Source organism: Paenibacillus sp. FSL R10-2771 (genome assembly GCF_038000205.1).
GTDB lineage: Bacteria > Bacillota > Bacilli > Paenibacillales > Paenibacillaceae > Paenibacillus_AQ > Paenibacillus_AQ phytohabitans.
The window spans coordinates 7,838,493-7,896,163 of sequence record NZ_JBBOBM010000001.1; the positions used below are offsets into that span (position 1 = coordinate 7,838,493).

Sequence of the window (57,671 nt, forward strand, 5' to 3'; positions counted from 1 at the left end):
TTACGATTTGTCTAATGTGGGTCTGCAGAGCAAAGTGTAAGATGTTAGTTAATCGAACATGTAACGAGAAAAAGGCGTTTTTTCACAACATATGTGTTATGTTATTTGACATATAATAGATTCAGGGATGAAGGGGGAGCTGGAAATGTCATTAGTAGCGACGAAAATTCCTGAAATACAGCTGGAGAGCGTCGAGATGCGTTATAAGACGGAAACGGCTGACGTGCTTGCGCTGCATCAGGTAAGCCTTGATATTGCCAAAGGAGAGTTCGTGTCCCTGCTGGGGCCTTCCGGATGCGGTAAAACCACACTGCTGAGACTGATGGCAGATCTTATAACACCAACTGCCGGTAATATTATGGTGGCCGGAAAGACGGCTAAGGAAGCGCGGCTGGCGCAAAAGTATGGAATTGTCTTTCAGAGTCCGGTGCTGTACGACTGGCGGAAGGTCAAACATAATATTACGCTGCCGCTGGAGCTGATGGGCGTTAAAAAATCAGTCCGCGAGGATAAAGCGCTGGAACTGCTGGATCTCGTGGGATTGCAGGGGTTTGCTGATAAATATCCCTGGCAGCTGAGCGGAGGGATGCAGCAGCGCGTAGCCATCGCCAGAGCGCTCTCGATGGAGCCGGAAATTCTGCTCATGGATGAACCCTTCTCTGCGCTGGACGAATTTACCCGCGAACGCCTGAATGAAGAGCTTCTCTCCGTCTGGAGCAAGGTCCAGAGCACGATTGTATTCGTCACTCACAGCATCCCTGAATCCATCTTCCTGTCAGACAGAGTATTCGTGCTATCCCCACATCCGGGGAGACTGTCTGCGATTGTTGATATTCCGCTGCCGCGCCCGCGGACGGCGGAGATGAGAAACAGTCCTGAGTTTTTTGAACTGATCGCCCGCATCCGCGACAGCTTTGAAGGGGTGTAGGCATGAAGCAGAACAGTGCGTTTATGCGGGAGCGCGTGCTGCCGCTGTTCGTCTGGATCTTTGGTTTGCTGGTGGTCTGGGAGGCTGTCTCATGGTGGCTGCTGAATGTAGCGAAGACACCGCTCGCCCAGTCTAAGCTGCCTTATGTCCATGAAGTGGCCGCAACCCTCTGGAAGTATAGCGGGACGCTCCTGCAAGAGGGCGGGGCCACCTTCGGCAATGCCGGTGTCGGATTTCTGATCGGAGCGCTGGCCGGGGTCGTTCTGGCAGTACTGATGAGCCTGTCGAAGACAATAGAACAGCTTGCCTTCCCCTATGCCATTGCCTCCCAGATGATTCCAATCCTTGGCCTGGCGCCGATTATCTATGGTATTGTACGCGACGAGCAGGTGTCGCGGATTATTATATCCGGGTATATCACCTTTTTCCCGGTGGCGCTTAACATGCTGCGCGGACTGCGCAGTGTGGATCTATCCGCGCTGGAGCTGATGCATTCCTATGCTGCTAAGCCTTGGGCAGTCTATTGGAAGCTGCGTTTCCCCGCAGCGCTGCCGGGTCTGTTCAGCGGCCTGAAGATTGCTGCACCGCTGGCTGTAACGGGCGCTATTCTCGTTGAGCTGATGGGTGCGCAGCACGGCATCGGTGTAATTATGCTCCGCAATCTCTACTATGGCCCTTCCCATACGTATATGTTCTGGTCCACCGTACTGGTCGGCGCCCTGCTCGGCATGGCAAGCTACTGGCTGATAAGCCTGGCCGAACGTCTGGTGGCGCCTTGGCAGCCGGAATTCCGTCCCAAAGGAGGGAGCCGCTGATGGCAAGCAATTCTGTACGCGATATCCCATTCATTACTTCTGCCGGCACGGAGGCGGGTTCTGCTCCAATCCCGGCATCTAACAACGGAATTTCATCAGAACCAGGGAAGCAAAAGAATCCCCGCCGTCCCTTGCGGCGGCTGAATCCCGGAATCATCCTTCCCCTCCTGGCCGGGGTGATATTCCTGGTGTTGTGGGAATATCAAGTGTTTCACCGAATCTTCGATTTGAAGAAATATCAGCTGCCGTTGCCCTCGGCCATAGCGGAAGCTATGCGGGACAACTTCAGCCTGCTGCTCTCTTACACCGGATATACCCTCACTGAAGCCGTCCTTGGCATGCTGATCGGTTCAGCCTGCGGCTTCCTCATTGCGCTGGCCGCAACGGCCTGGCCCCGCTGGGGCGGGGGCAGCCTGACCATGGTTGCTGCGCTGAATGCCGTGCCGATCGTGGCGCTTGCCCCGATCATGAACCTGTGGTTTGGTGACGGCATCGGCTCACGGGCCGCTATTGTTACCGCAACCACGATGGCAGCCATGGCCATCAATGCCTACAAGGGTATGGCGGCTGTTGATCCGCTGGCCCTTGACCTGATGCATTCCTATGCAGCGGGCAAACCGGCAGTATTCCGCTATCTGCGGATTCAGAACAGCCTGCCCTATGTATTCACCGCGCTGAAGATCAACGCTACGGCGAGTATGATCGGAGCCATTGTCGGGGAGTTCTTCTTCTCTTCGCGGGGACTCGGCTATCTGCTCTCCAACTCCATTAAGGTGGCCAAAATGCCGCTGGGCTGGTCCTGCATTGTGCTGGCAGCCATTGCCGGAGTCATCTTTTACCTGGTCGTTGAACGGCTGGAGAAGGCATTCATTAAGTGGCATCCCTCCCAGCGCGCGTAACACTTGCAACAACCGTAACACCCTGTACCTGTTACATCCGGCTTCTGCGCTGACGGGATATAGAGAAGCTGTCAACGCATGACCGTATGCATAGAGCATCACGATGGCAACCATGCTGTGTTTGGCCGGATTACAAAACTCAATTTGGTAGGGGGAGTTGCTGAGATGAACGGTAAAAAAAGCAAATTTCGTGGCGGGTTAATGATGGCGGCGGTTATTATGATGATTTCACTACTGGCAGGCTGCGGCGGCAACAACAATAATGCTCCTGCGGCAGAGGCGACAGCGGGCAATACGGCTGCGGCTTCGCCGGAAGCGGCGGCAACCACAGAACCGGCGGCTGATCCGGTTACCGTGAAGCTGCAGCTCAAGTGGGTTCCGCAGGCGCAGTTCGCCGGCTACTTCTTAGCCCAGGACAAAGGTTACTATGCCAAAGAAGGGCTGAAGGTTGAGATTCTGCCCGGCGGTCCGGATATCGTGCCGGAGCAGCAGGTGGCGGGCGGTTCGGCGGATATCGGCGTAGACTGGGTGGCGAGTCTGCTGACCAGCCAGGAGCAGGAAATGCCGCTGGTGCAGATCGCCCAGATCTTCCAGAAGAGCGGCCTGGTGCTGGTATCCAAGAAGGATGCGGGTATCGCTACACCGGCTGACCTGAAGGGCAAGAAGGTCGGCAACTGGATGGGCGGTAACGAGTTCGAAATTCTGGCCCTCTTTGATAAATACAAACTGGATTCTAATAAGGATCTGAACTTCACCAAGCAGGGCTTCACCATGGACCAGTTCCTCGGCGGTGAGATCGATGCGGCATCGGCCATGACCTACAACGAATATCAGGTGGTGCTGGAATCAGGCATCAAGGCAGAGGATTTGAGCGTAATCGACATGAATGACGAGGGTGTGGCGATGCTCGAAGACAACCTGTTCGCCAACAAGGAATGGCTGGATGCCAATAAAGAAACGGCAGCCAAATTCGTCCGTGCTTCCCTCAAGGGCTGGGCAGATGCGATTGCCGATCCTGAAGCGGCTGTTGACAGTGTAATGAAGCTTGCGGAAGAAGGCAGCACGTCCCGCGAGCATCAGCTGACGATGATGACTGAAGTTGCCAAGCTGATTCAGCCGGAGGGCTTCGATGCTTCCAAGATGGGTTATACGGATGCAGCGGCATTCCAGCAGACAGCCGATATTGCGCTCAAATTCGGTGTAATCAAGACGGCATCTGATGTGAATGCAGCCTATACGAACGAAATTGTCGAGATGGCGGCAAAATAACCAATTTCCTTCTATATATAGTGAGTTTAAGAATCAGCAGGGCATCATTCTTAAGTTCAGCTTATATAGCTATAATAGATGGCCGCCCGGGCACGGCGGTCATCTATTATAATAAACAGCCCAGAATATGGAAAGAGGTGCAGACTATGTCTCTGCTCGTGGGGCAGGCCGGTAAAGTGAAGAACTATGTGAATGGTGCTTGGGTGGAATCCTCATCCGGGCAGGAAGAGGAGGTGTTCAATCCGGCAACGGGCGAAGTGATTGCTTATGTGCCGATCTCCAGCCGTGCTGAGCTGAACGTTGCCGTACAGGCAGCTTCAGAGGCCTATGCATCGTGGAAAAGAGTAGCTGTTCCTCGCCGGGCGCGCTATTTCTTCCAGTACCAGCAGCTGCTGGTGCAGCACTGGAATGAGCTGGCGGAGCTGATCACGCTGGAGAACGGCAAAAGCCTGGAGGAAGCGCTGGGCGAGGTACAGCGCGGTATTGAATGTGTGGAATTTGCCGCCGGCATTCCCACACTGATGATGGGCAGCCAGCTGCCGGATATCGCCACGGGCGTGGAGTCGGGGATGTACCGCTACCCGCTGGGGGTAATCGGCGGCATCGCCCCGTTCAACTTCCCGATGATGGTGCCCTGCTGGATGTTTCCGCTGGCGATTGCCTGCGGCAATACCTTTGTGCTGAAGCCTTCCGAGCGTACACCGCTGCTGGTGAACCGGCTGGCGGAGCTGTTCGCAGAGGCGGGCTTCCCTCCGGGTGTGCTGAATGTCGTGCATGGAGCACATGAGGTCGTGAATGGTCTGCTGGAACATGAAGAGGTGAAGGCGATTTCCTTCGTCGGCTCACAGCCGGTGGCGGAATATGTATATAAGCAGGGTACGGCGCACGGCAAGCGGGTCCAGGCGCTGGCCGGAGCCAAGAACCATTCGATCGTGCTGCCTGATGCGGATCTCGACAACGCAGTGAAGAATATCATTTCCGCCGCCTTCGGCTCAGCGGGTGAGCGCTGTATGGCCTGCTCGGTGGTCGCGGTGCATGAGACAATCGCGGACGAACTGGTGAACCGTCTGAAGGAGGCGGCCGACGGACTGAAGATCGGGGACGGCAAGGAAGACGGCGTGTTCCTGGGGCCGGTCATCCGGCAGTCGAACAAGGACCGGACGATTGCCTACATCGAGACAGGGCTTGCCGAGCAGGCGGAATTGGTGCGGGACGGCAGGAAGGATGCGGCTGCTGCTGCTGGCAGCGGCTATTTCATCGGCCCGACGATCTTTGACCATGTGCAGACGGGCATGGCGATCTGGCGTGATGAAATCTTCGCGCCCCTGCTGTCTGTAGTGCGGGTTAAGGACCTGGCGGAGGCGATAGCCGTCACGAATGAGTCGCCTTTTGCCAATGGGGCCTGTATCTATACGGACAGCGCCAAGGCGATCCGCGAGTTCCGCGAAGAGATCGATGCCGGGATGCTGGGGGTTAATCTGGGTGTACCGGCCCCGATGGCATTCTTCCCGTTCTCAGGCTACAAGAAGTCGTTCTATGGCGATCTGCATGCCAATGGCCGCGACGGCGTTGAATTCTACACCCGCAAGAAAATGGTCACCGCGCGTTATTAGTTGATTAGTTGAAATATCAAATGGGATTTCCGAGAGGAGAGAGTGCCGTGCAGAGCCTGGGCAAAGAAAGCGAGCAGTTGCTCAAGAAGGATCAGCAGTATTTATGGCATAATATTACACCATACAGCGAGCAGAACCCGCCGATGATAGCCGCATCCGCAAGCGGTTCATGGGTTACCGATATTGATGGCAACAAATTTCTGGACGGGATGTCCGGGCTATGGTGTGTGAATGTCGGGTACGGTCGTAAGGAGCTGGCGGAAGCGGCGTACAATCAGCTGCTGACCCTGCCGTATTTCCCGCTGACACAGAGTCATATGCCGGCGATCGCCCTGGCGGAGAAGCTGAACGAATGGCTGGAGGACGATTATGTCATCTTCTTCTCCAACAGCGGCTCGGAAGCCAATGAAGCCGCCTTCAAAATCGCCCGCCAGTACCAGCAGCAGACCGGCCAGCCTTACCGTCATAAATTCATTGCCCGCTACCGCGGATATCACGGAAGCTCGATGGGCTCCCTGTCGGCGACCGGCCAGGCGCAGCGCAAATACAAATATGAACCGCTGGGCGGCGGATTCCTGCATGTGGCTCCGCCTGACAGCTACCGCCGTCCTGAAGGCATGACGGAAGAAGCGTTTAACCTCCAGTGTGCGCAGGCTATTGAGGACATGATCATCTGGGAGGGCGTGGAGTCGGTCGCGGCGGTGATTATGGAGCCGGTCATTACCGGCGGCGGCGTCATTGTGCCGCATCAGGTCTACCTGGACCGGGTGCAGGAGATTTGCAACACCCACGGCGTGCTGCTGATCATCGATGAGGTGATCTGCGGCTTCGGGCGGTCCGGCCGCAAGTTCGGCCACCACAACTTCGGTATCAAGCCGGATATTGTCACGATGGCTAAGGGGCTGACGAGTGCCTATCTGCCATTGTCGGCCACAGCGGTGCGCAAGGAGATCTATGAAGCCTTCAAGGATAACAGCGATGACTACGGCCACTTCCGTCATGTTAATACCTTCGGCGGCAATCCGGCTGCCTGTGCACTTGCGCTGCGTAATCTGGAGATTCTGGAGCAGGAGAATCTGGTGGAGCGCGCCGCCATTCTGGGCAAGCGGCTGGCCGAGGAATTCGCTAGTCTTCTGGATCACAAGCTGGTAGGCGATATCCGCAGCTTCGGGCTGGTGATTGGCATCGAGCTGGTAGCGGATAAAGCCACCAAACAGCCTGCTGACCTCAGCATAGTCAAGGGTATTATCGCGGAATGCAAATCCAAGGGGCTGATCATCGGCAAGAACGGGGACACGGTGGCGGGCTTCAATAATGTCCTCACGTTCGCTCCCCCTTTATCCTCCACCGATGAGGACATTCAGTTCATTATCGACACCTTCAAAGCTGTGCTGAACGGGAGCTGGGCAGACTGAACTTCTCCGGGTACAGGAACTGGTAAGCCCGCAGGGCCACCTGAATGGAGATCCGGTTCTCCGGAAGCATGAAGTCCTCGCCGAGCAGCTCGGTGATTTTGTCCAGCCGGTAGTAGAGGGATTGCCGTACAATGAACAGATTCCGCGCGGCAATCTGCTTCGAGCCGTCATGGTCGAGGTAGACGCGCAGTGTCAGCATCAGCTCGCTGCCCTTGGCCTCATCGTGGTCGATCAGCGGGCCGAGATAGCTGCGGATGAAATTCTCCAGCGTCTTGCCGTCGTTCAGGCTCAGCAGCAGCTGAAAGACGCCAAGCTCTTCATAGAACAGAATGGACTTCTGGTAACAAGAATAGAGAGACAGCGCTTGTACGGCTTCCTGGTATCCGGCATGGGCATGTTTCAGACCTCTATGGGACTTGCTGACTCCGGTAACGAGCTGCAGGTCCTTCAGCTTCTCATCCGAGCGGATATGCTGCAGGGAATCGAGCGCCTGCTGCAGACGCAGCTTGCCGGGCAGCTTGGACTGGATATCCAGCGCAATGACAGTCAGCCGGTTATTCTTCAGCGTAATCAGCGGGCGCAGGGAGTACTTCTCGAAGATCGAGCGCAGAATGAGCGAGAGATGGAAGGTGATCGATTCCCAGTCATTCTCCGAGCTGTTCCATTTGACGTCGCGGGGGTTCTCAATCTCGATCAGGCATACGCGGTACGGCAGCTCGTTAACCACGTTGAAGTCGGGTCCGACCAGCCCTTTGAGGCGGTTATCATCCTGGCCGCGGCCGCTAACGAGCTCATCCACCCACAGATTCTCGGAGAAAAGCTTGCGTTCCTCCATATACCGCGTGCGCAGCAGCTCCTGGGCGATCGACAGGGAGGCGGAATCCAGCAGCAGGCAGTCGAATTCCTGCGGCTTGTGATTGCAGACCATTAGGATATAGGCCCAGGTCTGGTCCAAGGCTCCGACTGGCTTTAGGGCAATGGTCTTATGGCCATACTCACGGATATGCGGTGCGGCATCCGGTTGAACGCCCTCCATTTCTTCACTGAAGGCCTCGAAGAAACTCAGCAGCGGCTGCTGCTCCTCGGGCGGCAGGGCCGGGAAGAACAGGGGTTTACCCTGAAGCTGCATATAGACAATCTGTGTGCGGGTGCTTTTGCATAGTAACTGCAATACCTTAAGGGTCCCCTGGGAGGTCAGCGTCAGACGGTGGAATTCGCGGGAGATGCTCTCCAGCTCCTGCAGCATGCGGTGATGGCGGTTGATGATGAGGGAATGCAGATCGAGTGTGATATCAACAAAACGCACAGTGCGGGTAAACTGTATCAGCGGGAAGTCGTGGTGGTTAGCCAGATCAATCATTTCCTGCGGAATCGAGCTGAAATACGCTCCAAGCTCAATGCATAAACATGCGGCGTTCTTATCGATCAAATTCTGCATAAAAGATAATGAAGCGGCTAAATCAGAGCTTGCGCTCATCCCGGTGGTCAGAATCATCTCTTCTCCGTGAATCAGGCTGTCGAAGCTTGAGCTCTCCAGCACATGCACCCAGCGGACCGCCCGGTTCAGGCCGTTTCTTCCTCCAATCAGCTCGGCTTCCGCAAACAGCGGTCTCTTCAGCGCATCGCGGATCGTAAATACAAGTTCCCAATCCATAAGCTTCCCCCTCGTTGAACGTATGCCTTGCAGCCCGCCTGCGCGGCTTCTCCATTCTCAGCACATTCCCACAGGTAAAAAATAGACTTTTGAAATTAGACAATGTGTCTAATGTAACGAAAAATCGAATTGGCTATAGTTTGAATATAGAATGTCAGGAAATATGACTCAATATTGAATATGAATCAGTGTTGATGTTGGCTTAGAGTTCATTTTACTACAATAATCCTGATAAGTAAGTAAAATATTAAGGCAATCATCGTAATAATGTTATATTATATAACACAAACCTGATTCGAAAGCGGAAGCTATCATACAGAAGGAGGGATAACCGATGGAGCAGGCTTTACCGTTAACATTCACACCTGATATGTTCATGCGCAATTTTGCCGAGGCTGAGCCGGGACTTACCCGCAAAGGTGCAATCGAGGAATCCAACCGCTGTCTGTATTGTTATGATGCCCCTTGTATCAAGGCCTGTCCGACCAGCATTAATATCCCTTCCTTCATCAAAAGAATCGCCACCGATAACCTCAAGGGTTCGGCGCAGACGATTATGGATTCCAATCCGGTAGGCGCCAGCTGCGCCCGCGTATGCCCTACCGAAGAGCTGTGCGAAGGCGCCTGTGTCCTGAATGACGCTTCGGCGCCGATTCAGATTGGCCTGCTGCAGCGTTACGCTACTGACTGGGCGATCAGCAGCGGAGTTCAGTTATTCAAGGCTGGCAGTCCCAACGGCAAAAAAGTTGCCGTGATCGGCGGCGGACCGGCAGGGCTGTCTGCAGCCAGAGAGCTGGCGCGGGAAGGCTTCCAGGTGGTGATCTATGAAGCGAAGCAGCTGGCAGGAGGCCTAGATACGCACGGGATCGTATCTTTCCGGCTGCCGCAGTCTATCTCCCTGTGGGAAGTAGAGCAGGTAGAGAAGCTGGGTGTAGAGATCCGCACCGGAATGAAGGTCGGAGTGGATATCTCTGTAGAAGAGCTGAAGGCCGGATATGACGCTATTGTGCTGGCTGCAGGCATGGGCTATGTCCCACCGCTGGGCATCGAGGGCGAGAAGCTGTCCGGTGTCTATGATGCGATAGAGCTGGTGGAAACCACGAAGACCGGGATTCCTACCCTGGAGCTGATGGGCCGGCGCGTTGCTGTCATTGGCGCAGGCAACACGGCGATCGATGCGGCTACCTGTTCCGTGCGGCTTGGCGCAGCGAACGTGAAGATGGTCTACCGCCGGACCCGTACGGAGATGACGGCCTATGACTTCGAATATGAATTCGCCAAGCAGGAAGGCGTGGAGTTCAGCTGGCTGACCCTGCCGAAGCGGATTGTCGGGGACGAGCTTGGCAATGTTACCGGGCTGGAATGTATGCTGATGAAGCTGACGGGCGAGACCGGTCCGGACGGCCGCCTTGCTCCAATGCCGGTGGAGGGCTCCGAATTCATCCTGCCTGTGGACGCGGTCGTAGTGGCGATCGGGCAGAAGCGGCGGATGGATCTGATTGAAGCGCTGGGTCTTGAGCATGACAGGGGGATTGTGAAGATTGACGTGAAGACCGGGCGTACCTCTGATCCGCAGATCTATGCCGCGGGTGATATCGTCTTCGGTTCCGGTGCAGGTGAAGCGATGGTCGTCTCCGCCGCCCAGCAGGGCAAGGATGCCGCCTATGCGATTGTGAAGCAAATGTCGGGCCATCAGGACAGTGTGGTTGGCTCTGCGGTATAGATTTCATAAGACAGGGAGGGAATATCAATGGCAGATCTCAGTATTGATTTTGCAGGAATCAAGTCACCGAATCCGTTCTGGCTGGCCTCTGCGCCGCCTACCAATACAGGTTATCAGGTGCAGCGTGCATTCGAAGCAGGCTGGGGCGGCGCGGTGTGGAAAACGCTGGGCGAGCCGGTCATTAACACCTCCTCGCGGTTTGCCGCCGTTCATTTTAACGGGCAGCGTGTAGCGGGCTTCAACAATATCGAGCTCATTACCGACCGTCCGCTGGAGGTTAACCTCAAGGAAATCTATGAGACGAAGAAGAGATTCCCGAACAATACGATTATCGCTTCGCTGATGGTTGAGCCCAAGCAGGAGAAATGGCATGAAATCGTCAAGCGCGTCGAAGCGGTCGGCGTAGACGGCCTTGAGCTCAACTTCGGCTGTCCGCACGGGATGGCCGAGCGCGGAATGGGCGCAGCCTCCGGCCAGCAGCCCGATCTGGTGCAGGCGCAGACCACCTGGGTCAAGGAAGTGGCGACAACACCGGTCATTGTGAAACTGACGCCAAATATCACCGACATTACGGTCGTAGCCCGGCATGCCGTCAAGGGCGGCGCGGATGCGATCAGCCTGATCAATACGATCAACAGCCTGGCCGGGGTGGATATTCACAGCTGGAACACGATCCCGAATGTCGGCGGCCAGGGTGCGCATGGCGGCTACTGCGGTCCGGCAGTGAAGCCGATTGCCCTCAGCATGGTGGCGGAATGTGCCCGTGACCGTGCGGTTGGTGTTCCAATTTCCGGAATCGGCGGTATCTCCACCTGGCAGGATGTCGTAGAGTTCATGCTGATGGGCTCCACCGGCATTCAGGTCTGTACGGCGGTTATGCATCATGGCTTCCGGATTGTGGAGGAGATGATCGATGGCCTTAATAATTACCTGGATGAGAAAGGGCTGGCTTCCGTCATGGAACTGATTGGCAAGTCGGTGCCCAAGTATTCCAACTGGGGCGATCTCGACCTCAACTATAAAGTGGTTGCGCGGATTAACGAGGATAACTGCATCAACTGCAATAAATGCCATATCGCCTGCGAGGACGCTTCGCATCAATGTATCGACATGCTTACGAATGCTGAAGGCAAGGCGATTCTGCAGGTGCGTGAGGAAGACTGTGTAGGCTGTAATCTGTGTTCGATTGTCTGCCCGGCGGAAGGTGCGATTGATATGGTTGCACTGGATAGCGGAGCGGCCCCGATGACCTGGAATCAGCGTAATCAGGTCATTAGCGGATTAAACGGTTCTTATTCGGAAGTGGAGGTGGGTTAAGATGAAGAAGATCATCAAGAACGGCATTATCGTCACAGCAGCGGATACTTATACAGGGGATGTCCTGATTGAAGATGGGATCATCGCCGGAATTGGCCTGAACCTTGAAGCGCCGGGAGCCGAGATTGTCGACGCTTCCGGCTGTTACGTATTTCCGGGGGGGATTGACCCGCATACGCACCTGGATATGCCTTTTGGCGGTACCGTCACTGCTGATGATTTCGAGACCGGCACGATTGCCGCCGCCTATGGCGGAACCACAACGGTTATCGACTTCTGCCTGACCACCAAGGGCCAGCCGCTGCAGCAGGCGGTAGACACCTGGCATAACAAGTCGCAGGATAAGGCAGTCATTGACTACAGCTTCCACCTCATGGTGTCGGAGCTGAATGACAAGGTGCTTGGCGAGCTGCCGCAGATTATTGAGAAGGAAGGCATCACTTCGCTGAAGGTGTTCATGGCCTACAAGAACACCTTCCAGGCTGATGACGGTGTGCTGTACAAGACGCTGCAGGCGGCCAAGCGCGAAGGCGCACTCGTTATGGTGCATGCCGAGAACGGCGATGTGATCGAGTATCTGGTCGACCAGGCGCTGGCTGCCGGCAACACCGATCCTATCTATCACGCACTGACCCGACCTCCTGAGCTGGAGGGCGAGGCCACCGGCCGGGCTGCATATTTAACCGGGCTGACGGATTCGCAGCTCTATGTAGTGCATGTGACCTGTGCCGAAGCCGCCTGGAAGATCGCAGAAGCCCGCAAGAAAGGGCTGCGCGTCTACGGTGAGACTTGCCCGCAGTATCTGGTGCTGGACCAGTCAGCACTTGAGAAGCCGGACTTCGAGGGTGCGAAGTATGTCTGGTCTCCTCCGCTGCGCGAGCAGTGGAATCAGGACGTATTATGGGATGCGCTGTGGAGCGGCACGCTGCAGACGATAGGGTCTGATCAGTGCTCTTTTAACTTCAAGGGACAGAAGGATCTGGGGCTGGGTGATTTCTCGAAGATTCCGAACGGCGGACCAACCATCGAAGACCGGTTCAGCGTACTCTACTCTGAAGGTGTGCAGAAGGGCCGCATTTCACTTAACAAGTTCGTGGATATTATCTCCACCTCCAGTGCCAAGCTGTTTGGCCTGTTCCCGCAAAAAGGCACAATCGCTGTAGGCAGTGACGCAGATATCGTCATCTTCGATCCGGCTGTAGAAAGAACGCTGTCCGCAGAAACCCATCATATGAATGTGGATTATAATGCTTTTGAAGGTATGCAGATTAAGGGGGAGCCGGTGTCTGTGCTTAGCCGCGGAGAATTCGTTATCCGCGACAAGGCGTTCGTCGGTACAGCCGGTGCGGGCAAATATTTGCACCGCAAGCGTTTCGAGGCGGAAGCGCCCCGTCCGGCCCAGGCGGAAATCAGCGGAGGAGTGATCTGAGATGTCGGCATTCGACGAGTTCGACCAAGAGCGGCAGGCGATTGACAGCCTCCTGCTGCAGGGATATACGGTTACCGGCATCTTCGAGGATCTGGACGGCGCGAAGGTCCGATTTATCCGCAGGGAGCCGGCCGGAGAACCGGTAGAGCTGCTGCTGCTTACAGCAGATGCGCGCAAGCATGTGACGACGCTGATCTTTGGCGGCAGCAAGCCGGCGGCTCCGATTGAAACCCATACGTAAATCAAGTATTACGGATGGAGGGCTGCGATCTTAGGATCGCGGCTTTTTGCCAATATTATCGTGGCGGTAGTTCCGGCATTCTAAATATAAAGACAGCCGGATCACTCCTGAACATGGGCTGACCGGCTGTCTTTGCTGTAATTATTCGTGTCTGTATTCATGCCGCAGGATAGACATGACCTGCAGCGATTCGAAGCCTTCCTCAGTCCGTATACACTCGCGTAGGGTGCCTTCCAGTTTAAAGCCGGCCCCCTCATAGACATGCTGTGCTCTGGAGTTATAATCTTTGACGTTCAGCCACAGCCGGTGAGTATCTGTACGGGTGAAGACCCAGTCGCTCAGCAGCTTCAGCGTCATTGTTCCATAGCCGCAGCCCTTGGTCTGAATGACAATCCGCTTGATACAGACCGTGAGGTTACGGTCTTGAATTCCCGTAAGGATCACGTACCCTGCCCGTTCCCCGGCGCGGTCCTGAACAATCAGGTGCATAATATCTTCGTCATCCAAAGCTGCTGTGTGCTGATCCCTGCTCCACTGGCCGATGAACCGGCGGTTTAGCTCAGCGCTTTCGGCGGCCAGGACAAAGTCGAGATCTTCCAGGGTTGTTGCCCGTAAATTTATAAGGTCTGAATGCAGCATAACAATCCACCTGCTTCCTGAGTATGTATACAGCTATAGTACAGGAAGGAGAGACGGCTGCCAATCTGCAGTGTATATGAAGCTGGATCTGGATTTGAGGGGGACTCCGCTACGCCAGACGGTTAGTTGACTCCGGGGATGAGAAGACAGATACGGACGGGGAGCGGGTAATTTCAACAGGGGCGGGAGTGATCTCGGTAACATCGGGCGAGTATAGATAAAAGCTGTTGCCTGCTTCGGAGGTTCGGATTCTGGTGAATTCATTAGCAAGGCTGATGGTCGAGGAGGATGCAAGCGTCTGTTCTCTGACCCGCAGCTTGAAGGTTACCAGCGTCTGGTCTACAGCCGGAATGCAGCTTAGTTTATTGGCCGCTTCGACCTGAATATCGATTCCGCGCATGGTGGTGTTCATTCCGAGATAGATGCTCCCGTCAACCGGGTTCTGGAAATTGAACTGAAAGATATTATTCACTTCATCGCCGGGAGAATAGTTTGCATCCGTATAGACAGACTGCTGCGTGTATTCGGCGTTGTCGAATACCTGACTGTCATATTGCACAATGAAGTTGAAATAGCTGTAGCCATGGTCATTGGGAGCGAAATCCCGCAAAAGGACCTGTACCGTTACTTCATCACCGGGTAAATAGGAGCTTTTATCCGTGGTAACTTCTACGGACATCGCAGGAGCCGTACTATCTACAGTAACCTCACGAATCATCGACATCATAAGCGGCAGCAATCGGGTAGTTTTGACAACTTTTTTGAATCCGGTCCATGTATTCATTCTTCAACCTCCGTAGCTCTAATCATGCATCCTGTGCCTGAATCAACCTGTGTAAGAACAATGGTAACAATTGTCACTGATAAAACGCTGATAAACGTCGAACTATGACATAAAATATCGAATCGATGAGCACAAAATATACATATTTGCGCTAAAAAGCAGCCCGGGCAGGAGGAAGGAAGCCGGAGCTGCTTTTTTAGTGTGCTTTAATCTTTGAACATGCTTCAGCACTTATTTACCCAGGCGCTGATAGACCTCCATGAACCATTCCGGCAGGTCATCGCCCGTCTCGGCTTTGTAGGAGTCCCTGAATTGGGTGAATTTTCGCTGCGCTCTCAGAGGTTTGCCGATTTCATAATAAATGGAGATCAATTGCAGGGCATAACTCTCATCCAGCGGCTCCAGCTCGGCCAGGCGTACGGCGTAATCTTCAGCTTCATAATGACGTCCGGACTGTATCAGCTCCAGGGCAAGCTGCTCCAGCAGCTTAAGATAGATCCGGCGATATTTGTCGCGGGAGGAATACACCCAGAGGCTGTCCAGCGATTGCAGCAGATCCCCTGTGTACTGGGCGGCAGCATCACGCATCTCCTCCGGCTGATTGTTCTGCAGTGCGAGCGTGGCTGCCTCCATGAACCTTTCGGTATCGCCTTCGATTCCCCTGGATTCCAGCCGGTAGTTTTCCCTGTCGAAGGTCAGCTCAATACTGTCCCCCAGCGCAGCCTTCTTTAGGGTTTTGCGGATCTGATAGACAGTGGTGTGCAGATATTGCTTGCCCTTCTCATAGTTCCATTGCGGAAACACATCATTCAGAATTACGCTTACGCTGCCCTGTCTGTGAATCCATAGATAGGCGAATAATTCCTCCGCCTTATGAGTGCTCCATTTCACGGCGCCCTGCGGACCGGTCAGCTCATAGCCGCCAAGAAGCCGGAAGGCCGTTTCCGCACTTCTTGTCCCGGTGGCGCCGGTCAGCATACGCTTCGAGAGTATCTTGTTCCACGTCTTGAGCAGGCGCGGGGGGTCTACGGGCTTCAGCAGATAATCCACCGCCGACAGCTCAAAGGCTTCAACGGCATAATTCCGGTACGCTGTCACGAATACGATATCCGTGTCCGGTGAGAAGGGCAGCAGCTTCTCGGCAAAAGCCAAGCCGGACAGCTCAGGCATCTGGATGTCCAGAAATAGAATGTCGGGCTTATGTTCTACGGCAGCTGTAAAAGCTTCGCGCGGATTATCATACACAAGAACAGAGGAAATGCCGTCACACTGAAGCAGCAGCTCGCGCATCTGCTCCAGCGCCGGCCATTCGTCATCAATAACCATTACAGATATACTCAGGAGACCTCATCCTTCCATGGAATTGTTATAAGTACCTCGATGCCCCCGTTGCTCCCGCGTGTAATGACAAGCGGATAGCCGAACTGTGTCAGCAGCCGGCGGTTGATATTCCGCAGGCCGATTCCGGTGCCTTCTCCATGTGGAGAACGGTAGCCCTCGTTCATCCAGGAGGAGAGCTGCTCATCGCTCATTCCCTTACCGTTATCGGTGACGGTGATTAGGATGGCATTACCCTCCTGTCTGGTGGAGAGGATTACGGTCCCTCCATCAATCTTCTCCATCAGTCCGTGGCGGACGGCATTCTCCACGATCGGCTGCACAATCAGCGGCGGTAATGAAAATTCACTGACTTCAATATTATATTGGGCATTAAGCCGCTTCCCGAAACGGGCCTGCTCCAGTGACAGATAAGCCTCAATCAGTTCAAGCTCCTTCTCAAACGGAATCGCCGTTTCCTGATTGCTGAAATCGAAGCTGCCGCGCAGAAAATGGCTCAAATCATACAGCAAATGCCGGGTTTTCTCATTGTCGCGTGTGCTCATCCAGATGATCGTATTAATGGCATTGTAGAGAAAATGCGGTTTGATCTGCGCGCGCAGCATAGCGATCTCCGAACTTAGCCGGTCGGATACCGATCGTCTCAGCTGAACCAGGGTATTGACGCGTCCCTTGAGATCGCTCCAGGCATAAGGCTTATGGATGAAGTCGTTAGCTCCGGCACGGAAGGCCGCCTCATTGAAGTGAAGCTGCTGCCCGGCTGTGGCCATCAGGATCGGCAGATCCAGCGGCGTGTAAGTCTGGCGGATCCTCCTGCACAGCTCAAGGCCCGACATTCCCGGCATCATGACATCGATGATGCAGAGGTCGAAATCACGGTCCTCTGCAAGCAGGGCCAGTGCGTCCTTGCCGCTGCCCATACTGGAGATCGTATAATTCTCCAGCGACAGCAGGTTGGTCAGCGCCTTCAGATTGGCATAATCGTCATCCACAATCAGAATGCGTGGAGCATAGGGGCCTGCCTGTCCGGTGGAGTGCGTTACCGGAGTGGTTCTGTACTTCCATTCCTCATCCACGGCTTCCGGAGGTGCCTGCACCGGCGTAAGCAGCAGCTGGCGGTCTTCCGGCTCCTCCGTAACGGCTGCGTCAGCCTGCCTGGCGGGGAGTGTGAAGGTGAAGCTGCTTCCGCGGCCAAGCGTGGAGGACACGGTGATCCTTCCCCCATGCAATTCCACAAGCTTGCGGGTAATGGCCAGCCCCAGCCCCAGTCCGCCAGTCTCCAGCGAATCGGCTTCGTTAACCTGCTCATAATCACGGAAGATGCTCTCCAGCTGTTCCCGGGGAATGCCCCGGCCGGTATCGGTGACCGTTACCGATATGGAATCATCCAGCTGAACGGCCTCAATAATCACGCTGCCGCGATCGGTGAATTTCAGCGCATTGTCCATCAGGTTGTAGAGGATCTGCATCAGCCGCTGCTCATCGGCCTGGACCAGGAACGCACCCGGCGGAATGCGGTTCTTGATGCGGATCTCGCCGTTCTTATTCAGAAACTGGAAGACTTCAATTACAATTTCTGCAACGCCCTGAATATCCACAGCACCCCAGTGCAGGGTGATGCGCTGCCGCTTGATTTGTTCATAATCAAGGATATCCCTGACCAGGAAGGCAAGCCGTCTTCCGGTTCCGAGGATCAGCCGCATATCCTCACGCTGTGAAGGGGTAAGCGGCCCGCCGGCGCCCTCATACATAGACAGTGAGATATTGATGATAGCATTCAGCGGTGTACGCAGTTCGATCGAAGTCTTGAGCAGGAACTCATCCTTGTCCCGGTCCTTGCGTTCGAGCTGAAGGGAGAGCTGCTTGATCGTCTGATAAGCATACGCATGGCGTGCAGACAGGAAGAGGCCCTCGGCAAGGATGAAGATCGGGCCGGATACTGGCGGAATGGCATAGAGTCCCGTGCCCAGGAACAAATTGCCCGCCAGGGAGAAGGTGAACATTATCGCCGCAATCACACCGATCAGCAAATAATAGGAGCCGATCTCACGCCGCCAGGTTGCCTTGGCCATAACATAGAAGGTATAGCAGACCGAAATGAAGCTGAAGACCAGAAATATACTTGCGATCCGTGAGTAAATAAGGATCGTACTCATCAGTACAATAATGCAGAAGCCGAGCGAATATACGAAGGTGATCCGCCGGAAGAGCCGGGAATAGAGTGCGGGAAACAGGGAATAAGTATAGCTGGATACGAAGTAGAACCCGATTACGCCGGACATGACCTGTAATTTGCTGAAGGCTTCATAGGAAATGGAAGGAAGGTATTGGAACAACAGCTTCTCGCTGTGCGTCAGCATATAAAGAGCGATGGTGAAGCAATACATAGCCAGCTGCAGGGAAGAGTTGTCCTCTTTACGCTGGAATCCCTGTCCCAGAAAGTAGAAGCTGATAAAAGCAAACCCGGCCACCAGCAAAATATCATAGGTACTGTTCCGCTGGTCTATGGCCCCTATGGATGAAGGTGTGCCGATCCGGATGGATTCGGCAATGCCGCCGTTCGCATAGGTGAAGTTGGAGGTATGAATAAGGATTTCAGCCTGATTGTCCTTGGCACTGAAAGTAAAGGAATACGGGTTGTTGCGCGGTTCCGTGCTCTGAAGGGATACCCCCGGCAGTCCGCTTTCTCCCAGCAGCTCGCCATTCACGAATACCTGGCTGGCATTACGGATATTGTTCACCTTAAGGGCAAAGGCAGGAACCTCCGGCGGAAGCTGGAGCAGCAGGCGGTAGGTGGCATATCCGTAACGGGAGAACCCGGTAGTCTCAGTGCCCGGACCCCAGGCTCCGGGTACAGCCATATAAGCCGGAGCCTTCGCAGTACCGGAGAGTGTGTCTTGCGGGTCCAGCAGCTGTTGCCAATAGAACTCCCATTCACCGTCCAGCGGGAAGACAGAGGAATCATCAAAGGTACATGCGGACAAATCTATATAACCGTTCTGCCGGCTGGAGCATTTGGAAGAAGAGGCGCCCAGGAGCGGCACCAGTGCGGATGCGGCAAGCAGGCAGATGCACAGCAGGGCGAGCGCTCTTTTGGCCAGCAGACTATAATCAAATGGTTTCATGAAGACCTCACTTCGGGCTGGCTGTTGGTTCGACAAGATAAGAGTATATCCCGGTTCACGCCGACTCTGTTACTAGTTGATTTCATCATATCTCCGGCAGCTTATGCTTGTCTAGTCAGTTGACGTTTTGGCGTCAGGCGGACAGAAGTATTGTATAATTGAAACTCAATGCTATGTATAACGGCAACTATTCCAGAATGTAATGAGGAGAGCTGAGGAAATGTTCTTTTTAGATATAATGTCATGGCTGACCGAGGAGCGGCTGCGGACTCTGCTGGAGCAGTACCGCTCGCTCGGGCCGCTGCCCGGAGTTGGACTTACCTTCATGAAATCATTCGTGCCGCCGCTGCCGACCATTGCAATTGTGGGGCTTAACGGGGCGGTATACGGGTTATGGCTCGGATTCCTGTATTCCTGGATCGGTCTTGTAGCCGGCTGTGTAACTACTTTCCTGATTATCCGTAAAATCGGCAGCCACCGCTACCTGCGCAAATGGGCGGAGCGGCCCAAGGTCGCCAAAAGCATGACCTGGGTCCGCCAGAGCGGGTTCAGCTATGTTTTTCTGCTCAGTCTGTTTCCGGTAGGGCCATTCGTAGTCATTAATATGGCTGCCGGGCTTGCCGCCATGCGTCTTCGTTCCTATCTGATTGCCCTATGCGCCGGCAAAGCCATTATGGTCTTCGCGGTCTCCTACATCGGCAATGATGTGGACCGGTTCATTCGTCATCCGGGAGAGATTGTCTACGTGCTGCTGTTTATCGGAGTGTCGCTCTGGGGGGTTAAGGCGATTGAGTCCAGATTCGCCCGGCTGGCCCGGGAACGGGAATCAAGCAGCAAACCGCTACAGAGAGAATAATTCGCGGATCTCGCCCCCGGGCTCTCCTGTATCCCCGGTGTGAAGCCAGCTGTTGGTGGCAGAATTATAGCGGTAATCGCTGCTCCATTCGCCGATGCGGCTGACGATGGAACGGACGGCGAAGGCCATATGCTCCACCTCCCGGTCCGTCATGACCGGGTGCAGGGACAGGCGGACCCAGCCCGGCTTCAGTGACTGGTCGCCGGCGTGGATCGCCTGGATGAACGCCTGCGAATCCGCAGGGTCCAGCCCGAGCAGCTGATGACCGTACGGGCCGGCACAGGAGCAGCCTCCGCGTGCTTGAATGCCGAAGCGGTCATTCAGCAGGCGGACGGCGAGGTTGTAGTGGATCTCCTTCAGTGTGAAGGAGATAATCCCGTGGCGCTCAGTCTGCGCGCCTGCCAGTACGGAGCAGCCTGGAATCTGCGCAAGCTCCGCGAGCAGCTTCCGGCATAGCTCCTGCTCCCGGACCACCATATATTGTCCGGGTCCGTTCATCTGATCCTTCAGTCTGATGCACAGCGCTGTGCGGATAGCCTGCAGGGAACCGGGGGTGCCTCCGTCCTCGCGTACCTCCACGTCAGCAATATAGCGGCGCCCGCCCCAGCGATTGACCCATACCACGGTGCCTCCGCCGGGTTCATCCGGCACGCTGCCGGTGCTAAGTGCGGCGTCAAAGAGCAGCACTCCGCCGGTTCCGGGGCCGCCCAGGAATTTGTGCGGAGAGAAGAAGATGGCATCCAGCTTCTCCTGCGGAGATACGGGATGCATGTCGATCCGTTCGTAAGGTGCGCTCGCGGCAAAATCGACAAAGCAAACCCCGTCATGCCGGTGCATGACGGCGGCCAGCTGATGGTAGGGTGTCTGGATGCCGGTGACATTGGAGCAGGCGGTGAAGGAGCCGATTTTGAAGCGGCGGTTCCGGTAGCGCAGCAGGAGCTCCTCTAACTGCTTAAGGTCAACCTGCCCGCCCGGCCCGGATGGAACGGTGACCACATCGCCGATGCCCTCCTGCCAGGGCAGCAGATTGGAATGATGCTCCATATGACTCACGAAGATAACCGGGCGTTCCTCCGGCGGACAGACGTAGTTCTGCTGCAGCCATTCCGGCAGCTTAAGGCCCATGATCCGCTGCAGCTTGTTCACCGCTCCGGTAGTGCCGTTGCCGCAGAAGAGCAACGCATCTCCGGGACCGGCATTCACATGCTGCCGGATGATCTGCCGGGCTTCATTATAAGCCAGGGTCATCGTTAGCCCTGTGGTATTGGAATCGGTATGCGGATTACTGACATAGGGGCCGAAGCTCTCCTGCATTCTGCGCTCGATCGGCTCATACAGCCGCCCGCTGGCTGTCCAGTCAGCATACAGCAGCGGCTGGCGGCCGTACGGGGTAGTAATCATATGACGGTTTCCTATTGTATGCTCGCGAAAAGCCGCGAAATGCTCCTGCAGTGATGACGGCGCCTCTACTGCACCGGCGTGGCGGATACTCAGCACGGATAATCCCTCCAGACAATGAATCTGTTGTCGCGGATACGGAAGGGGACCGTCCTTGGAGGGATGGCGGTACCGTCCTGATAGAAGGACGGCAAATCCGTTTCCGCTTGCCCTCAGTATATGCCCGCGCCCGGAATTAGGTTAAAGCCCATGCCGGACCACAATACTGCTTAGATAAAAAGCTGAATATCGCTCTCCAGTGCGTCCTTCAAGTATGCCGCAGCGTCGATAATCTCCACCTCCGGCAGCAGCTCCTCCGGCTTGAAGCCCATAATTTCCACCGAGAGCTTGCAGGCATAGAACTTGATGTTCTTTTTGCGCGCCCCCTTCAGGAAATGAATCAGCTTCGGCGCCCCCTGATCCTCAATCATCTCCTCCAGCATCAGCTTGCCTAGGCCGCTGAAGTTCATCCGCGAGAGCGGCAGCTGCTCCGGCCCTTTGGGCGTGATAACATCCATCAGCTTCTCGTAGATACTCTTGTCCTCCAGCGTCATTGTCTCCGGGTCCCGGATGAGGAACAGCCCCCAGAATGAGAAGAACATCGTAACCTCCACCTCAATATCCCTTGCGGCATTCGCCAGAATCAGCCCCGCCATGGCTTTGTCATATTCTCCGCTGAACATCAGCAGATTTAATTTTTTACCCATTCGTTAACCCTCCATCAGTATCCATAGAATGTCATTAGTATGGTTGTACGGAGGTAAAGTATGCCTGCCCGGCGAATACAGCATACAGGTGAGGATTTTCAATATTTTGGATAAAGGCAGGGATAAGGTTGCAGGATGAACACATTTTGCTGGTAGACGACGAAAAAGGGATTCTGACGATGCTTGAGCTGCTGCTCCATAAAGAGGGATTCAGGCATATTTCAACAGCAGCTTCTGGGCAGGAAGCTATGGCGCTGGTCGAAGGCGCTTCCTTCGACCTCATTGTGCTGGATGTGATGCTCCCGGATACAGACGGATTCGGGCTGTGTCAGCAGATCCGCAGGTATACAACGGTTCCGGTGTTATTCCTGACTGCACGCTCGGGCGATTATGATAAATTAATGGGCCTAGGCATCGGAGGAGATGACTACATTACAAAGCCGTTCAACCCGATGGAGGTTGTGGCGAGAATCCGGGCGCAGTTGCGCCGGAAGAATCAGTACGGTGCTCCGGCGGCGCCGGCAGCGCAGGTTATGGACTTCGGTGTGTTTGCTGTGGATAAAAGCGCTGCTGTACTGACCGTACATGGAGTGGATACCCCTTGTCCGGCGAAAGAATACGAACTGCTGGTTTTTCTGTGCGAGCATCCCAATCAGGTGTTCACCGCGCTTCAGTTATATGAACAGGTCTGGGGACAGGCGCTGACAGGAGATGAGAAGACCGTGGTGATTCATATTTCCAGACTTAGAAAAAGACTTGGAGAAGATCCGGCAGATCCCAAATACATAGTGAATTTACGCGGCATCGGCTACAAATTCGTTCCCGCCAGGAAGGCGGCGGCTATTCATGAAGATTAATCTGCGCCAGAGTCTTCGTCTTGTCTTATATCTCATGCTGAGTCTGCCTCTGCTTGCTCTGGTTATAAGTGGCGTTCTAGTCCTTCTAACGGAGCAGATTCTGCCGCACGAGGGGCCAGAACAGGATCTCGCGGTATTGATCAGTTTGCCTGCCATCCTGTTCTGCTTCATGATCGTTGCCGGCTGGACATTAGGGAAGCCGCTGTATTACATTATCCGCAGAATTGACCTTCTGGCAGGTGGAGTATACATCGATCGGGCGGGTGACCGGAAGATCTATACCCGGAGATCGGAGAAGCTGAAGCGGCCGTACCGCTTGTTCAAAGAGCTGATTGTCCAGCTGCAGACATTATCTGGCATACTGGAGAACAGCAAGCAAGAGAGGAGACATCTGGACGAGATGAGGATGGAGTGGGTCGCCGGGATCTCCCATGATCTCAAGACCCCGCTTACTTATATTAAAGGTTATTCTTCGATGATGCTGTCTCCCCAATATGATTGGACGAAGGAAGAAACCATTAAATTTCTGACGGAAATTGAACAAAAGGCCAATCACATGCAGGAGCTTATCGGTGATTTGAATTTATCCTTCAGGCTGGATGAGCAACAGACTCCCCTGCAGCGGGAACGGACGGATTTGGTTGAATTCGTGCGGCGGATTGTGGCAGATGTGACTAATGATCCCCGTGCTGCCCGATATAACCTGACCCTCGAAACCGCAGAGTCCCATATTGAAGCGGAGCTGGACCCGCGGCTTCTTGGGCGGGCGCTGCATAACTTAATCCTCAATGCCATTCTTCATAATCCTCCGGATACCCGTATTAAGATTCTCATTAGGCAGGATGTCCGGCTGGAGATTGTTATTGCAGATGATGGAGCAGGGATGAGCGAGGAGAACGTCAGCCGTTTGTTCGATAAATATTACCGCGGTACCTCCACTGATATCCTGTCGGAAGGAACCGGATTAGGTATGGCGATTGCGCGTCAGCTGGTGCTGGCACACGCAGGAGACATCAGCGTGACAAGCCGTCTTAACGAAGGAACCTCGGTCTGCGTAACGCTGCCGCTGCATAGTTAGGCTGATATTTGTCTGCCGTTTACTCCGATTTTACTTTGGAACCCTACAATAAGAGCAACAGGGGGAATGAGTATGCTGGAGATAGAACAGGTTAGCAAGCAGTACAAGAAGGGGGTCTGGGCACTACGGGAGATTAGCCTTCAGCTCAGGCCGGGAATTATAGGTTTGCTGGGGCCTAATGGGGCGGGTAAATCAACACTGATGAGGATTCTGGCGACCGTCTCCCAACCAACAGCCGGGAAGATCACCTGGAACGGGGCAGATATTCAGAAGAAGCCAGATGAACTTCGCCGGGTCTTGGGATATTTGCCCCAAGACTTTGGCGTATATCCCCATCTGAATCCGCTGGAGTTCCTGGAATACGCAGCCGCATTGAAAGGTCTGGGCGGCCGTCTGATGAGAAGGCGGATTATGGATATTCTGGAGCTGCTGAATCTCCAGCATACCTTGAAGCGCCCAATAGGCAGCTTCTCCGGAGGGATGCGCCAGCGGATCGGCATTGCCCAGGCGCTGCTGAATGATCCAAGCCTGCTGATTATTGACGAACCGACCACAGGTCTGGACCCGGAAGAGCGGATGCGGTTTCGCAGCCTGCTCACAGACTTGTCCGGGGGGCGGATTATAATTCTTTCAACCCATGTAATTTCCGATGTCGAAGCTGTTGCCAGTCAGATTGCCATCCTATCCCGTGGGCAGCTTATGGCCTATTCTGATCCGGCTGTACTTTTAGGCAAGGTGCAAGGGAAGGTATGGTCCGTCCTCATCCCGGATGAAGAATATCAGGTAGGACGTAACGGCTGGCTGATCAGCGGTACGATCCGGCAGGAGAACGGGATGCTGGTGCGCATGGTCTCGGAGGCGCGGCCGCTTCCACAGGCGGTGGAAGCAGCTCCAAGTCTTGAAGAAGCCTACCTGTATGCCAGAGCCATACAGGAGGAGGGTGTAAAGTGAGGATCATCCGTACTATTTCCTATATTGCGCGGGCGGATTTTCTCGAAAGGATCAGACAATTCGCATTTCTGGTCATCCTCGGCCTAACCCTGCTGGCGGCTTACTTCTTTGTCCCTCCGGCAGAGGCTGCTTATGTCACTCTGGATCTGGACGGGTACCGGGGGATTTATAATTCAGCCTGGATCGGCGGCTCCGTAGCCATCTCCACCACACTGCTGCTGTCTCTGCTGGGTTTCTATTTGGTTAAGAACAGCATTGAACGGGATGAGACCACCGGAGTCGGACAGATTATAGCTTCCTCCTCCGTGAAGAAGCTATATTATTTGTTCGGCAAATGGATCAGTAACTTCGCTGTTCTGTCCGCTATCACCGTAGCTGTCATGGCAGCCTCGGTAATTATGCAATGGGTCCGGGGAGAGGAACGGGTGATCGAATGGTGGCCGCTTGTATCTCCATTTCTGTTCCTGACGCTGCCATTCATGTCTGTTGTGGCTGCTCTGGCTGTAGGGTTCGAGACAACCCGTATCCTTAAGGGGACGCTGGGTAATGTTCTCTACTTCGTTTTATATCTGCTCTTTACTGCTGGATCGGGTGTTATGCCATTCGGGCCGGATCTCATTATTTCAGCGATGCAGAAGGACCTGATGGCGATCAGTCCGCAATCCTCGGGCTCCTATGGGATGGGAATTCTCTTTCCGGAGAAGCCGCTCCGTCTGTTCGAATGGCAAGGTGTGGACTGGACGTGGCCGCTGCTGTCGCAGCAACTGTCGATTGGGCTAGCAGCCTTTGTGCTGATTGCTGCAGCGTCTATGCTGTTTCATGGATTCAGGGAGACAGGTTACGCTATAAGAAAGCCTAAGAGGGCTGGAACGGGGCTCGCGGATGCGGATAACACAGTGTTTGATTTGCAAAAGGAAATTGGGCACCCCGTTTCCGGGGTGTATGTATCCATGCTGCCGCCTGTAGTCATCAGGGATTCCTTCCTGACCTTAATCCATGCAGAATGGCGCTTAATGATGAAGGACGCCGCTACACTACGCTGGCTTGTCATTGCCTCCGTGCTGTTCATCCTGGGACTCGCGGTTCCGATTTCCGTCTCAGCCGAGTGGAAGATCTGGCCTGCCGTCTGGATCTGGCCGCTGAGGCTCTGGTCCGGACTGGGGAGCCGGGACGCACGCTGCGGGACGCAATACCTTGTAGCTTCGAGCCCGCGTTACGCTACCCGTCAGTTATCCGCGATGTGGATTTCAGGAGTTATGCTTACCTGCATCACGGGAGGAGGTCTGCTCCTGCGAATGCTCCTCGAGGGAGATTGTAAACATATCCTCTATTGGACTGCAGCGGTATTTCTGATTCCCAGTCTGGCCCTCGCATGCGGGGTGTTGACCGGGACAGGCCGTACCTTTGAGCTGGTATACCTGATCATCTGGTACCTCGGTCCGTTCAGCAGAATGCCTTATCTTAACTTTTTGGGCACAAGGAATTCAGAGACTTCTGCGGGTAATCTGCTCATTACGAATATGGTCTATCTATTAATCAGCATGGGCTTGTTAACGGCTGCTTACCTGTCAAGAAGACGGCTGGACCAAGATTAATCACTATTAATCATGAAAAATGGAGGAAATCCACATGAAATCAACATCATTTTCCAGACACATGACCAGAATGGCGTTAATCGGACTAGGTATCGGTCTGGTAATGTTCATACTTACCCAATCCGGAGTGTTTGAGATTCCGATTGTAGTCGGCACAACCTCATACGAGGGAATGGCCTCTTCTCTTCTGCTGCTCACCGGCTTTCCAGTCCTGCTGCTCCTGTTCGGTCTGATCCTTTACGGGGTGCGGAAAAGGTAACACTTTCAAGTGTCAGCTGAAGAACAGCCGGCTGTAATTCAGGCTGCCGTTCCCTGAACGGAAGGCACCCGGTGTCTGTCCGGTAAGCTTATGGAATACCTTAATGAAGTAACTGCCAGAGGAATAGCCGACCTGACCGGCAATGGCTTCGATGCTGCAGTCTGTTGTTCTCAGCAGCTCCACGGCATGCTCAATGCGGACCCGGTTCAAATAGTCATTGGGGGTAACACCCACTGCCTTGCTGAAGGTCCGCAGCAAATGGAATTTCGAGAGGCCCAGCTTCCCGGCGAGCTGCTCCTGGCCGATCATGGAGCTGTAATTCGCTTCGATGAACCGGACGCATTCGCGGATGGCCGGCGGCCAGCCGGCCGCGTCATGCGGACCGCCGGAGGTATGCCTGCCGAGCTCCATCATGAATTGGTGAAGCAGCGAGGAAGCCGAGTAGGGATCGGTAATCCGTCCGGCGTGGGCTTCACGGACGATATCGCGCAGCATGCGGACCGGCGGGCTTCCGGAATCCAGGGCCGGGGTTGCCCCGATTCTGGACTTGATATCATTCCAGAGCGGCAGCAGCGGCTCCGGCCGGAAGAGCAGGAAATAGAACTCCCACGGCTCCGTGCCGCCGGGATGATAATACCGGTGGCTGCCGGGAATCTCAGCCATGAAGGCCTGTCCGGGGCCGATGCTGAAGCTCTCCCCGTCAAGCTCATAAATCCCGCTTCCCGAAACGGTGTACTGGAAGAGCAGCAGCGGACCATCACTGCGCTCCAGGCCGTTCCAGTGATAATCCGGGCTCAGCTCAACCGAATGCCCGGCTGCAAAGAGATTCAGCAGCGGCAGCCGGTCCGGCTCACTGAAGCGGAAGCCGTAGATGCCCAATGCTTTTGTACTGCCCACAGCAACTCCTCCTAAAAAAAGCCCCCTTGCGGGAGCTTCAAATTCAAATATAAGAATTTATATGTTACACGCTATAAATTATCCTTCTAGTTTTCGCTGAAACGGATACCGTCCTTCAAAAGGACGGTGTCCGTTTCCACTTGAAAGATTAGTGTATTATTCTCTGGTGCTGTCCTGCGGCTCTGCTGCGGACTCAGCCAGACGGGCGTTATCATAACGGCGGGCGGACAGCCAGATGCTTCCGGTAAAGAGCACGATCAGTCCAAGAATAATTCCGAAACGCCAGTCTCCTGCTTTGAAGTTCAACTGGAGAACCGTAAGTACCAATGCCACCTGGGTCCAGACGAGTGTGCGTTTGCGGAAAGCTGTAATATCTCCGGCCATCTTCGGCATGCCGCGGATAATGCGGTAGGCAAGTAGGGCCAGGATCAGCGCAAATATAACGGTTCCGGCAATTTCGCCGGTAGTTAATCCATTCATGTTCTCATAATCCTTTCGGGTTAACTTCAGTCTCACCTTTATTATAACGAACGATCCCCCGTTTATGAAGCCAGCTTGCGGATTTCGTCGGCAGGCAGCGGAGGGAAGAACAGGAATCCCTGGATATGCGGGCAATCATGCTTCACCAGGAAGGCGAGCTGCTCCGGCGTCTCTACCCCTTCGGCAATCAGGTCATAGCCGAGCTGCGAGGCGACGAAGACGATGGATTTGATGATGGTCTCGTCAATGGAGCTGACTCCGATGCCGGTGATGAAGGTCCGGTCAATTTTGATTTTGTTCACGGGAAAATGCTTCAGGTAATTCAGTGAGGAATATTTCGTGCCGAAATCGTCAATAGAAACGATGATTCCGTGATCGCGCATCTGCTGCAGCAGCGGATAGTGTTCTTCCAGCAGTGCGGTGCTCTCTGTAATCTCGAATTCCAGCATATCGGTATCCAGTCCGTACTGGTCAAGCACGGAGAGCAGATTCTCGATCAGATTGCGGTTGTAGAACCAGCTGTTGGAGATATTAATCGATGTCCGCAGCAGCGGCATTCCCAGGTTCCGCCACTCGCAGAGCTGGCGGCATACCTCGCGCAGCACCCAGTCGGTGAGTTGGATCATCAGTCCGGCTTCTTCCACGGCGGCGATGAAGGTGCCGGGCCCGATCAGACCCTTCTCGGGATGGTTCCAGCGGATCAGCGCCTCCATACCGATCATTTTACCTGTGACGGCATTGATCTGCGGCTGATAATACAGCACGAATTCTTCCCGCTCCAGTGCAGAATGCAAATACTTAGCGATCATCGTCTTCTGCTCCAGCTTCTCGCGCAGCTCCCAGTCGAAGATGAAGAAGTTGGCGTCTTCCTGTGTCTTGGCCTGGTACATGGACATATCCGCGAATTTGAGCAGATCATCCTTATTCTTCGAATGCTCAGGGTACAGGGAGATGCCGATGCTGGTGGACAAGCTGAGATGTGCTCCGGAGATCAGCAGCGTCTGCGAGATTAATAAGCTAATCTGTTCGGCAATCACGGGGATTTGCTCACGCGGCAGGTCAGGGAAGATCATGACGAATTCATCTCCGCCGGTACGCGCGAACAGCTTGAAGGGCAGCTCACCGGATTTCAGCCGGCCGGCCAGTGTCTTAATCACCTGATCCCCTGTAGAATGCCCAAGCGTATCATTGATTTCCTTAAACCGGTTCAAGTCGAAAAAGAACAAGGTATAAGTCTGAGTCGGGTCAGAGCATTGCAGCAGCCGCTCGAATTCATCCATGAAATAACGCCGGTTCGGAATGTCCGTCAGACTGTCGTAATGCGCGAGCTTTTCATATAAACGCTTGGAGATGCTCAGATCACGGGTCCGGAGACTGACTACACGCTCCAGCTCACGGTTGAACCGGCTCTGATGCCATGAGACATAGAGAATGAAAGCAATTACAAGCAGGAAGGCAATATCAATCCACAGCACGCTGCGGAACACTTGCCATTTCTTATAGGAGGGCAGGGATATCCCCATCAGCCAATGCTGATTATAGGCCTGAACAGGAACGGTAAGCTGCAGGTCATCAGCATGCGATTCATTGCCAAAGAGGAACGTGTGGTCCTCGGCTGTAACATATATATTGCTGTCCTCGAGTGCAAGCTGGTTCACAATGTTATCAATCTTCACTGTAACCGAGACGATGCCCTCGAAAGAGTTGTCTTTGTAAATAGCTTGCCGGATTACCATTCCATAGCCGCCTTGGGCTAATGTACGGGGCCCGTCTACCGTAATGCCGCGGGAGCGTATCGTTTCTTGGATCATGCCGGGGGAGGCCAGGGAGGCATCCAGCAGCAGGCTTTTGCCCAGAATCGCTGTATTGCCTTCAAGAGGGTAGAGGTAGCGGATAAGACCGTCAGGAGCGATCATAATGTTCGTGACATGGCTTGAGTTGTTGTTGTGTGCCGTTACCAGATAGTTATTAATGAGTGCGGGATCAGCATCGAAGCCGACCGTTTGAATAAAGGAACTTACGCCTTTGACAATTGCCACTCTCTCCTCAATATTTGAGGTCAGCATGACTGCCTGTGAAGACAGATCGGCCTTCTCAGCCCTGTATTCCCGGTTCACGGACAAGGAATAATAGTAGAACAGCGAGAGCTGCAGGACGACTAAGAAGCCGACAATAATCGTTAAAGGCTTTTTATTAATGAAAGCCATGGATTGCCTCCGATACCCGAAAGATTAAAGCAGTAGATTTGCTATTCATAAAAAGCGGTTCCTGCACCGCAGAAAAATGTCGAGATATGTCGTAGGTGTTTCTATAGCATGTCATTTTTATCGTCTTTGCGCAAGGAAAAACCTAACAAACAGCCGTGTAAATTCAAAACGGATAAACACCTTCTGCCCCGAAGGCAGCAAGTATTTATCCGTTGCTCTTAAGATTGGAGCCCAAGTAGCTTGAGCCTGAACCTGTAATTATTTCTTGAAGATGCCCAGCGGTGCGCCGATCGGCAGGAAAGTACGTCCGAAATGAGCATTGAGCACAGATGCGCCGCAGCCGTAGAGCGATACAATTCCGATAGCCATTTCCGCAACGGCAGCCAGCTTGTGGAAGAATTCCGCAGCGACTCCGAAGGCATCCATAGAGAGGCCGAGGAACAGGAAGTCGATGAGAATGAAGATGACCAGCAGGACGCGGTTTGCTTCAACGGCGCCGAGCGTCATGAACAGGGTGAACACGAGATATCCTACAAAAACAAATCCGAGCTGCTTGGGATCAACGCCTTCTGCCAGCACCGTACCGAATACCCCGAGCTTGATCAGCCAGCTTGCGCCCATGCCGAACCAGAAGAATGCATAGGCACCAAAAGCGGTCATGCCAAAGGTGTTGTTGTGCTTGGCATCCTGAATGGATGCGAACAGCTGGGCGAAGGCTCCGAGGAAGATAGCCCATGGAATAGCGTAGCTTAGACCTGTTGTAATTTCGAGCTTTTGTGAAGAAGCGACCAAGGTGACGATAGCCAATCCGAACAAGCCGATGGCGCTGGGGTCGGCGGTGACAATTTTGACGGATTGAGTTGTTTGCGGTTGCGCTGACATAACAATTAAAGCCTCCAATTTTCATAATTGTTCGCATAGGATAACAGCACCCGGAGCGGGTGCTGTTATCAGCTTGCCTATCATATCATATACCCGGTAGCTTGCCTATAAAATTACTGCTTATTTTGACTCCGGAAAGTAATTTTTCTGCGCTAAAAAAGAATAAAGTGCCGTGACCTGAAGAGGCCTGCTGATATAGTATCCCTGCAGCTCGTCACTGCCCAGCGCGCGCAGCATGTCGAACTGCTCCTGATGCTCTATGCCCTCGGAGACGACCCGCAGCCCAAGGTTATGGCTTAGCTCAATAATCGCCTTGACGAGCACATCACCCGGCGGGGCCGGAGACATCTCGGAAACGAAGGAACGGTCAATCTTAATGACATCGACAGGGAAACGGCGCAGATAGCTTAAGGAAGAGAAGCCTGTGCCGAAATCATCAAGCGAGATCCGGAAGCCGTGGGCTCTAAGCTGCTGCAGTGACCGGAAGATGCTGTCCCCGGAGACCAGAACACTCTCTGTGATCTCCAGCTCCAGACTCGAAGCAGGCAGTTCATATTCATGAAGCAGATCGAGCAGCAGTTCGAGGAGGCCGGGCTGCATCAGCTGCAGGGCAGAGATATTAACCGCAGCGGTAACCTCCAGCCCCCGGCTGCGGAATTCACGCATATCGGAGCAGACCTGCCGCAGTACCCAGCCGCCAATGCCGACAATCGAGCCGCTGCTCTCGGCGAGCGGGATGAACTCGGCCGGTGAGATACTTCCGTAGCTCGGACTGGTCCAGCGCAGCAGCGCCTCCACCTTCGATACCTGTAAAGTGCCTGCACCAAGGATAGGCTGATAATGCACCTCGAACTCGTTCGCCACTGCGGCAGAGAGCAGCTGCTGGGCCAGGACCTTCTTGCGCCGGATGCCTGCCTCAAGATCCTCTGAATACAGAAAGATGTTATTGCGGCCTGTCTCCTTGACATGGAACATGGCCAGATCAGCCTGTTTGACCAGATAATCAGCATCTTCACCGTTCTGCGGATAAATACTGATGCCGATACTGGCCGTATTATATAGAAGATGCCCTTTAATATGGTGCGGCATGGAGAGGGCCTCCTGAATCCGCGACAGCTGCGTATGAATGCTCCCGGCATCGGGGACATCGGAGAGCAGAATGGTGAATTCATCCCCGCCAAGCCGGGAGACCACATCGTGTTTGCCGACAACCTGTGAGATCCGGAAGGCCGTCTCCTTCAAGATGGCATCCCCGAAATCATGGCCCAGAGTGTCGTTCACCGTCTTGAAATGATCCAGATCAATAAATACCAGGGCAATCTGCCGGTTGAGTCCTTTGGCCGCGGCGATGGCTTCATTCAGCTTGGCAAAAAAGAGTGAGCGGTTAGGCAGCTGGGTCAACGGGTCCAGCAGGGATTGCTGCCGCAGCTCGTCCTGCACCTGTTCCAGTGAATCGATCATCCGGTTGAATTCAACCTCCACTTCGCCGAATTCATCCCGCCCGGTGCTGGGAATCCGGATAGACAGATCCTTGCTGCTGCCAATAGCTCGGATATTTCTTACCAGTGATGACATCCGGTCCAGAATAAACCGGTTGACGAAGAGCATGCTTGCGGCAAGCAGCAGCAGCATGGAGATGAAATAGAGCATGCGGAAGGTGCTTATGGACTTCAGTCCGCTATTGTAGAGCTGCCGGGGCTCCTTCAGGGAGATGATCAGGCCCGGATCACCGAACAAATCATTCACCGCCGTATGAATCGACATCATACCGTCCGAGACCGGATGGGTCCAGGTCGGCTGGCCTCCGCTCTCCGCAAGCAGCGCAGAGGTGGCGCGGGACACGTGAATAGTGGAGAGGGTGTCCTTCCAGATATGCGAAATCTCTTCCGGGTGTAGCATTCTTCCGGCAACGGCCGTGCCAATCACCGGCTTGTCACTGCTGCTGCCGGCAATGGGCGTGAGTGTGATCAGCATAGGCCCCTTATCCAGAATAACAACGCCGCTCCTGCTCTCTTCGGTTCCGGTGAAAGCAGGCAGACGGCTGTGGATCAGCTTGAAAAGAGTGAGCTGTTCCTGTGTCAGGGGGGTAACATTTCCTAATGCCAGATCGTAGGAGCCGCCATATATTGGACTGCCGTTCAAATCCAGCAGGGCGATCATATCGAAACGGTTGATTTCATAGGTGGTCTGGTCAAAGCTGCTGGGGGTGGGGGCAGTACCGCCGGATAAGGCCGGGCCGGTATTTCTTACGGATTCCATGAACCTGTAGGTTTCATCCCACACGGAGTAATTAAGAAGTCCGGTCTTCATGTCCTGCAGTTCTTCATTATAGGAAGCCACAGCTTTGGTCAAGTTGCGCTGCAGCTGCGCCTCGTCCAGCTTCTCGAAACGGTTAAGCAGAATCATGTGAAGAAGCAGGTAGGTAGCGCCTATTCCGAGCACAGCTACAAAGCCAATGAAGATAAATATTTTTTTGCGGAGTTTCATGGTGTTCCCCTTTAATATTTTAGACTTAATAGGAAATAAGTACCATCTATAATAGTGTACCACGATTAGGGAATATTTTGCAGCGTAAATCTCCCCAAAGTGTCGAAATTTGATGTATAATAATTTAATGATAATTATTATCAAATAATAATTGAAGGAGATAATCCTTGGCATGATGGAAAAATGGACGATTTTTAAGAAAGCCTCACGGTTTGGAGTTATTCCCGTTATGCTCATACCGGTTGTCCTGGGAACGGTCGGGGCATATGTATGGCAGGGAGTATTCCATCCGTTTTTGTTTGTTATAACCTTTGTCGGAGCAGCTGCGGCGCACCTATTCTCCAATATGGTGAATGATTTATGGGACTTCCGCAACGGAACCGACACGGAGGCGCATAATACACCTGAGGCCATCTCTACGAATTCCGGTTTCCTGTCCGGAGGAATGATGCGCGAGTCGCTGTTTGCGCTTCTGACCTGGGGCCTGCTGGCCGTTGCGGTCGCCTGCGGCTTACTGCTTAGCCTGTACAGCGGCTGGGAGATACTATGGTTTGTCGCCGGCGGTGCGCTGATCGCTTATTTCTATGTCGCCCCGCCGCTGCGCTTCGGCTACCGCGGCAAGGGCTACAGTGAGCTTGCGATCTTCCTTGCGTTCGGATTAATGCCTGTTCTGGGCGCCTATTTCGTTCAGACCGGGGAATTCAGCCTGAAGCCTGTCCTGCTGTCTCTGCCGATCGGGCTTCTGACAACGCTGCTGCTGTTCAACCATCACTTCCTGCACTGGAGAGCTGACCAGCAGGCCGGCAAGCGTACGCTTGTTGTAGTATGGGGCGAACGCAGAGCATTGATTTTCTCTCATGTACTGCTCTATATCTCATATGCATCCCTTATTGTTTGTGTACTGCTTGATGTACTGCCGGTGTATGCGCTGCTCGCCTTGCTGACGGCCATTGCACCGGTGCATGTCTACCGCAACCTGCAGCCGCAGAATGCATCCGCCGCTTATCTGCCGCTCATGGGCGCCTCACAGCGGGCCTCTGTGCGCTGCGGGATGATCATGGCGGTGGCACTGCTCATTCAGGGACTGGTCTGAAACCGGAATTTATTACATTACAGAAAGCGGGAGAACCCATGGACAAGAACAAACCAATTAGTGAAGAAGTGCAACCGGCTGAGGTCAAACAAACCGTAATCGGAGATTTCCATACCATTCTGACTGAGGGTAAGGTCTGGAGAACCGGAGGCTTCACGCTGCCTGACGGCTCGTTCTGGGCTTACCGTGAACCGGAAGCTGTAGTGATTGTACGTAATGGATATCTGTATGTGCGGGCTCAGCTGAGCCGCCAGAACGACCATGTGCAGATTCTTGATAATGCCAAGCATATGTATTATTCGGCCCAGCCGGTAGAAGTGCCTGAAGAGGGGGAGATCAGCTTCGAGCTGCAGATCCGTGCCCGTACGCAGGGGACAGCGCCGGGTGATCTGTATGACGGGTATGTTTCGCTGAATTTGCTTGATTTCACAACAGGTGCCGCGCTCGATTTCTTCGCGGGTAACGATAAATATGCCAGTGTGTATGGAATTCTGCCGTTTCCGGGTGTAACAGTACCCGAGACCGGGGGAACCAAATACTTCTGCATTTTCACAGAGGATACCGGCTTCAAGGCGCGTGAATTCAATACTTACAAAATCACTTACCACCGGGGCAAAAACGAGGCTGTATTCTATGTGAACGGTCAAGAGGTGCGCCGCGAGCAGAATGTGCCTGTTAAATTCAACAGCTTCACTATCGCTTTGGGCATTATGACCGAGAAGGATCTGACGCCGGAGGGCAGCGTATCCGCACACGGGCAGACGGTAATCGCAGAATGGTCACCGGTGACGGTTACAACCTCTGCAAAGTAACAGTGCGCATCTAACAGATAAGGATGAATGGCCGTGAATATAAAAACCTTCTTCAAGTTTGTCGAGCTGCCAACGAAGGTAGCCAGTATGCTGCCGCTGCTGCTGGGGACACTCTATGCGTTATACCGGTTCGAGGACTTCTATATCCTGCGCTTCGCGCTGATGTTTGTATCGCTCCTCAGCTTCGATATGGCAACAACGGCGATCAATAACTATTATGATTACAAAAAAGCGGCAAAAACCCACGGCTACGGGTATGAAACCCATAATCCCGTCGTCCATTACAAGCTGAAGGAAAGCACGGTGGTGGCGACGATCGTCATTCTTCTTGTACTTGCGGCGGGCGGCGGGATCGCTCTGGTCTCCCAGACGGGACTGATTGTATTTCTGCTCGGCGGATTGTCCTTCCTGATCGGCATCCTGTATTCCTTCGGGCCGATTCCGATCTCGCGGATGCCGCTGGGGGAGCTGTTCTCCGGCCTGTTCATGGGTTTCGTCATTATCTTCATCTCGGCCTACATTCACTCAGATCAGGCGGTGGTGACCCTCCTGCTTCAGGGTAACTGGATCAGTCTGCACATTAATTTCATTGAGGTGCTGTATTTGTTCTGGTTCTCAGTACCGGCCATCCTCGGGATTGCCGGCATCATGCTGGCTAACAACATCTGCGATATTGAGGATGATATGGATAACCGCAGGTATACGCTGCCTGTGTATATCGGACGCAAAAATGCGCTGCTGCTGTTCAAGCTGCTCTACTATGTTTCTTTTGTGGATCTGATCGTGCTGGTCCTGCTTGGCATTCATCCGGTATTGGTGCTTCTCCTCCTGCTGACACTGATTCCACTGCGCCGCAATATCGCGAGGTTCCAGCAGGAGCAGCATAAAGGTACGACCTTCATTCTGTCCGTCAAGAATTTCATGCTCATGAGCGCGGCAAGAATCATAGTGCTGGGTATAGCTGTTATATGGGTCTCCATATGGCCTGCTTAGAGATATACCCGATTCTATGATATTGTGTTTATAGGGTATACGCGGAAGAACTTATATAAGGAAGGTGTATAACTATGACACAGAAGCTTCGTTGGGGAATTATGGGCTGCGCGCAGATCGCCACAGGATCGGTAATGCCGGCCATCCAGGAGTCAGAGACCGGAGTGATTACGGCGATTGCCAGCCGGGGGCTTGAGAAGAGCAGCGCTGCTGCGGCAGAGTTCGGTATTGAGAAGGCTTATGGCAGCTATGAAGAACTGCTGGCCGATCCGGATGTCGATGCGGTCTATATTCCGCTTCCGAATCATCTGCACTATGAATGGGTGATCCGCGCGGCAGAGGCAGGCAAACATGTCCTGTGCGAGAAGCCGATTGCCCTGGACAGCCGCGAGGCAGCCGGGATGGTGGAGGCTTGCCGGAAGGCGGGAGTTCACTTGGCGGAGGCTTATATGTACCGCCATCATCCGCGGATCACTGAGCTTCAGGAGATCATAGCGGGCGGCGAGATCGGGGAGCTGCGCTCCATCCGCGGCACGTTTACCTATAACGATGCGAAGGATACTTCCAATATCCGCTTCAAGTCTGCCTGGGGAGGCGGATCGCTCTATGATGTCGGCTGCTACCCGCTCACAGCGGCGCGGCTGCTGTTCGGTGCAGAGCCGGAAGCCGTAACTGTGCAGGCGCTCTTCTCACCGGAGCATGATAACGTAGACATGATGGCCTCCGGTCTGGTGGAGTTCCCCGGCGGGCGGAGCCTGATCTTCGATTGCGGCATGTGGGCGTATAACCGCCAGCTGCTGGAGGTGCTTGGCACAGAAGGCCGGATCGAAATCCCGATGCCGTTCAACGCCAGGTTCGACGATGCACAGTTCTTCGTGTATAGCAGCAGCGGAGAGCCCCGGCAGGTGGAAGCCTTCGGAGCCAATCCTTACGTGCAGCAGGCGGATCATTTCGCCACTGCGGTCTTCAGCGGCAAGCCCTGGATCGCCGAAGAGGACCCGGTGCATAATATGAAGCTGATTGAGAGCTGCCTGGAATCTGCCCGGAAACGGGAAAGAATCAGCCTGGTGTAGCCGTCACAGGAGATAATAAGCTCCCTTCATGAATAAAATATTCTTTCAAAGAGAAACGGATACCGTCCCATGGGCGGTATCCGTTTCTGTATGTCTTTATGCTCTAGTGCAATATCAGCACTAAGGAAGTGAATTCATTCAACAAGGCAGCCATGTATGTATTCAGTTCCAAGTGGAGACTCAGTGATAGTTGTATAATGTGCAATTAAAAACAGCGAAAAGGCAGGCGTGCATCTAATAACTGTAGTCTGTACAACTAAATCTGCCCGAATGGTGAGAATAAAGGTTCACACGGCAGTTTAATTGTACGAAGTACAACTAAACCGATAATCGGTTGTAAATCAGACGATTTAGTTGTACAAAGTACAATTAAGCATACCGCATATTACCGCATATATCGTAATCGGGTCACTGCACACCAAGTATTTTTTCACTAGTTTAAATCTGACGCTATCCTATATCTGCTTGAGTACTTATATTGTGTTAAGAAGAATTTCATCCTCGTTATCGCCCCGGTTGAAGGCTTCGCGGTCGAATTCACCTTCAGAGTTGGCGACCAGCAGGGCAGTAACGGCAGTTCCGGTAGCATTGACAGCGGTACGTCCCATATCGATAAGCGCTTCTACTCCTGCAACAATGGCTATCCCCTCCAGCGGCAGGCCGAGTGCCGTTAATACGACGGTTGTTGAGATTACAGCCGGTCCGGGTACTCCTGCTACCCCGATGGAGGAGATGATACTGACCAGCACCAGTGTGACATAGTCGGTTCCGGTAAGCTGAATTCCATAGACCTGAGCCGTAAACACAGCCACAATAGCAGGCCATACGCCCCCGCATCCATTGAAGTTGACAGAGGCGCCGAGCGGAGCAACGAAGCTGGCAATCCGCGGTGAGACATGCAGACGTTTCGTAATAACCTCAAGATTCACCGGAAGTGTAGCATAGCTGCTTCTGGTGGTGAATGCAACGGTTAGCGTCGGGTAGACCTTGCGGAAGAAGCGGATAGGATTTACTTTGACCACGAGCAGCACGAGTCCGCCAAAGACCAGCACAAAGTGCAGAATCAATGCGACATAAGAGGTTACAATGACACTGCCCAGCTCCTGAAGGGTCTCCCAGCCATATCGTGCCGTAATTCCGGCAATCAGCGCGAACACGCCGTAAGGCGTTAACCGGATTACAAATTTGACTACCTGGTGCAGCACCAGGGTCAGGGATTCGATAAGATCGCGTACAGGCTTAACGGCCTCCGGTTTTTTGGAGCCGATTTTGATAATGGCCACCGCCAGGAAGATGGCGAAAATAAGCAGTGGCACAACCTTGCCGGTAGCTGCTTCATTAACGGGATTGGATGGGACGAGATCAAGAATAACCTGTGAGAATGTGGGGATTTCACGGGCGGTGAAGCCCTCCGGCACAGCCTGCTGGATGCCCTTTCCGGGATTGAACAGCAGGGCTACGGATAATCCGATGACCGAAGCAATCCCGGTTGTTCCGAGGAACCAGGCGAAGGTCTTGATTCCGATCTTGCGCAGGTATTCAAGATTTGTTAGTGAGGATATGCTATTGAGCACCAGAATGAATACGAGCGGCACAACGAGCATGCGGATCAGACTGACATAAATACTGCCGAAGGTAGTAATGGCATTGGTTTCGAATTCGAAATATTGAAAAAAGATTCCGGCCAGCAGCCCGATTCCGAGCCCGACCAGGACCCGGGTGCCGAAGCCGACCCGTTTGCGTGCCAGGAAATACAGGATGCCAAACACAAAAATAGAAACCACGAAGCCATACCAGTTTGTCTCAATGGCTGATAATAGATTGTTGTCGATGTTGTTCATTCCCGTTATAGACCCCCTAAGCCTAGTTTTTTGATGTGAATAATGAGATCAAATGTATAGACAAATTTTATGATTGTCAATGTATAAATATGTTAATTTTATTTAATCCGATAAAACAAATAGGATAAATAAATTTTAATTGACAAGGGATGTCAGTATGAATAATATGGAACTTATCCGCAAGTCATTCAGGAATCGACTGGACTGCCAGAGATTCAACAGAAGCGCATAACCATGCGTTTTGTTGAGTCTCTTTTTTGATTCTATAGGGGGGGATGGGATACCGCTGCTGTAAGGAGAGCAATTCGTAAGAAGAATCGACTGGACCGCCAGAGATTCAATGAGCACGCAAACAGTGTGTCTTGTTGAGTCTTTTTGTGATGAGTAATTGAGTTCCCCAAAAACTGCCTAGGGCGAAGTGAAAGGAAGGGTTACCTCTATGAAAAAGCTTACTATATCCGTAATTACTGCAGCCGTAGTGTTCTCAGTACTGACATATGCGGCAGTATCCGCCAAGCAGGATAACAAGGCTGAAGCAGCCGCAAAACCCCTAGTTGTGGAAGCGGCAGCTGCTGCAGGCACAATCACAAATGTTGTGGAAACCCCGGCGCCAGCTGATACTGCTGCAGCCCCTGCAGCAGAGACTGTTAAGCCTGAAGCGGCAGCTGCTGCAACAACAGCCACGGCTGAGACGGCAGCCGCGCCGGTTGTTGCAGCCACGGCAGCAGCCTCTGCCGCACCGGCTTCAGTGAATTCCGCACCCGAGGCCGGCAAGACGGCTTCGGCAGCATCCGCCGGGACGGCAGAGGTTGCCGAAGCCGAAGTCAAGGCCAAGGCGACTGCTGTTCCTGCGGCTAAAGAGACACAGCCGCAGGCTACAGCCAAGACGGCAGCCGCTGCTGTAGCTGCCCAAGCCCAAACGGCTGCGGCTCCCAAAGCCACAGCCGCTCCGCAGGCAACTGCCGCTCCGCAGACGGCATCCGCGCCGAAGACTGAGACTGTGCAACCATCTGCCGCACCAGTTAAAACGGCCGCCCCGGCTCCGGCCGCTCCAGCGCCGGCACAGGCCACCGAACAGCCCGCTCCGAAGAAGGTGACGTTCTCTACAACCGAGGTGGTCAAAGCGAGTGCAAGCGCCCCGGCCTCAGCCCCGGCTGCCAGCACATCCTCATCGCAAGCCTCCGGCAATTCCGCATCTCAAGCTGCTGATACCTCAGCCCCGGCGCCTGCTGTGAGCAATCCTGCTCCTGCCCCTGCCCCGGCTGCTGTAGAGGAAGTTTGCCCTTAAGATTTTCGCGTCTTACTAACTGACGGGCAGGCTGGTATTGCAAAGTACAGAAAAAAGATAAAGTTGAGGTGCAACTAATGAAAACACAGCAAAAACTTAATAAAATCCTCGCACCGCTGCTGGCGTCTGCTCTCCTTGTCTTGCCGGGTATCCCCGGCAAGGCGGCTGCAGAGCCAATCCTGCCAGCGGGCGGCGCTGGAGCAGTCAGCACATATAATTATTTTTATGAGAATTATCCAAAGCTGAATGACCGTAACCATGTATATAAGACGGCTACATATGAAGATATCGCCAATCTGTTTGAGAGTGAGGGTACCTATGCCGTACTGGTTGGCGGTACTTGGAGCGGGAACACACAGGCGGACATCGGATTTATCAATGAGGTTGCCAAGGAAACAGGCATTAATGTGCCGGTGATCTATAATTTTGATACCATGCTGGACGGGGCCACTCTTGATATTGCAGACAGCAATAATCCGTATGCCTATAAATATGTGGATCTGGTCAATAAGTATTTGAAGAATCTTTCGCTGTATGACAAGGCAGACCCGCAGCACAATGTCAGTTATGTGAATGCGGCCGGCGAGACGGTTACTGCCAACAAGATTGATTCCCCATTCCTGTTCTTGTACAACAAGGATCATAAGGATGCGCAGGGCAACAGCGCGCCTGTTGTTTCTTACCTGAAGGACGGAAAGTCCTGGGAGCAATTCCTGACAGACGGCCAGCTTGACTCAGCCAAGGTTAATGATTATAAGGCCTCTGTGCGTCAGGTGTTTGAAGCAGCCTCCGCCTATAGTGTGATTAATGAGTCCGAGTATATTAAAACAGCGTTCAACCGCAACTATGCCGGAGAGAACAACGGGAATATTATTTTTACTCCGGAGGATAAGGACCTTGTGCTGGAGCATGTAACCTATCATCAGCTGCAGCAGATTTTGGCCAGTGACGGGAACTATGCACTGCTGTTCGGGGGCTCATGGTGCCCGAATACCCAGGCCATCATCAAATATATTAATGAACAGGCGATAGCCCATAACATAAGCAAGATCTATTTCTTTGATACGAAGCTTGATGCGGGTCTGACGGTAGCGGAGTCCGGCAATAACACCGGAACAAGCGGGCGGGCCAACCCTCATAATAACAATGAGCTGCAGATCAGAACGAGCAATCATCCGTATGCCAATCTGTATGTTGATCTGGTTAATACCTACCTTACCAATATCAAGACAGAGAACAATCAGGCAGCTAAGCCCTCTGTGATCAGCTATGTGAATGATCTGAACGAAACGGTCACCGGCGACAGACTTCAGGTGCCGTATCTCTTTACTTACAACAAAGATAACAAGGATGCTGCCGGAGAAAGCGCCCCTATTCTTGGGCATGTGGAGCTGATGTACTCCTGGACGAATATCCAGCCGGAGTATGTAAGCAGCGGATATTCCGATGGTGCCAGATATACTAATGCAATCCAGGCTTTAAACACGCTGTATTCCAGATTAGAGGCTGTGCCTGCAGGGCTGTATGGAAGTGCAGACGGCACCATCAGAGGAGCCAATGACCAGCTGGAATACAAGTACAAGACTGTACAGGATTCGGTCTATGAATATCAGCCGGCCGCAGGTGATACCATTTCTGGCCTGGTTCCGGGGACTTACCTGGTACGGTATAAAGCGACTACGGGTTCGCAGGGACCTATCATTAAACCTGCAGGAACCACTGTTATACCTTATGCTGCGGGAGAAGCAGTAGAGGTTGTTGTACCGCTGCCCGGAGAGCAGGCAGCCCCGGCAGGGTTGAAGGGACTCCCGCCGACCTCCGCAGCGAATACGGATGGGCAGATCAGCGGTGCAAGAGGGGCGCTGAGTACTGAGGAACTGCAATTGCTGGAGTACAAGCTGACAACGGTAACGGAATATACGTATGCCAAGGATGTACCTCCTGTCCATCTTACACCTGGTAGCTATCAGGTAAGATATATTGCCCAGGAAGAGATTCCGGCAAGCCCTGAGGCGAATATTACAATTCCTGCCTTCACGGAGAGACAGGCGGCACCTGCCGGACTTACGGGAGTGAAGCCGACAACCTGGGAGAACAAGGACGGGAAGATCACAGGCACTACCGGTCAATTACAGATCAAGCTGTCCACGGTTACTGCCTATGTCTATGCGGGAGAGGGAGAAACCACGGACTTAATCCCGGGAGTGTACGATCTGAGATATCCGGCAAAAGAAGGCTACACAGCCAGTCCGGTAGCAAAAGTGGTGGTTCCGGGCAATATTCAGGAACAGGCAGCCCCAACCGGCCTTAAAGGTGTTGCCCCAACCTCATCCGAGAATAAGAACGGAGCCATTACGGGCACCACCACAGCGCTTGAATATAAGTTGTCCACGGCCTCTGCGTACACACCGGCCCCGGACAAGGAAATTACGGGCTTGTCCGCCGGAACCTATAATGTCAGAGCAGCGGCTAAGCTCGGCTACAAGGCAAGCCCGGATACCAGTGTTGTCGTACCGGCATATGCACCGGCAACCGGTTCGAATAGTGGAGGAGGGGGCAATGGCGGCGCAGCTCCGGTTGTGCCGGTAGCTAGCGCCAGTCCGGCCCCATCCCCATCTGCTACGACATCCGGGGATACCGTAACTGTAGTGGCGGCCGCCACTGCTACAACGGATACAGCTACAGGCGTAACAACAGCTTCTATTTCTGCCGAAGCCGCTGCAGGCCTTGTGAACAGTGCCAAGGCTGCAGAAGCCGCAGGCAAGAAGGCTGTCCTGGAAATCAGCGTTGCCGCAGATGCCAATACCAAGACAGCGGAGCTCAGCATTCCACGAAGTGCATTTAATGAAGCAGCCTCTGCCACGAATGCCAGTCTTAAGATTAATATTCTGAACGTCGGGCAGATTACGTTCGATTCTACTGCTGTAGCCGGCATCAGTGCTGCTGCGGATAGCGGGGCAATACTCATTAGAATTGCCAAGGTGTCTTTAACTGAGGAAGGCAAATCAGTACTTGGAGACAGACCGGTATATGATCTGACTGTACGGGCAGGAGATAGCGAGGTGTCTGTCTTCGGCGGCGGGAAGGTGCACATCAGTCTTCCTTATACACCGCTGGCGGGTGAACAGGCACATTCTATTATCGTATATAACATCAACAAGGAAGGCGGCCTGGATGTTGTTCAGGGCAAGTACAAGGCAGCTACCGCAGCAGTCGAATTTGTGACCACTCATTTCTCGCAATATATCATTGCCTACAATAAGGTTGCATTTGCTGACATTGCTGATACTGCCTGGTACAACAATGCTGTAAGCTTCCTGGCAGCCAGAGGCATCACTTCCGGCACGGACAATAGCAGCTACAGTCCGAACGCCTTAGTAACCAGAGGACAATTCATTGTCCTGCTGCTCAAGGCCTACGGAATAGCACCGGACAGCAACGGAGCAAACTTTACAGATGCAGGAACAGCCTATTATTCCGGCTATCTGGCTGCTGCCAAGAGTCTGGGAATTGCTACGGGCTCCGGGGATAACCAGTTCAAGCCGGATAACCAGATTACACGGCAGGAGCTGTTCACCCTGCTGTACCGTGCGCTGAATGTTCTGGGTCAGCTGCCGGACTCCACGACAGATCTGGCGCTCTCCACCTACAGCGATGCGCCGCAGGTTGCCGGCTACGCACAAGAAGCTCTGCAGGCTCTGGTGCAGCGCGGTGTAGTAGAAGGTGACAACGGCAGAATTCATCCTTTGGAATTCTCCACACGGGCCGAGGCGGCACAGGTGATCTACAACCTGCTTGCCCGGTAAATGATAGGATAACATTTTCTCTAAGGGCGGCCAGAGGGCTGCTCTTAGAGAAAATATAAGAATTGATATGTTTTCTCTGCAAAGTATCTGTATCATCATCGAAGCTTAAGCCCCACTTTGTGGGGTTATTTGACGTTTACCCCTACACTGCACTTGTTGCGATAACTCATAGGTAACTGGTGTTAAAATTTGCTAAAATAGGGATAACAGCTAAAACGTAATATGAAGATGATGGATGTGCATGCAGAAGGGAGAGAGGGTAGTGGGTAATACAGAAGAACCGGTCATTTCAATTGAAGGACTATGGATGAATTACAGTGACAGAATGGTGCTGCGGGGAATTGACCTGGAGGTATACCGGGGACAGATTATCGGATACATCGGACCCAATGGCGCCGGCAAAAGTACCACGGTCAAGATCATGCTGGGGCTCGTGGAGGGCTATAGCGGGTCGGTGCGTATTTTTGGCAGAGATATCTCAGACGGGGACACGGCCTACAAAAGAAGAATCGGCTATGTGCCGGAGGTGGCAGAGCTGTATGACAGCCTGTCAGCCCGGGAATATCTTACGTTTATCGGAGAGCTGTATGGCATGAAGAAGGCGGATGCTGAGCTCAAGGCGGAGAAGCTGATGGGACTGCTGAACCTGAATAAGGCCTACGATATGCGGATTGCCTCCTACTCCAAAGGGATGAAGCAGAAGGTGCTGCTGATTGCCAGCATGCTGCATGACCCGGATATTCTGTTCCTGGACGAGCCGCTCAGCGGTCTGGATGCCAACAGTGTAATGGTGGTGAAGGAGATTTTTGCAACACTTGCGGCCAGGGGCAAAACAATCTTTTATTCCTCGCATATTATGGACGTGGTGGAGAAGATCAGCAGCCGGATTATTCTGCTGGACGGGGGCGATATCGTTGCGGACGGAACCTTCGCACAGCTGCGGGAGCAGAGCCGGGAGGGCTCGCTTGAGGAGATTTTCAATCAGCTGACCGGATTTGACAAGTACAGGGATATCGCCAGTGAGTTCGTTGCTGTGATTGGAGAGGGTGCGCCGCATGCGTGATTTCTTTGTATTGAAGCTGCTGGACCGGATGCAATGGATATTTAAGGCGCTCGGAGCCGATTATGCCGTACTGCGCCGCATTCTTCAGGTTAAGCTCACGATGGACGGCCGGCGGACACCAACGATATTCTCGGGAACGCAGGAACCCAAGCTGAATATGGAAGGCTCTCCGTTCCGGGTACAGTGGCTGTATCTGCTGCTCGGGCTGATGCTGATCGCGCTGGTTGCACCTGCAGACAATTATATTCTGACCATGAGCCTGATGTTCAGCATAGTGATGTTCATGATCACAACGACGCTGATATCGGATTTCTCGACAGTCATGCTGGATTTGCGGGACAAAAACATTCTCTTCTCCAAGCCGGTGGACCGCCGGACGCTAAACATGGCCAAAAGCATACATATTCTGATCTATCTGCTCACGTTGACCCTGACCTTCACCGGCCCCTCGCTTCTGTTCTCGTTATTCCGGCACGGAGCGCTGTTCTTCTTCCTGTATGCTGCGGAGATCATCCTGATGGACGGCTTCATTCTGGTGTTTACTGCGCTGGTCTATCTGCTGATTTTAAGGTTTTTTGACGGTGAAAAGCTTAAGGACATCATCAATTATGTGCAGATTATTCTGTCAGTTGGCGTAACTGTCGGTGCTCAGCTCGTATCGCGCCTGTTCAATATCACAGAGTTCGGCCTGAATTTCACTCCTGCCTGGTGGCACTTCGCGCTGCCTCCCGTCTGGTTCGGGGCTCCGTTTGAGCTGCTGGTTGGGGGAGCGGAAGGCAGGCATCTAACTATCCTGGCCGTACTCGCTCTCGCAGCTCCTGTCGTGTTGTTTGCAGCCTATATCCGGCTGATGCCGCTGTTTGAACGCAGTCTCCAGAAGCTGGCTGAACAAGGCGCTTCAGGACAGGGCACCGGGCGGATATCCCGCAGGCTGTCAGAGATAACATGCCGCAACAAGGTAGAGGCGATGTTCTTCCGTTTCACCTGGTCGATGATGAAGCATGAGCGCGAATTCAAGCTTAGGGTATATCCAACTGTAGGCTTGTCCCTCGTGCTGCCCTTTATCTTTATCTTCAATCAGGTGTGGAGCGGGGACCTGGCAGCCATCAGAGGCTCCAGATCGTTTCTGTTTATCTATTACAGTGCTCTCCTGATGATGACGGCGGTACAGATGCTCCGCTACTCCACCAGCTACAAAGGCGCATGGATCTATAAAGTAATCCCCTTGCCGGGAACGGCTATGGTATACCGCGGGATGCTGAAGGCAGTGGTGCTTAAGCTGCTGGTGCCTTTGTTTACTCTGGAGGCCGCCGTATTCATCGGCTTGTTCGGGTCCAGGATTATTGCTGATATGGCCGCCGTATTGCTTGCGTTGCTGCTGTATTCGGTGCTGTGCTTTCTTCTGTTCCCCAGGGCGCTGCCGTTCTCGGAGAAGTATGAGGCAGCGCGGCGGAAGGAATTCACCGGCAGTGCTTTTGTGCAGCTGTTTGTTCTGGCGGGACTGGCCGGGATACATTATGTGTTCACCTTAATTCCCGCGGGAATATACATCTATCTGGTAATTCTGGCAGCTGCAAATACCTGGATATGGCACCGGGCCTTCCTGCCGGAGGATTCGGGCAGCAGCCGGCTTCCAACCCTCCGCGCGGGGGGCTGACGCCAAATATGGACATTTTTTGCCGACACTAAAAAAAGGGTCTAAGTTCCAGTATTTACTTAGACAGTCTGCCAAATACAAGGTAAAATACAGCTAAAGTTATATTTCAGGGATCGCCTATAATCTCTATGCACTCTTCCATTCATCTACTATTCGTATATTGATTTTTAACTTGAGATTAACACTGCAAATGACGATGATAATAAAACCGGTGAAGAGGTCAACTATGGATCAAATGGGAATCCACTATAATATTTGGATTGTTTTACTATCTTTTGCGCTTGCTGCAACAGCGGCATACTCTGCGCTTAATCTGATTTCGCAGGTTTCCCATTCCACTGGCCGGGTCAGGCGTCTCTGGCTGCTCTCTGGTGCCTGCGTGCTGGGAAGCGGAATTTGGGCCATGCATTTTGTAGGCATTATGGCCAGCCATCTCCCTTTCAAGGTCAGCTACCATCCGGGTACAGCCGTTCTGTCCCTGCTCGTCAGTATGTTGTCCTGTTATGCGGCACTCCAGATAGCGACGGCTTCCCGCCAGAGAATGTGGCGGTTTCTTATTGGGGGTGTCATACTGGGCGGCGGCATCTCACTCATGCATTATATCGGAATGTCCTCCATGGAGATGGAGGCAAAGGTTCATTACGAAATTAAGGACCAGGCCTTGTCCGTTCTGATTGCTCTGCTGGCCTCCTACATCGGAGTATTTATGTTTCGCAAATTCAAGGATTATCGAGGCTTTAGCCGCTGGAAGCTGTATTCAGCGCTGTTCATCGCCCTTGCGGTTACCGGAATGCATTATACCAGTCTGACAACAAGCCATCTGCAGTATGACAACTGGCTGGGCACGAAGCCTGTACTCATGGAGGCGGATGTCATTCTGCTGACCGGCATTTCGCTGGTTACCCTGTTTATGCTGGCACTCTCCGGGGGAGCTGTTTTTCTGGACAGGCATGTGCTGGAGCGTATGGCTTACCACGATCCGCTTACTGAACTGCCGAACCGGCATGGACTGGAGCGTTATTTCAAGGATGATTTCTTCGGAGGTATCTCGGGAGCCGTGTTCTTCGTCGACCTGGACCGCTTCAAATCCATTAATGATACGCTCGGACATGATATCGGCGACCTGCTGCTGCGGGAAGTATCCGAACGGCTGACCCGTTGTGTAGGCGGGAAGGGCAAGGTCTTCCGGCTGGGCGGCGATGAATTCCTGATTGCCCTGCCCGATTGTACGATTGGAGCAGCGGAGGAAGAAGCGCAGCATATTCTGCAGGAGCTTAAGAAGTCTTATAGCATCGAAGGCAATGAACTGTATGTAACGGCCAGCGTAGGGATCAGCATGACTCCCGCCCATGGAACGGACCGTTCGGCGCTAATGAAGGCTGCAGATACAGCCCTATATACCTCCAAGGACTCGGGCAAGAACAAGTTCAGTGTGTTTGATCTGGAAATGAACCGTCATCAGGTACGGCGGATGTCGCTGGAGAAGGATCTGCGCAAGGCGCTGGCCCGCTCGGAGTTCATGGTTGTCTATCAGCCCAAGTGGGATTCACTCATGAATGTTACCGTAGGTCTTGAAGCGCTGCTGCGCTGGAGACATCCGGAGCACGGAATCATCTCTCCGGCTGAATTCATTCCGATTGCCGAGGAGACAGGTCTGATTGTGCCGATTACCTACTGGATGCTGCATGATGTATGCGGACAGAATATGCTCTGGCATAAGGCGAAGGTGGCGAATGTAGCAGTTTCGATCAACATGTCGGCCCGGATGTTTGAGAACGGCAGTCTGTACGATGTGGTGGAAGAAGCGCTGTCGCGTGCTGGCCTGGAGCCGCATTTCCTGGAGCTTGAGATTACAGAGTCCATTGCGATGAACAACATGGAAGAAACGGTTGCCCAGCTCTCCAAGCTGCGGAATCTCGGAGTAAGAGTCTCGCTGGATGATTTCGGGACAGGCTTCTCTTCGCTGGGTAATCTGGATGAGATTCCGGTCAATACACTGAAGATTGATCAGGTATTCATCCGTAAGAGCAAGATGCACTCCAAGAAAGCTATTATCAGTAATATCATTGCCATAGCCAGCAATCTCAATATGGAGGTTGTTGCCGAAGGCGTAGAGACTACAGAGCAGATTGAACTGCTGCAATCCCTGGGCTGCAGAGTGATGCAGGGCTTCTACTACGGCCGGCCGATGCCGGTCAATGAACTGGGCCAATGGTTCATAGAGAATACGGCATAATGCATGCAGATTCATTCGAAATAAAAGGCTGTCCCGGCCGTGGATCATTCCACGTTCGGGACAGCCTTTTTTTGAAAGAGGAGAATTTATATGCCGTGGGTCACCGGATAGTACCTGCGTAATCCTCGAAGCCAGGCCCCGCTTTATGAGGCTATTTTAAAGTTCTCGACCAATACCTGCAGCTTCTCGGCGAGGGAGGAGAGGAAGGCTGCGGAAGATTCTACTTCCTCCATGGCGGCAAGCTGTTCCTGGGAAGAGGCCGATAAGGTCTCTGCACCTTCAGCTGTCTGGTTAGAGACGGCTACAATCTTCTGAATTGCAGTTACAAGGCCATCGGAGATCAGCGCCAGCTCACGGACGGTTGCCGAGATTTGCTGGCTCTGCGAAGACATATCGGAGACGGAGGTCTCGATCTCTGAGAAGGAATGTCCGGCAGCGATGATCATCTCTTTGCCTTGATGCATCTCTTCCGTGGAACGTTTCATGGTATCTCCGGCTTTGTCCATCTGATTCACAATCAGACTGACCAGTTCACCGATCTGGCCGGCAGACCTCGCCGAACGTTCAGCCAGCTTGCGGACAGAGCCTGCCACAACAGCGAATCCCCGGCCCTCTTCCCCGGCACGCGCCGCTTCAATAGCTGCATTCAGGGATAACAGATTCGTTTCTTCGGCAATACTGGCAATCGTACCGACAATATTCTCGATCTCCTTGGAATGGCTGCCAAGCGTTTGAATAATGCCGGAAAGATCGGAGATGCTTCCGCTCACAATCCCCATCTGGGATGTAGTCAAATCCATAGACTCCCGGCCTGTCCGGGCTTTCTGGGCGTTAATGGCGGCATTGTTCATCGCGCTATCCGCATTGTCGGCGATTTCGGTAATGAAATGCGACATTTCCTGTACGGCTTTGTAGCTGCCTTCGAGGTTCTGCAATTGCGTATGTGCACCGTCTGCCAATTCGAGGGTAACATTGACGCTGTGTTCCCCGGCGCGGTTGGTCTCCTGCGCACTGGCGGAGAGCTCCTGGGAGGAGGAGGCGACCAGCATCGAGGTATCATTAACCTGTGTAATCAGATTGCGCAGATTCAGGGTCATGTCATTGAAATCGCTCGACAGCTTCCCGATCTCATCTCTGCTCTTGAAGAGTAGGGGTTCCCGGCTAAGATCACCTTTGGCTACGGTATTTACGGAAGCGGACAGTTTGGTGAGCGGGTTCACCATACGGCGAATCATCAGATATGCGGCAATTATGGCCACAATCAGAATCGAGCTCCCGATAATGAAGGGCTGAGTAATAATTTCCATTGTCCGTGTCTGAATCAGCGGGCCGTCAAAGTTAATAGCCATCAAAGCAATGATTGGTTTGGTAGGGTCATGGTCCTGATAAATGGGGCCGTAGCCGGTTTTAAGCGAGGTTCCTTGATATGTATATACTTTGGAGTATGCGGAATGCTTCATGGTGGTAATCATTTCTTTATCTTCATCGGAGAAATAGAAGGGGTCTCCTGCTTTATAACCTCGTTCTTTGAACCGGGCGTCAGCGGCTAGCACTTTGCCGTCTAGCGAGAGGATGAACGCTTCTTTAAAAATAGGTTTATGTTCATTAATCCAGCCTATGCGTTCTTCAATGGCGCTTAACTTGCTCGTATCGCCTGCAGCCAGAGCAGCTATATCGGCGGGATCAATAAGGCCGGTAGTTATATTGGCACAGCCTACCAGTTCAATTCCTGCGGCTTCATCGATTTGCTTGTAAGCAGCATTATAACCGAAGAAGCCAATGGATGATCCGACCAGAAGCAGTACAATCAGCATCATCCAAGTTAATTTTGTTGCCAATTTCATAAAAACGATCACCAGCCCTGACTCTAAGTATATTAAGTGAGTTCTTATCACTGCTACGATTATAGCGCATCGCTGCTGCCAAGGCATCAGCCAGAATAAAGTATTTTTGTGTCGGAGAATGATGATTTATGTAAACGAAAAACATTGAATCTATAGCCAAGATAATGGTACGCTTGGAATAAGACAAACGGACTGGGAGCTGAAGGGATGACGCAAGATATCAATCCGTTGATCGAACGTGTGGGCATATCCATGTGGAAGGTGCAGCGCAAAATAATGTCGCAGATGTCTCTGCATAAGGAAATAGGATTAACGGTTCCGCAGTTCGGACTGTTGCATATGATTGCTCAGGAGAAACAGGCACGGGTTATTCATCTGGCTGATAAAATGGAGGTGAAATCCAGTGCGGTCACGGTAATGCTGGACCGTCTGGAACTGCTGGAGCTGATTGCGCGCGTTCCCGATGAGAACGACCGCCGGGCGGTAATCGTGACGATAACGGGTAAGGGGCAAGGAGTTCTGGAAGAAGCGCAACACCGGTCGATGCTGCTGCTGGAAGAGCACTTATCCATACTTGAGCCAGAAGAGCTCGAGAATTTCGCACACTATTATTTGCTGCTTGAGAAGCAGGATCGATAATCCTTGAACAGTTATAGCAGCCATGAAGTATATAAAATAAGCCAGCCCCCAAAGTTTCGGGAGGCTGGCTTATTTCTGTATATTCTACGACAGGCTCAGAACTATTCTTCAGCCGTTTCTTTGTCCGGCAGCTGAGTAACATAGCTGTCCGACAACTGGCGCAGCCGTAAGGCACGGGTATATTCATCCTCGGTGCCGGCCGGAGTATGACCGCCGCTCGCAAGCGGATATTGTGTATTATCCTCAAAGCTGTTGCCGGGAATGAGCAGGCCGGAGCTGGCGATAAACGAACCGGTAGGCAGGTAATACCGCTGAGGCAGCAGATTGTAAGACTGGCTGAGCAAATCCTGGCCGAAATGAATATTGTTATCCATCGATACGCCCAGCAGGCTGGCAGCAGTAGGCATAATATCCACTTCTCCGCCCACCTGCTCAAGTGTCTGCGGCGCCAATCCCTTGCCGTGAACGAGCAGCGGAATATTCAGCATATTTGCATAGGCATAATCATAACCGTAGATTTCCTTCATTAATTCCTTGTCGTCGTGATCAAGCGAGTAGATAGGCAGTCCCATATGGTCTCCGTAGACCATAATCAGGCTGTTATCCCATATTCCGTCCGCCTTCAGTTCATCCACGAATTGTCCGAAGGCATAGTCGGCATAGTTCTGCGACCGGATATAATCTCCGACGAAAGTACCTTCATAACGTTCAGGCAGCTTCATTTTATACTTTTCTGCAGGGATGGTGAACGGATGGTGGGCAGACATTGAAATTACCTGTGCGTAGAACGGCTGTCCTTCATCGCTCATTTCCTTCAGCTTCTCTGAAGTTTTGCGGTAGAGCACTTCATCGGAAGCGCCGAAGAAGAAGGTATCTTCGTCCCCGAAGAATTTGTGATCGTAATAATGATCCCAGCCCAGTGAGCTGTACAGCTCGCCGCGGTTCCAGAATTCCACATCATTGGTATGGAAGGTGGCTGACTGGTACCCGCTGGCCTGCAGCAGACGCGGCAGACTTGGCACTTCCTTATCCACATAAGACATTGTAGCTGCGCCTTGCGGTGGAATGTAGAAGGACGAATTAACTACGAATTCTGCGTCTGAAGTGTTGCCCTGGCCGACCATCTGATAGAAGTTGTTGAAATACAGGCTGTCCTCCATCAGGCAGTTCAGGTTAGGTGTGATTTCCTGGCCGTCCACCTTCAGACCGAGCAGGAAGTTCTGGAAGGATTCCAGCTGAATAATAATCAGATTCTTGCCCTTGGCAGCCCCGGCATACGGGGATACCGCAGAAGGATCGATTCCCTTAAGCTGATTAATGGTATCCTGCGTAATCTCGCTGGCATTTACAAGCTCTGGTTTATCTTGAGCAAAGATAGTATATGCTTCATAATTAAGGATACCCATTTCCTGGGCCTTCTTAATTTCATTCATGCTTGCTTTGTTGGGAAGAATATTGAACAGGCAGAGTCCGAGTGAAACTGCGAACAGGACGACATGCAGCATTCTTCCGTTGTGGCGGTTAATTTTATCCTTCTTGTAGTTGCGTCCGTTCTTGTTAATGAAGAAGTAGAAGCCAAGGACGATAATGTCGGTGAAGATCAGCAGATAATAAGGGTCCATGAGTGAGAATACGCTGTTGCGCACCGCAGTGACCTGGTTCACCTGCTCTGCCGCATGGTAAGTGACAATAACCCCGTAATATTTGAAGTACATAATAGCGGCAAAAAAGATGGCGGTAACCAGCAGATTAACCGTCATGTAATATCCGAGTTTCCGTTTGGAGGCAAAACGCTCAATCAGGAAGAAAAGTGCCCAGACAAAAGGGATCTCCGTCAGTACCGATTTCCAGAACTGCAGGTCTTCAAAAATGACACCCCAGGCTAAAAGGCTTTTAAGGACGAAAATAATTGAGAAGAACACAAATGGCTTGAGCAACCATCGTTTTATCGTTACGGATGACACAGCTTCGCCTTCTTTCTTAAGAATAAACATGTTTCCCGGCTGGAAGGAAACAGCGGCATGAGGACAAAAGAATACCATTATCAATAAAGCCTATTATGCAGCGCCAGGCAAGGAATGTCAAAAATCAGAAACCGCCGCATACCCTTTGGGGAAAGCGTAAAATCAATCCTGAATGAATCCAAGGGCCGGTAACGCCCTCAGGCAGGTTTATATCCGTGATAAAGGACGAAAATGACGTCTGAGCCAAAAGAACAATCCGGGAATTAATGGAGGTGATGCATGATGAGCTATGCAGAAATCGCTTTATCCGTGAGGGCACTGGTCGAGTATGCCTTCAGCAGCGGCAGTCTGGAGCCGGGATTCCGCAGCGGTGCGGCTATGGTGGAGGGTACGCGCAGCCATCAGCTGATTCAGAAGCAATATAAGGAAGCGGACCGCAAAGAGGTGTATTTAAAAACGGAGATTCCGCATGGGGATCTGCTGTTCATCATCGACGGGCGCTGCGACGGCCTGCTTGCAGCCGGGGACGGCAGCCTGACTGTGGAGGAGATCAAATCCATTGCCGGAACGCCGGATTCTGCCTTGGAAGGACGTGAGGTACACTGGGCGCAGGCTTTCATGTATGCCTATATCCTCACGCAGGATCTGGATCTCCCGGCAATACAGGTTAAGTTAACCTATGTGCAGCGGGGAAGTGAGGAGCAGTATAGCCTTTACCGGGAAATGACCCGCGAAGAGCTGACAGCCTTTGCTGAAGAGACGGTAGCCAAGTATGCGCCGTATGCTGAAATGATGGTCCGCTACAGGGCGAAGAGGGGAGAGAGCATCCAAAGCTTGTCGTTTCCGTTCTCGGGTTACCGGCCCGGCCAGCGCCACTTCGCTGCTGCAGTCTACACTTCGATTGCAGAGGGGGCCAATCTCTTCGCGCAGGCACCCACAGGCATCGGCAAAACGATGTCCACCCTGTTCCCGGCGGTCAAAGCCCTAGGAGAGGACAAGGTGTCCGGCATCTTCTATCTGACCGCCAAGACGGTTACACGGATTGCGGCACAGGAGGCGGTGATGATGCTGAACAGCCGGGGGCTGCATCTGCATGTGATTACGCTTACGGCCAAGGAGAAGGCATGTTTCCGTGAGGAAGGAAGCTGCGGTGCGGATTCCTGTCCTTTTGCAGAAGGCTACTATGACCGGATCAATGCCGCCATGCTCGATATGCTGGAGCACGAAACGCTGATGACACGCGAGACCATTGCCGCTTATGCCCGAAAGCATGAGGTCTGCCCGTTCGAATTCTCCCTGGATGCCGCCTACGCCTGCGACATTGTCATCTGCGATTATAATTATATCTATGACCCCCGGATCAGCCTGAAGCGGATGTCCGAGGAGCGGAAGAAAAAAACGGTGCTGCTCGTGGATGAAGCGCATAATCTGGTGGACCGGGGGCGGGAGATGTACTCCGCCTCGCTTACCAAGGCGCCGTTCCTGGGACTTCAGCGGCAATACAAAACGGTGAATCCGCGGCTAAGCAGCACCGCGAAAGCCGTAAATGCCTTCTTCATTGCGCTGCGGAAGAGCTGCGGGGACAAGGGGGCGGGAGAATGGACGGAGTATCCCGCAGAGCTGCCGGAGCTGCTCGAACTTTTCGCTTCCGAAGCCGAACTGGAGCTGCTGCATTCTTCCCCGCTGATTACTCCGCCGGCGGAGGAGGGGGAAGCCGGCAGCCTGCTGGATACGTACTATGCGGTGCAGGGAATGCTGCGTACGTTCAAGACCTATGATGAGCGTTACATTACCTATGCGGAAGTGCGCAGCGGTGATGTGTACCTGAAGCTGTTCAATCTCGATCCGTCGCATTTGCTGCAGCAGATGGCTAAGAGCTTCCGCAGTCAGATCCTGTTCTCAGCCACACTCTCGCCCCTCTCCTATTACAGGGATATGATCGGCGCAGATGAGGAGGACTACAGCCTGAGCCTGTCCTCGCCTTTTCATAAAGAGCAGTGGCAGGTATCTGTGCTTCCGGTATCCACCCGCTACCATGACCGGGACGCCTCCTTACAGCCGCTTAGCGATGCACTGAAAGGGATGGTCTCAAGGAAAGGCAATTACCTGGTCTTCTTCCCCTCTTATCTCTATTTGAAGAATGTATATGAAGTGTTCACTGAGAAATACCCGGAAGTCGCTACCCTGCTGCAGGGCAGCGGGATGAGCGAGACCGAGCGGGAGAACTTCCTTGCGGCGTTCCGCCCGGACAATCCGGATACTCTGCTCGGCTTTGCCGTGCTGGGCGGCATTTTCTCCGAAGGGGTGGATTTGCCGGGCGACCGGCTGAATGGTGTGATGGTGGTCGGGGTCGGCCTGCCGCAGGTGGGGCTGGAGCGCAATCTGCTGCGGAGCTACTTTCAGGCACAGGGGAAGAACGGGTTCGATTACGCTTATGTCTACCCGGGCATGTGCAAGGTGCAGCAGGCAGGGGGCCGGCTGATCCGCAGCGAGAACGACAGCGGCATTATTGTGCTGGCGGATGACCGCTTTCTCCAGAATTCTTACCGGCAGCTGCTCCCCGAGGAGTGGCGGGACTTCTTTGTCATGGCATAAGCGGGTATAATCGAATGAAAAGGCATTCATCAGACAACAGGAGGTAAGGACATGACGCTAAATATCGGAATAGTCGGAACAGGGTGGTTCTCCAAGGTGCATGCGGATTTGCTGGCAGGGATGGAGGATGTATCACTGAAGGCAGTCTGCGGCAGCAGCAAGTCAAAGGGTGAGGACATGGCCCGTCCTTACGGAGCCGAGGGCTACGGGGATATCATCGAGATGCTGGATGCGCACAAGCTGGATGCCGTCTATATCTGCGTGCCTCCACAGTCACACGGGGCGATTGAACGGTCGCTGATCCGAAGAGATATCCCTTTCTTTGTCGAGAAGCCGCTGGGCTCAAGCACGGCCATTCCGGCCAGCCTGCTGCAGGATATTAAGGAGCATCAGCTGCTGACTTCCGTCGGCTATCATTTCCGGTATCAGGAGAACATCCAGCGGCTGAAGCAATCGCTAAGTTCGGACAAGGTAGGGATGATCGTCGGAGAATGGATGGGCGGGATGCCGGGCGTGGCCTGGTGGCGCAACCAGGAGCAGTCCGGCGGACAATTCACGGAGCAGACTACGCATATCGTCGACCTGCTGCGTTACCTGGCTGGTGAGGTAACCGAAGTCTATGGGATGTTCGGCAACCGGATTATGCATGAGAAGCATGAAGGGGTGACCGTGTCTGATGTGGGTACAGTATCCTTGAAGCTGGAGAGCGGCATCATTGCCAGCATCTCCAACACCTGCGTGCTGCCTGGAGAAGTGGGTAAAGCGGGCATCAGCTTCTATAATGATAACGGAATGCTTGACTGGAACCCGGAACGTCTGCTGGAAGTCCGCAGCGGGGACAGCAAGGAATTCAAGAACACTGGTAACCCCTATGCGGTGGAGAGC

At 53.3% G+C, this 57,671-nt stretch carries 43 protein-coding genes (1 of these 43 only partly in view); 28 read left to right on the forward strand and 15 right to left on the reverse strand.

The annotated features are described in order from the left end of the window. Window positions 1-145 precede the first annotated feature (145 nt). From NSU14_RS34105 to NSU14_RS34130, 6 genes are all read left to right on the forward strand, one after another. Entirely contained in the window at window positions 146-928 is a 783-nt protein-coding gene (locus tag NSU14_RS34105) for an ABC transporter ATP-binding protein (protein WP_039305637.1), read from the forward strand. A gap of 2 nt (window positions 929-930) precedes the next feature. Next, entirely contained in the window at window positions 931-1,743 is an 813-nt protein-coding gene (locus NSU14_RS34110; protein WP_340948709.1) for an ABC transporter permease, read from the forward strand. Beyond that, window positions 1,743-2,642, forward strand: coding sequence for an ABC transporter permease (locus NSU14_RS34115; RefSeq protein WP_340948710.1), 900 nt, complete (start codon window positions 1,743-1,745; stop codon window positions 2,640-2,642). Before NSU14_RS34110 ends, NSU14_RS34115 begins: the two co-directional genes overlap by 1 nt. 165 nt (window positions 2,643-2,807) lie before the next feature. Beyond that, window positions 2,808-3,911, forward strand: a complete 1,104-nt coding sequence (locus NSU14_RS34120; RefSeq protein ID WP_076247677.1) for an ABC transporter substrate-binding protein — start codon at window positions 2,808-2,810, stop codon at window positions 3,909-3,911. 146 nt (window positions 3,912-4,057) lie between these two features. Then, window positions 4,058-5,524: a CoA-acylating methylmalonate-semialdehyde dehydrogenase gene (locus NSU14_RS34125; protein WP_340948711.1), complete on the forward strand. Its 1,467-nt coding sequence runs from the start codon at window positions 4,058-4,060 to the stop codon at window positions 5,522-5,524. Between the two features lie 47 nt (window positions 5,525-5,571). After that, window positions 5,572-6,939 carry an aspartate aminotransferase family protein gene (locus NSU14_RS34130; RefSeq protein WP_340948712.1) on the forward strand — a complete coding sequence of 456 codons (1,368 nt, stop codon included), beginning with the start codon at window positions 5,572-5,574 and terminating at the stop codon, window positions 6,937-6,939. On the opposite strand, the gene NSU14_RS34135 is transcribed toward NSU14_RS34130, so the two are convergent. Then, the gene (locus tag NSU14_RS34135) at window positions 6,905-8,593 is read right to left on the reverse strand and encodes a PucR family transcriptional regulator (protein WP_042140331.1); all 1,689 of its coding nucleotides are present in this window, start codon (window positions 8,591-8,593) and stop codon (window positions 6,905-6,907) included. The two genes, NSU14_RS34130 and NSU14_RS34135, sit on opposite strands and share 35 nt — an antisense overlap. 334 nt (window positions 8,594-8,927) lie before the next feature. On the opposite strand from NSU14_RS34135, the gene NSU14_RS34140 reads away from it, so the two are divergent. From NSU14_RS34140 to NSU14_RS34155, 4 genes are read left to right on the forward strand one after another with little or no spacing between them, the layout of a single operon-like run. Further along, window positions 8,928-10,316 (forward strand): NAD(P)-dependent oxidoreductase, encoded by a 1,389-nt coding sequence (locus NSU14_RS34140; RefSeq protein WP_340948713.1) that lies wholly within the window; start codon window positions 8,928-8,930, stop codon window positions 10,314-10,316. A gap of 27 nt (window positions 10,317-10,343) precedes the next feature. Next, the gene (gene preA / locus NSU14_RS34145) at window positions 10,344-11,633 is read left to right on the forward strand and encodes an NAD-dependent dihydropyrimidine dehydrogenase subunit PreA (RefSeq protein WP_042140329.1); all 1,290 of its coding nucleotides are present in this window, start codon (window positions 10,344-10,346) and stop codon (window positions 11,631-11,633) included. A gap of 1 nt (window position 11,634) precedes the next feature. Further along, window positions 11,635-13,062, forward strand: coding sequence for a dihydropyrimidinase (hydA, locus tag NSU14_RS34150; protein WP_340948714.1), 1,428 nt, complete (start codon window positions 11,635-11,637; stop codon window positions 13,060-13,062). 1 nt (window position 13,063) lies between these two features. Next, window positions 13,064-13,303, forward strand: a complete 240-nt coding sequence (locus NSU14_RS34155; protein ID WP_042140327.1) for a hypothetical protein — start codon at window positions 13,064-13,066, stop codon at window positions 13,301-13,303. Between the two features lie 141 nt (window positions 13,304-13,444). On the opposite strand, the gene NSU14_RS34160 is transcribed toward NSU14_RS34155, so the two are convergent. From NSU14_RS34160 to NSU14_RS34175, 4 genes are all read right to left on the reverse strand, one after another. After that, window positions 13,445-13,942 (reverse strand): GNAT family N-acetyltransferase, encoded by a 498-nt coding sequence (locus NSU14_RS34160; protein WP_340948715.1) that lies wholly within the window; start codon window positions 13,940-13,942, stop codon window positions 13,445-13,447. A 109-nt stretch (window positions 13,943-14,051) separates the two neighbouring features. Further along, on the reverse strand, window positions 14,052-14,726 hold the full coding sequence (locus NSU14_RS34165; RefSeq protein ID WP_340948716.1) for a cohesin domain-containing protein: 675 nt from the start codon (window positions 14,724-14,726) through the stop codon (window positions 14,052-14,054). 231 nt (window positions 14,727-14,957) lie between these two features. Then, complete coding sequence (locus NSU14_RS34170; RefSeq protein WP_340948717.1) at window positions 14,958-16,052, reverse strand: response regulator; 1,095 nt, start codon at window positions 16,050-16,052, stop codon at window positions 14,958-14,960. Between the two features lie 11 nt (window positions 16,053-16,063). Continuing rightward, on the reverse strand, window positions 16,064-19,189 hold the full coding sequence (locus tag NSU14_RS34175) for an ATP-binding protein (protein ID WP_340948719.1): 3,126 nt from the start codon (window positions 19,187-19,189) through the stop codon (window positions 16,064-16,066). A 220-nt stretch (window positions 19,190-19,409) separates the two neighbouring features. Between NSU14_RS34175 and NSU14_RS34180 the strand changes: the two genes are divergently transcribed. Then, window positions 19,410-20,045, forward strand: a complete 636-nt coding sequence (locus NSU14_RS34180; RefSeq protein WP_042140322.1) for a TVP38/TMEM64 family protein — start codon at window positions 19,410-19,412, stop codon at window positions 20,043-20,045. Here NSU14_RS34180 and NSU14_RS34185 read toward each other — a convergent pair. Both NSU14_RS34185 and NSU14_RS34190 read right to left on the reverse strand, forming a co-directional pair. Further along, window positions 20,031-21,542, reverse strand: coding sequence for an aminotransferase class V-fold PLP-dependent enzyme (locus NSU14_RS34185; protein WP_340948721.1), 1,512 nt, complete (start codon window positions 21,540-21,542; stop codon window positions 20,031-20,033). The genes NSU14_RS34180 and NSU14_RS34185 overlap by 15 nt on opposite strands. A gap of 170 nt (window positions 21,543-21,712) precedes the next feature. Then, window positions 21,713-22,189 carry a DsrE/DsrF/DrsH-like family protein gene (locus NSU14_RS34190; protein WP_042140320.1) on the reverse strand — a complete coding sequence of 159 codons (477 nt, stop codon included), beginning with the start codon at window positions 22,187-22,189 and terminating at the stop codon, window positions 21,713-21,715. A 128-nt stretch (window positions 22,190-22,317) separates the two neighbouring features. On the opposite strand from NSU14_RS34190, the gene NSU14_RS34195 reads away from it, so the two are divergent. The 5 genes from NSU14_RS34195 to NSU14_RS34215 all read left to right on the forward strand — a co-directional run bounded on the left by NSU14_RS34195 (window position 22,318) and on the right by NSU14_RS34215 (window position 26,929). Further along, window positions 22,318-23,046: a response regulator transcription factor gene (locus tag NSU14_RS34195; protein ID WP_042140319.1), complete on the forward strand. Its 729-nt coding sequence runs from the start codon at window positions 22,318-22,320 to the stop codon at window positions 23,044-23,046. Then, entirely contained in the window at window positions 23,036-24,124 is a 1,089-nt protein-coding gene (locus tag NSU14_RS34200) for a sensor histidine kinase (protein WP_052422148.1), read from the forward strand. Before NSU14_RS34195 ends, NSU14_RS34200 begins: the two co-directional genes overlap by 11 nt. 72 nt (window positions 24,125-24,196) lie before the next feature. Continuing rightward, window positions 24,197-25,075, forward strand: a complete 879-nt coding sequence (locus NSU14_RS34205; RefSeq protein ID WP_042140318.1) for an ABC transporter ATP-binding protein — start codon at window positions 24,197-24,199, stop codon at window positions 25,073-25,075. After that, window positions 25,072-26,670: a Tat pathway signal protein gene (locus NSU14_RS34210; protein ID WP_340948722.1), complete on the forward strand. Its 1,599-nt coding sequence runs from the start codon at window positions 25,072-25,074 to the stop codon at window positions 26,668-26,670. The genes NSU14_RS34205 and NSU14_RS34210 overlap by 4 nt, the downstream gene beginning before the upstream one ends. Window positions 26,671-26,704: 34 nt before the next feature. Next, window positions 26,705-26,929, forward strand: coding sequence for a hypothetical protein (locus NSU14_RS34215; RefSeq protein ID WP_042140316.1), 225 nt, complete (start codon window positions 26,705-26,707; stop codon window positions 26,927-26,929). Between the two features lie 12 nt (window positions 26,930-26,941). On the opposite strand, the gene NSU14_RS34220 is transcribed toward NSU14_RS34215, so the two are convergent. The 5 genes from NSU14_RS34220 to NSU14_RS34240 form a co-directional block, all read right to left on the reverse strand. Next, window positions 26,942-27,826, reverse strand: coding sequence for a helix-turn-helix domain-containing protein (locus NSU14_RS34220; RefSeq protein WP_042140315.1), 885 nt, complete (start codon window positions 27,824-27,826; stop codon window positions 26,942-26,944). 156 nt (window positions 27,827-27,982) lie between these two features. After that, window positions 27,983-28,306, reverse strand: a complete 324-nt coding sequence (locus tag NSU14_RS34225; protein ID WP_336102014.1) for a hypothetical protein — start codon at window positions 28,304-28,306, stop codon at window positions 27,983-27,985. A gap of 62 nt (window positions 28,307-28,368) precedes the next feature. After that, window positions 28,369-30,513, reverse strand: coding sequence for a putative bifunctional diguanylate cyclase/phosphodiesterase (locus NSU14_RS34230; RefSeq protein ID WP_340948724.1), 2,145 nt, complete (start codon window positions 30,511-30,513; stop codon window positions 28,369-28,371). A gap of 258 nt (window positions 30,514-30,771) precedes the next feature. Further along, entirely contained in the window at window positions 30,772-31,395 is a 624-nt protein-coding gene (locus tag NSU14_RS34235) for an acetate uptake transporter (RefSeq protein WP_042140313.1), read from the reverse strand. Window positions 31,396-31,515: 120 nt separating this feature from the next. After that, entirely contained in the window at window positions 31,516-33,882 is a 2,367-nt protein-coding gene (locus NSU14_RS34240) for a bifunctional diguanylate cyclase/phosphodiesterase (protein WP_076247644.1), read from the reverse strand. A gap of 172 nt (window positions 33,883-34,054) precedes the next feature. Here NSU14_RS34240 and NSU14_RS34245 point away from each other — a divergent pair, with 172 nt between their 5' ends. The 4 genes from NSU14_RS34245 to NSU14_RS34260 all read left to right on the forward strand — a co-directional run bounded on the left by NSU14_RS34245 (window position 34,055) and on the right by NSU14_RS34260 (window position 37,853). Next, on the forward strand, window positions 34,055-34,975 hold the full coding sequence (locus tag NSU14_RS34245) for a prenyltransferase (protein WP_231575246.1): 921 nt from the start codon (window positions 34,055-34,057) through the stop codon (window positions 34,973-34,975). 38 nt (window positions 34,976-35,013) lie between these two features. Beyond that, window positions 35,014-35,787 carry a DUF6081 family protein gene (locus NSU14_RS34250; protein WP_076247642.1) on the forward strand — a complete coding sequence of 258 codons (774 nt, stop codon included), beginning with the start codon at window positions 35,014-35,016 and terminating at the stop codon, window positions 35,785-35,787. Window positions 35,788-35,820: 33 nt separating this feature from the next. After that, window positions 35,821-36,780, forward strand: coding sequence for a 1,4-dihydroxy-2-naphthoate polyprenyltransferase (locus tag NSU14_RS34255; protein WP_042140311.1), 960 nt, complete (start codon window positions 35,821-35,823; stop codon window positions 36,778-36,780). Window positions 36,781-36,854: 74 nt separating this feature from the next. Continuing rightward, the gene (locus NSU14_RS34260; RefSeq protein ID WP_340948725.1) at window positions 36,855-37,853 is read left to right on the forward strand and encodes a Gfo/Idh/MocA family protein; all 999 of its coding nucleotides are present in this window, start codon (window positions 36,855-36,857) and stop codon (window positions 37,851-37,853) included. A gap of 473 nt (window positions 37,854-38,326) precedes the next feature. Here NSU14_RS34260 and NSU14_RS34265 read toward each other — a convergent pair whose 3' ends face one another. Next, entirely contained in the window at window positions 38,327-39,694 is a 1,368-nt protein-coding gene (locus NSU14_RS34265) for a dicarboxylate/amino acid:cation symporter (RefSeq protein WP_171720733.1), read from the reverse strand. A gap of 439 nt (window positions 39,695-40,133) precedes the next feature. Between NSU14_RS34265 and NSU14_RS34270 the strand changes: the two genes are divergently transcribed. The 5 genes from NSU14_RS34270 to NSU14_RS34290 all read left to right on the forward strand — a co-directional run bounded on the left by NSU14_RS34270 (window position 40,134) and on the right by NSU14_RS34290 (window position 49,744). Further along, window positions 40,134-40,982 (forward strand): hypothetical protein, encoded by an 849-nt coding sequence (locus NSU14_RS34270; RefSeq protein ID WP_340948727.1) that lies wholly within the window; start codon window positions 40,134-40,136, stop codon window positions 40,980-40,982. A gap of 77 nt (window positions 40,983-41,059) precedes the next feature. Further along, window positions 41,060-44,788, forward strand: a complete 3,729-nt coding sequence (locus NSU14_RS34275) for an S-layer homology domain-containing protein (protein ID WP_340948728.1) — start codon at window positions 41,060-41,062, stop codon at window positions 44,786-44,788. Between the two features lie 307 nt (window positions 44,789-45,095). After that, window positions 45,096-45,851 carry an ABC transporter ATP-binding protein gene (locus NSU14_RS34280; protein ID WP_231575454.1) on the forward strand — a complete coding sequence of 252 codons (756 nt, stop codon included), beginning with the start codon at window positions 45,096-45,098 and terminating at the stop codon, window positions 45,849-45,851. Further along, entirely contained in the window at window positions 45,844-47,508 is a 1,665-nt protein-coding gene (locus NSU14_RS34285; RefSeq protein WP_340948729.1) for a hypothetical protein, read from the forward strand. Before NSU14_RS34280 ends, NSU14_RS34285 begins: the two co-directional genes overlap by 8 nt. Window positions 47,509-47,734: 226 nt before the next feature. After that, on the forward strand, window positions 47,735-49,744 hold the full coding sequence (locus NSU14_RS34290) for a bifunctional diguanylate cyclase/phosphodiesterase (protein WP_076247632.1): 2,010 nt from the start codon (window positions 47,735-47,737) through the stop codon (window positions 49,742-49,744). Window positions 49,745-49,887: 143 nt separating this feature from the next. Here the strand turns inward: NSU14_RS34290 and NSU14_RS34295 are convergent, their stop codons facing one another. After that, on the reverse strand, window positions 49,888-51,588 hold the full coding sequence (locus NSU14_RS34295) for a methyl-accepting chemotaxis protein (RefSeq protein WP_076247631.1): 1,701 nt from the start codon (window positions 51,586-51,588) through the stop codon (window positions 49,888-49,890). A 207-nt stretch (window positions 51,589-51,795) separates the two neighbouring features. On the opposite strand from NSU14_RS34295, the gene NSU14_RS34300 reads away from it, so the two are divergent. Then, window positions 51,796-52,227 carry a MarR family winged helix-turn-helix transcriptional regulator gene (locus NSU14_RS34300; RefSeq protein ID WP_076247628.1) on the forward strand — a complete coding sequence of 144 codons (432 nt, stop codon included), beginning with the start codon at window positions 51,796-51,798 and terminating at the stop codon, window positions 52,225-52,227. A 101-nt stretch (window positions 52,228-52,328) separates the two neighbouring features. Here the strand turns inward: NSU14_RS34300 and NSU14_RS34305 are convergent, their stop codons facing one another. Continuing rightward, window positions 52,329-54,221 (reverse strand): LTA synthase family protein, encoded by a 1,893-nt coding sequence (locus NSU14_RS34305; RefSeq protein WP_340948731.1) that lies wholly within the window; start codon window positions 54,219-54,221, stop codon window positions 52,329-52,331. A gap of 252 nt (window positions 54,222-54,473) precedes the next feature. Here NSU14_RS34305 and NSU14_RS34310 point away from each other — a divergent pair, with 252 nt between their 5' ends. Then, window positions 54,474-56,786 (forward strand): ATP-dependent DNA helicase, encoded by a 2,313-nt coding sequence (locus NSU14_RS34310; RefSeq protein ID WP_340949039.1) that lies wholly within the window; start codon window positions 54,474-54,476, stop codon window positions 56,784-56,786. Between the two features lie 51 nt (window positions 56,787-56,837). Continuing rightward, on the forward strand, window positions 56,838-57,671 hold the 5' portion of the coding sequence (locus NSU14_RS34315) for a Gfo/Idh/MocA family protein (protein WP_042140302.1). Its footprint extends 135 nt past the window's final position; 834 of the gene's 969 nt are visible here — the first part of the coding sequence; its start codon is at window positions 56,838-56,840; its stop codon lies beyond the right edge, outside the window.

Bases quoted from the DNA above. Each gene is read 5' to 3' on its own strand.
- NSU14_RS34105 (WP_039305637.1), top strand. From the start codon at position 146: ATGTCATTAGTAGCGACGAAAATTCCTGAAATACAGCTGGAGAGCGTC.
- NSU14_RS34110 (WP_340948709.1), top strand. From the start codon at position 931: ATGAAGCAGAACAGTGCGTTTATGCGGGAGCGCGTGCTGCCGCTGTTC.
- NSU14_RS34115 (WP_340948710.1), top strand. From the start codon at position 1,743: ATGGCAAGCAATTCTGTACGCGATATCCCATTCATTACTTCTGCCGGC.
- NSU14_RS34120 (WP_076247677.1), top strand. From the start codon at position 2,808: ATGAACGGTAAAAAAAGCAAATTTCGTGGCGGGTTAATGATGGCGGCG.
- NSU14_RS34125 (WP_340948711.1), top strand. From the start codon at position 4,058: ATGTCTCTGCTCGTGGGGCAGGCCGGTAAAGTGAAGAACTATGTGAAT.
- NSU14_RS34135 (WP_042140331.1), bottom strand. From the start codon at position 8,593: ATGGATTGGGAACTTGTATTTACGATCCGCGATGCGCTGAAGAGACCG.
- NSU14_RS34140 (WP_340948713.1), top strand. From the start codon at position 8,928: ATGGAGCAGGCTTTACCGTTAACATTCACACCTGATATGTTCATGCGC.
- preA (WP_042140329.1), top strand. From the start codon at position 10,344: ATGGCAGATCTCAGTATTGATTTTGCAGGAATCAAGTCACCGAATCCG.
- hydA (WP_340948714.1), top strand. From the start codon at position 11,635: ATGAAGAAGATCATCAAGAACGGCATTATCGTCACAGCAGCGGATACT.
- NSU14_RS34155 (WP_042140327.1), top strand. From the start codon at position 13,064: ATGTCGGCATTCGACGAGTTCGACCAAGAGCGGCAGGCGATTGACAGC.
- NSU14_RS34160 (WP_340948715.1), bottom strand. From the start codon at position 13,942: ATGCTGCATTCAGACCTTATAAATTTACGGGCAACAACCCTGGAAGAT.
- NSU14_RS34165 (WP_340948716.1), bottom strand. From the start codon at position 14,726: ATGAATACATGGACCGGATTCAAAAAAGTTGTCAAAACTACCCGATTG.
- NSU14_RS34170 (WP_340948717.1), bottom strand. From the start codon at position 16,052: ATGGTTATTGATGACGAATGGCCGGCGCTGGAGCAGATGCGCGAGCTG.
- NSU14_RS34175 (WP_340948719.1), bottom strand. From the start codon at position 19,189: ATGAAACCATTTGATTATAGTCTGCTGGCCAAAAGAGCGCTCGCCCTG.
- NSU14_RS34180 (WP_042140322.1), top strand. From the start codon at position 19,410: ATGTTCTTTTTAGATATAATGTCATGGCTGACCGAGGAGCGGCTGCGG.
- NSU14_RS34190 (WP_042140320.1), bottom strand. From the start codon at position 22,189: ATGGGTAAAAAATTAAATCTGCTGATGTTCAGCGGAGAATATGACAAA.
- NSU14_RS34200 (WP_052422148.1), top strand. From the start codon at position 23,036: ATGAAGATTAATCTGCGCCAGAGTCTTCGTCTTGTCTTATATCTCATG.
- NSU14_RS34205 (WP_042140318.1), top strand. From the start codon at position 24,197: ATGCTGGAGATAGAACAGGTTAGCAAGCAGTACAAGAAGGGGGTCTGG.
- NSU14_RS34215 (WP_042140316.1), top strand. From the start codon at position 26,705: ATGAAATCAACATCATTTTCCAGACACATGACCAGAATGGCGTTAATC.
- NSU14_RS34225 (WP_336102014.1), bottom strand. From the start codon at position 28,306: ATGAATGGATTAACTACCGGCGAAATTGCCGGAACCGTTATATTTGCG.
- NSU14_RS34230 (WP_340948724.1), bottom strand. From the start codon at position 30,513: ATGGCTTTCATTAATAAAAAGCCTTTAACGATTATTGTCGGCTTCTTA.
- NSU14_RS34235 (WP_042140313.1), bottom strand. From the start codon at position 31,395: ATGTCAGCGCAACCGCAAACAACTCAATCCGTCAAAATTGTCACCGCC.
- NSU14_RS34240 (WP_076247644.1), bottom strand. From the start codon at position 33,882: ATGAAACTCCGCAAAAAAATATTTATCTTCATTGGCTTTGTAGCTGTG.
- NSU14_RS34245 (WP_231575246.1), top strand. From the start codon at position 34,055: ATGATGGAAAAATGGACGATTTTTAAGAAAGCCTCACGGTTTGGAGTT.
- NSU14_RS34250 (WP_076247642.1), top strand. From the start codon at position 35,014: ATGGACAAGAACAAACCAATTAGTGAAGAAGTGCAACCGGCTGAGGTC.
- NSU14_RS34260 (WP_340948725.1), top strand. From the start codon at position 36,855: ATGACACAGAAGCTTCGTTGGGGAATTATGGGCTGCGCGCAGATCGCC.
- NSU14_RS34265 (WP_171720733.1), bottom strand. From the start codon at position 39,694: ATGAACAACATCGACAACAATCTATTATCAGCCATTGAGACAAACTGG.
- NSU14_RS34270 (WP_340948727.1), top strand. From the start codon at position 40,134: ATGAAAAAGCTTACTATATCCGTAATTACTGCAGCCGTAGTGTTCTCA.
- NSU14_RS34275 (WP_340948728.1), top strand. From the start codon at position 41,060: ATGAAAACACAGCAAAAACTTAATAAAATCCTCGCACCGCTGCTGGCG.
- NSU14_RS34280 (WP_231575454.1), top strand. From the start codon at position 45,096: ATGAATTACAGTGACAGAATGGTGCTGCGGGGAATTGACCTGGAGGTA.
- NSU14_RS34285 (WP_340948729.1), top strand. From the start codon at position 45,844: ATGCGTGATTTCTTTGTATTGAAGCTGCTGGACCGGATGCAATGGATA.
- NSU14_RS34290 (WP_076247632.1), top strand. From the start codon at position 47,735: ATGGATCAAATGGGAATCCACTATAATATTTGGATTGTTTTACTATCT.
- NSU14_RS34295 (WP_076247631.1), bottom strand. From the start codon at position 51,588: ATGAAATTGGCAACAAAATTAACTTGGATGATGCTGATTGTACTGCTT.
- NSU14_RS34300 (WP_076247628.1), top strand. From the start codon at position 51,796: ATGACGCAAGATATCAATCCGTTGATCGAACGTGTGGGCATATCCATG.
- NSU14_RS34305 (WP_340948731.1), bottom strand. From the start codon at position 54,221: ATGTTTATTCTTAAGAAAGAAGGCGAAGCTGTGTCATCCGTAACGATA.
- NSU14_RS34310 (WP_340949039.1), top strand. From the start codon at position 54,474: ATGAGCTATGCAGAAATCGCTTTATCCGTGAGGGCACTGGTCGAGTAT.